Below are 50,069 nucleotides of genomic sequence, written 5' to 3'. Positions count from 1 at the left end.
AAACTTTAATGTCTCTTTCTTTGTCATAATGGTTAATCTTTAAAAGGTTATTACTCAATGGTCAATGGTTAATGGTCAATGGAATAGGGTGGGGCCTAAGCCCCAGCCCTTAGTCTCCGATAGGCTCGTGGCTTCCACCACCGCTATTGCCACCGCCGCTATTTCCGCCGCCTCCGGTGTTTCCACCGGTATTGCCGCCCTGGCTTCTACCACCGCCGTTGGTGGTCTTCTCACCATCGCCGCTCAGCAGACTCTCGGCATTCACAAACTCGGCCTTCTTCAGGAACTCACGACTTGAGATGTTCATCTCCTGCTCCTGCTCAGGCATGAATCGGATGTGGAGAGCCTTCAGGTTCTTACCCACATTAAACTCCTCCTTCTTGGGAGCACCGCCGGGCTCATTCTCCAGGGTAGTGAAGAAGGTGCCCAGACCGTCGATCTTCACTCGCTTGCTCTCCAGCAGCATCTCAACCAGACAGCTACGGAACTTCTCAAGCACACCAAATACTACATCCTGCGTGTAAACGCTACCATGCTCGCTGATGTGCTTTGCCAGCTTGCGGGTGTTCAGGGTTTCAATACTCTTGCTGTGGGCGAACCACTTGCCAAATACCTGCGACTTGTTGTTCTTGTTCTGTCGCAACTCATAAAAAATCTTTGCCATACTCTAATACTTTTTAATTTTAATGGTTAATACTAATTTTAATTACTCTCGTGTGTCTCAATCCACGTGTGCACTTTGTTTCTTTTTGACGATGCAAAGGTACAAAAAAAATCGATGCAAAAAGAGTTTTTATTCGTCTATTCTCTGATTTTTCTTGAAATGTTAAAATGTAAAGAAATAATACGATATATAAAGGGCCTTAAATATACTATTATAATAATACCACCTTACAATCTAAGAGAAAGTTCGGCAGGATTTACAGAAAACTCGTAAACTATCCACCAGATTCTGCCGTACCGCCCAAATATACCCGTTTTACAGGGTATGGCGAACGCAGGTACGCAGGTACATTTTGTAAAAATCAAGTGATACCAGCCTGTGTTATATCTCTTTATATAATTTATATATATTATAATATATATAAATTTAAATATATAATATAGATTATATCGTTTTCTTCACATGCGCAGTCCGAACACATAAAATGTACCTGCGTACCTGCGTTCGGCGTTCGGCATTACTTCAGTTTAATCACATCTTTCCAGCGTGTGGTGTAGCAGGGACTCTTTTTGAATGATATCTCAATGCATATCTCCAATATCTATGCAGATGGAGAACTCGATAAAGAGGGAACTTATAAGAAATTCTTATTAGTTCGTCAAGAGGGTAAACGCCAGGTGCGTCGAAACATCGATCACTACAATCTTGATGTGATAATAGCTCTAGGATATAAGGTGCAATCGGCCATAGCTGTTAACTCTCAAAGGGCTTGAGTTGTACAGTAAGTTGAAGTAGGTATAATTCTCAACTTCCTTGCAAGTTACACAAGTTTTCACATGAAACTTTTGGCGATTTCGCTTAATTGCATTATATTTGCAACAAAAATGATTTGTTTTATGAGAAAGGTATTTTTATTGCTATTATTGACAATTCCTTTGTTTGGTTATTGCCAAGGGGAGACAGATAAGTATTATATTTATAATATTGTATCTTTCTACGGAGATTTTACAAATGAGGAATTTAAAGTCTTTTATGATGATGGGAATGAGGTGAAACGCCTTCGTGATGAGAATGGAGAAAAAGTCAAATTCTCTACTCCAGCTGGTGCCTTGATGTATTTCTTTTCGCAAGGATGGGAAATGTATTTGAATGGTGCTACGACTCATGGAGCTTCTTCAGGAGGAACAGGCTCTACATCTACAACTTCCTATTGGATTTTACGTAAACCCTGCACGAAAGAGGAATTTGATAAAGTGGTACAAAATAGTATAAAAAAGTGATTTGAAAAGGACCGCTTATGATAGAAAACTGCCGTATGCGCTTAATTCAAATAATGAGTTAGTAAGCATCTACAGCATAAAAGAACATGGATTGGCCTGTAATTGCCGGTGTCCTAAATGTAGGAAACCACTTGAAGCAAGAATAGGTACAGGTGCTCGTGCTCGATATTTCGCTCATTCAAAGCATTCAAATTGCCATGGAGCTACTATGACAATTTTGCATATGCTTTCAGAAAAAATCATTGAGGAGAATATGTCTGTAATGGCTCCGCAATATAAATCAGTAGCTCCTCGCAAACTAGAGTTTGTGGAAGTTGAAGTCGAAAGACGTGAGGATAGAAAAGATATGCAACCTGACATTGTTGGTATCACAGCGGATGGCAAACGATGGGCAATAGAGATTAATAACACTCATGAGGTAAATGGAAGAAAGAGACAGAAAATTGTGGAATCTGGTATTACCTGCCTGGAAATTAATGTTAGTAAACAGGCAGTAGATAATCTTAAGGAATTCTTACTCTGCTCTCCTATGTGTCGTGATTGGATTAATAATCCTAATGATGAAGAATCTCTCCCTCAACCATCACCACAGGAAATTCCCGCTCAAGGGGAAAATAGACAAATGAGGTACGATTATTATTCTGGGCTTAAAGATGAGATGTACAAGTCGTTTCTAAATGACGAATACAATGATTGTCAAACACCATTAGGCTATGGAAAAAGTATATTTTCAAAGGAGACGATGGCAGCATTACGAGTTGAAATTGACGAATCAGTTATGCGCATCCCTGATAATTGTAGCAGCCTTGACGAGTATTACGTATTCATAAAGGATAAAAAGTATTTTATGTTTGACAGACAAAGGCACTTTATTATAGATGTCGTTTATAATTCTACGTGCGGTCAGCTGATAATATTTCATAAGAATAGTATTGGTGTTTCTTATCACTATGCCACCTGTGTTTATATAGACAATGATAGTAGTGTGAAAGAACAAACATTTGTCTGTAGTAGTTATGATATCCCTAATATTCGTAAAGCAAAAGAGATAGAATGGGATCAGATGATGAAACAACTTTAAGTATTATATCAGCTTTTTGAATTTTGAAAAAAGTTGCGTTGAATGTTATTTCCCCATAAAACTTTTGGCGCTTACAAATATTTGTGTTATCTTTGCAAGCATATTTAGAAAACTGAAGAATGAACAACATAGAAACCAATAATGAAGAAACAGATTTGCTTTCTCTGCGAATAAAGAAACTCGCAGAGAGTCAAATAGTAATATCAACAGGAAAAGAGTACGAAGGTTTATATGAGTTGACTAACAAATCAGCTGAGAAGTATCTGAGGGCTAACATCAGAGGCAGTTATCTTAATGTTGATACTGGCGATTTGATTAAAGTGACTCGTAAGGGTGCTGAAAAGGTTACAAGGCATGATGCTGAAAATTTGGCTCACTTGAAGTCGTTGGCTCTTATACCAGAACTAATAAGGAAATCTATATTCATAGCAGAAGATCTGAATGAGAAAAACAAAAACGAGTATGATACCTTTAGATATTACGTTGTGGGGTTGAAAATGGAGGGCATAGATTATACTGTTAAACTGGCTATTGGTGTGAAAAATGGATGTACCTATTATGACCACGCATTAACACCTATAGAAATAAATAAACTCCTCAGAAGTATTGACGAGATAAAGCGCCCGTTTGCTTCCAAGGAGTCTTCTGATGACGGAGAACAAGTCTCCGATGTACTTTCTGAGTGCAAAGATAAGAGATTAATTTCAATTTTGCAAGCAAAATAGTATTTTTTTATACTTTTCTCTATCATAATTAGGGAAATGGCTTGTTATATCAGAGATAATTTAGAAAACATGTTGAACTTATTTTTTTTGCAGAGGAGGGCAAAGAGATGATGATAACATAAGATTTTCCGTTTAATATTTGGGCGGAAAGTCTTAATGATGAAAGACGCACCGCCTTGTTATGTTTGTGGCACCTGAAAGGGAGTCTGGAAGTTTACTAAATAAATACTATCATATAAACGAAAACCAAAATGAGGAAAACAAAATGGAGCTTAAAGATGTACAAGCTCCAACTCTTAAGCACCGAGGGTACGTTGTTTGGTGGACCTGCAGGTGTAAAATTACTGAAACTGGTAGAACAAGCTATTGAAAACGACTATCGTAGAAAACGTTTTGATTTCAGAGATCCTGAAACGAACGAGAAATATACACGAAAATACTCGATAGTGCCCAAGGCGGGCGAAATAATGATAAGCGTGGGTCGTTATACAACACCTGATGACTATGCCCAGATTTGTATCCAGGTGAGCGACAGGGTTGAGTTTCCATATCTGGCTTTGCTCGACTATAAACCGGCATTCAAGGATGCACGCACACTGTTGAAGGTGGTGAAAAGAGCCTTTAACAAGATACTGGTGGAGAAGGGGGTGAAGATGGATCTTGAACCTTGGGATATGGGCTACGACGAAGCGTTGAATATGATTGCAAGGAACTGCTATGAGTCGTTTCTATATGCCAAGCATCAGGATACACTGAACCCTTTTTTAGGAATGGGCTTTGAAGAATTGGCACCCGCATGTAAGAAACTTTTGGAGCAGAAGACGAAGAAAGTAAAGAAGATAAAGAAGCTGAAGATTGAATCGGTAAAGAAGTATCGCGACTATATAATAGCCACTGATGTGGATGCCGTGATGCAGATACTGCATAAGTTTACCGACGGAAAGCTGAGTTCGCAGGCGGTGATGATGGGGCAACGAGCTCTTATAAAACTGAAAATGCTGAACGAACCCATACCGTACCAAGTGTTTGTTGATGAATTCGGTAGTGGGAAAGGGCGTGACAGTACGTCGTATTGTACGTATCGTGGCGCTAAATATAAGAAATACGATAATGATATCGACTTCTTAAATCTCTGTCGCCAACTGGAGAAATTTGCACTCATTGCATGACTAATGAACTCGGAATTTTCAGAATTTTCGGAATTTTTCGAATTTTCAGAATTTATTTTGAGACCACTTCCGAAATTCGGAATTGGTCTCTTTTTTATGTTCAAAAACACATATATTTGCACCCGCTAAAATTAAATATATTATTAACTCTGAGGGAGGGATTAGGCCTAAGACTGAACTCATAACTCTAAAAAAGATTATGAGAAATGAACAAGAAGTTCAGTACATCTGGCATGATGGTGTAAGGATTCGCGAGGATCAGTTGGTAAACATGGCTATGGGTGCAGGTAGTTACGCATTAGCCGAACATTACGTGTGTTCGCTGTTGGCGCATGGATGTGCGCATGGCCTTGCGTACCTTATTAATAAGGCTAACGAGATACGTGACTTCTATCAGGTGCGCAAATACCCTGTTCCTAATATGGATGAGGATAAGGTTAGCCCATCAACCAGGTATCGTTGCAGTGTGGAAGACCTGGTACGTAAGAAGTATCGCTGTATGACGCCTGATGAGCGTTCCTGCTTGTTGCGTTCGTGTCTTGGCGAATTGCGTGCCAACTATCCCAAGCTGTTCCGATTTAAGAATCAATGGCAGGGCATCTATTTCGTGATTCACGACCGGCTGGATGCCAGCCTTACCCAATGCGACTTTATTGGTATGGCTAAGAAGTCAACACCAAGTGGCTGGCCTGCAAGGATTGCCATTAGTGGTAATGAGTTTAAGAATCTGCGTCGCGATTTTCAGATTGAGGATTACGATGAGTTGTATTACGAAATGGACTATAACCCACATAGAACACTTTGCGATACATTTTGGGAGGTAATAAAAGAGTGGATTTGTGGAAAAAATGTGGAAGATTAATCTAATTTGTGGAAAAAAAGACGGGAAAAAGTTGATATGACGGATACGCCGTTCGACGCAATTTTTTATGCCTACATTTGCATCGTCAAAAGGAAATAAACCTCCTCGCGACGATGCAAAATTAGTTTATAAATGTAGAATTAAAAAAGTGAGTAGAAATGAAAAGAAGAATGCTTTATGTAGAACACTACGCAGAGGTTGACCATGTGGTTAGCAAGGATCTGAGCGGCGACTTCGGTATTGCCCGTTGTGCTGAAAAGATTATGGCCCAGGTTGAGGACGAAGTGAGTGCAGAACTGCTGGAAATGCTGCGTTGGCAGCTGTTGGGATTCTGTAGAGAGATGCAGCGTGAGATGGCCGAAGACATTTTGTTTTTCGCACTCGGACATGTGGTACGTACCACGGGGTGCCCATCGGCTGACTATGTGCTGGACTGCTGTTATACGCTGATTGCCGTAGAACATGGTATTATGAGAGAACAAGAAGAAGATTTTGAAGATTGCTAAAATAATATACAAAATGAGAAACCTGTTTGGTATAGAGATTAAGTGCTGCTGTGCATCGTGCGAGCATAAGGTGATAGACTACGAAGGGGAGCGCACCTGCAAGCTGATGGGACTGAAAGTACAACAGACTTTTAAATGCAGCAAGTGGCAGATAAGCTACGGTATGAGCAAAGCCGGAAGTGCTCAAGGTGTAGTACGCCACATCATAACTAAAAAGATAATCATAGATTAGTAACTAACCGAGTCAAATGGGCCCAACGACTCACTAAAAACAAAAGAATTATGCGAAAATACATTGAAATGACTGATGAGGTGGTAAATCGTCTCAAGGAGGGAAAGTATGTCGAAGGGTCGATGCACTACGATGCTGAGGTGGGTAAAATTGTGTTCAGGGCGTATCAGCGCCAGGCCCGCAAGCGTTATTGTGAGGAAATATTGGGCCATACCGACTTTGGTATAGTGGCTAAAACTAAAACCCGCTACAAATGGCGTGAAACCATGCCCTCGAAACTGAGTTCGGCGCATTTGTGTAACATCATGGATCGTGAGTGCCAGATGGCCAAGGGAATTATTGCAACGCACGAGATTATAGATCGTGTTTAGCTTAACTTAAAAATTGGAATATATGGAAAAGAAACTGTATAAAGAAGTAAAGAAACTTGGATACAAGGTAATTGACTTTTATTGTCATTGGAGTTTCTATCGTCGTAAGAAAGATAAGTCGATTATGCTGACTGCCCGTAAAGGTGACCTGTTGGCACGCGACATCTTTAGACTGATAATTGGCAATGTTGAGCCAGATGCTGAAGGCCTGGTAATAGCCATGATTGGCATTATGCAGAGCTATAATTACCTGAAACTTGCGTTGCCTATGACTACTGGCAAGGAGGCACAGAAGCTGATAGAAGATTTTGATAAATTATTCTATGGTGATTCATGGCGATGGGTAAAGCACGACCACATGCAGATAGGTTATGATTTCTTTTTTGGTGGTCACAAAGTTGATGGCGACAGATTTAAAGAAACAATCGACAATATGCTTGCCCACGAAGATAGTAATAACGAATAAAAAGGAGGTTGAATGAGTTTTTGTTATCAGAAGAATTTTAGTAATCCTACTTTGCCCGTTGACGAAGCGCAGTTTTATGCGCTCGTCAGGGCAGGGAAATGGAACGAAAACATTGATAAGTTCAGAGAAACGGGCGATGCCAGTCTGAAGCGTAAACTGCCTGCGTTTATCTTCCAGGCTACGTTTGATGCAACAACATCGAAGGCTGGTAAAACAGGTGCCTGGCGCAAACAGGCTGCCACCCTGTTAACGGGACTTGTGGTAATGGATATCGATCACGTGGAAGACCCCAAAGGGGTGTTCGACAAATGGGGATTAGGCACGGATGAACACGGCTTTATAAATAAAGACGCGGCTAGGAGAATACTTTTGGTGTATATCACACCCAGCGGTAAGGGATTGAAAGTTGTGTTTAAGGCTGATGCTGCGGTAGGTAATCTCATCGACAACCAGCACCGGATGGCTGAGATCCTGGGTGTTGAGGTTGACGAAAGTTGCAAGGACGCATCACGCATGTCGTTCATCTGCAAGGAATCGGATATATTATACATTGATAAAGAACTGTTTACGTATGAGAACAAAGAATTTGCCGAGAAATACAATGCTGAGTATAGGGCTGGTCACAGTGGTGTTACTCAAACTGTTGCTGTGGCCCACCAAGATGGCCAACTGTGCGCTGACCAGAGTAGGGAGGTGGATGATCATGAAGTGGAAATAAAGTGGCGAGATTATGATATACAATGTATTATTGATAAGCGCTATAGCGCAAAGCTGCCCTGTGCAGCCGATAGTAACCGACACAACGAGAGTCTTAAACTGGCAAGCGACCTGCTGGTGCTGTTTGATGGCGACCGAAAGCTGGTGCAGCGGATACTTGAACGACAATCGTGGGTGCAGGAGATTATCGAGGAGCGCGACGAGAACGTGGCACAGACGGTGGCATCGGCAGCAGAGCGCATGGCGGACCGCGAAAAGAAGTACCTTACCCAATGTCCTTCAAAGGCTATGCAAGAGGCAATTTGCCAAGCGTGCGGCCAAACATGGAAACAGATTACGCAGGGCGAAACGACAGACACCGCCACCATAGGTGAGGAAGAGATTGAGCAATGGCTGTGGGATTGGGGCGAGAAGATTGAGGCGCTGTTCCCTTATTACCCTGCGCTGCAGGATGCCTGCAAGGGATTGAAACGCAACCAATATCCTGCTGCACTGATAGTATCAGGCGCATTGATGATGACGTTGATGACACGCTGCACGTACCGCTTCTATCATCGTCCCTCGAAGCTGCGCCGCCTGAATGCCTCGGCCCTGATAATCGGCGATCCTGCCAGTGGTAAGAGTTTCGCCACCCGCCTGTATGAGTTCCTGGCTGCGCCCATTGTGGCAGCCGATAAGGCAGGTAAGGACACCATTAATCGCTATCGAGAGGAGATGAAAACCAAGGGCGCCAATAAGGAGAAACCCAAGAAACCTAAGGTAGTGGTGCGTGTACACCCCTCGCGAACCAGTAACGCCCAGTTTATTCAGGATATGGTGAACGCTGTAGAAAACGTGGATGGCACGGATATGCAGCTGCACATGCTCACGTTTGATACGGAGTTGGATAATACCCTGAGTGTACAGAAAGGTGGTAGCTGGATTGACAAGCAGAACCTGGAGCTTAAAGCGTTTCACAACGAGGAGGACGGACAGGCTTACTCGAACATGGACTCGATTATGCAGGATTTTAACGTGACTTGGAACTACGTTTATACCGGTACGCCCATCGCCTTGAAAAAGAAGGTGAACGAACAGAACTTCGGTAGTGGATTGGCAACCCGATTAACCTGCATCCCCCTGCCCAGCACGCACTTTGAAATGATGGACTTGGATGAAGAAGTGGATGAGGACAGCGACAACCGCCTGCTTGAATGGGCCAAGAAGCTGGATAAAACCAAGGGCGAACTATCCATTAAACGCATTGTTCGAACGATGTACGACTGGACGGCACGTCGCATGGCCGATGCCAAGGACAATGAGAGCAAGGCCGATGAGATGCTGTTGAAACGTTGTGCCTACCATGGCATTAACTACTCGGCACCCTTTATCGTGATGCGCCACTGGGGCGACTTGCACCAAGAGGGTGACTACTGGTGCGGTGAGTTTGAAACGGACGAGATTGACGACCAGTTGGCTGAGTTAATCGTAAACATCCAGTTTGCCTGTCAGCGCCACTACTTTGGTTCATTAGCTGAGAAGTATTTCGACGATAAGTTGCGTGATGCATCAACCAATCGTCGCCACAACCAGAAAACAATAGAGGGTTATAACCGTTTACCTGAAGAGTTTACTGCAGCTGATGTGATGCGTTGCTTTATGCTAAACGGTCCCGATGCCGCCCGTATGCGAATAAAACGAATGCAGAAAGACGGAACTATAGTAAAGGCTGGCGAATATGTAGAAGATGGCACCACCAAGTTCAGGTATCGCAAAAAGGCCATTATGGTGTTCTGATGTTACCCCCGAACGCAGGTACGCAGGTACATTTTAAACATTAAACATTAAACATTAAAGAGAATGGAACAGATAGTACAGTTAAATAGTAAAGCAAACCTCTCCGAGCATTATGTGCTCGGGGAGTTCACCAGGAGCAAGTATCCTGAGGTGTATAACATTCCTAGTCATGAAGCGATTGCAAACCTAAAGCGATTGTGTGAGTGGTTGGAAGTATTGAGGGATAAAGCCTCACAACCTATTATCATCAACTCTGGTTATCGATCACCGCAGTTAAATCGTAAGGTTGGTGGAGCTCCCACCAGTAATCACTTAACAGGCTGTGCAGTAGATATCCGTACTAATGGTATGGAACAGGCCATAGAATATGCTGCTATATTGATAGCCTATGCTAAAGAAAGTAATCAGGATTACGATGAGCTGCTAATAGAGAAGAACCGTTATGGTGCCGTGTGGTTGCACTTTGCAGTGAGGCCGAAAGATAATCGACGTAAGGTTGCATTTATTATTGTTTGAAACAATAATCCCCGCTCAGTGATGGGCGGGGATTGGTTTGTATAGATGTATATGTAATCCTGATTACATAGTAACCTCGACTACGTGCTTGCCTGCAGAGTAGGGGATAACGGTGCCATCAACAGGCTGGCCATCGAGGGTGATGGCTTTAACTCCCTTCTGGGCGCCGTTTGGATGGATGGTAATCTCGTACTCGGCATCGCGGAACTTACGCTGCACGGTGTAGTCGGTTGCTGTCTGTGGCAGACAGGGATCGATGCGGATACCATCGTAGTCGGGCTTGATACCAAGGATGAACTCTGATACGGTGTACCACATCCAAGCTGCAGTACCTGTGAGCCATGAGTTCTTACCCTCGCCTGGCTTAAAGGCGTCCTTACCGGCTACCATCTGGCAGTTTACGTATGGCTCAACCTTGTGCAGTGTCTGGTATTTCTCCTCGACGTATGAGGGGAGGATCTTAGCGTAGTGGCTCCAGGCATCGTTACCGCGGCCTGCGAGGCACTCGCCGATGATGACCCAAGGATTGTTGTGGCAGAAGATACCAGCATTCTCCTTGTAGCCCTCAGGGTATGATGAGATTTCGCCGTACTCGTAGATATACTTGGTGAAGGCGGGATTGTTAAGCACCATACCGTGCTCGCACTCGAGGTATTTCTTACAAGAGTCGAGACTCTTGGCAACCATACCTTCCTGGGCACCAATCTCGGCCATGGTACACCAGCCCTGGCTCTCGATGAAGATCTTGGCCTCGTCGCACTCGTTGCTACCAATCTTATTGCCATAGAAATCGTAAGCACGCAGATACCACTCGCCATCCCAGCCGTGCTTCTTCACAGCCTCGATCATAGCGTCGATAGCCTTCTGCATGCGCTCGGCCTCCTGGGTCTTACCCAGTTTCTGGCACAGGGCAACGTAATCCTTACCTGTTACAACGAACAGACCGGCAATCATGAGGCTCTCGGCCTTGGTACCCTCGGATACGTTCTCGGTGGTCTGGAAACTCTCGTTTGGATCCCATGAGAAGCAGTTGAGGTTCAAGCAGTCGTTCCAGTCGGCACGGCCGATGAGTGGCAGCATGTGAGGACCGAGGTTGTTGATAACGTGATCCATCGAAATCTTGAGGTGCTCGAAGAGTGTTACCTCAGAGCCTGGCTGATTGTCGAATGGTACCATCTCGTCGAGGATTGAGAAGTCGCCTGTTTCCTTGATGTAAGCCACGGTACCGAAGATGAGCCAGCAGGGATCGTCGTTGAATCCACCGCCGATATCGTTGTTACCGCGCTTGGTGAGGGGCTGATACTGGTGATAGCAGCCACCATCGGGGAACTGGGTTGAGGCAATATCGATGATGCGCTGACGGGCGCGTGATGGAATCTGGTGTACAAAGCCTACGAGGTCCTGGTTAGAATCGCGGAAGCCCATGCCACGGCCGATACCACTCTCGAAGAACGAAGCCGAACGAGAGAAGTTGAAGGTTACCATGCACTGGTACTGGTTCCAGATGTTAACCATGCGGTCGAGCTTATCGTTACCCGTGCGTACATTATATATATTAAGGAGGGCATCCCAGTACTGACAGAGCTCGGCAAAGGCCTGATCAACCTTCTCGGTGGTGTCGAGCTCGGCAATGAGGGCGTGTGCCTTTTCCTTGTTGATGACCTGAGGGGCAGAGAATTTCTTGTCTTGTTCGTTCTCGATGTAACCCAGCAGGAACACAAAATCCTTGCTTTCGCCTGGCTGCAGGGTTACCTCGATGTAATGCGAGGCGATGGGGCTCCAACCGTGGGCGTGGCTGTTGCGAGGCTTGCCCTCGATCACTACCTGGGGATCGGCAAACTCGTTATAGAGGCCTACGAAGGTTTCACGATCGGTATCGAAGCCCTGGATAGGGGTGTTTACATGGTAGAATGCATAATGGTTGCGACGCTCACGGTACTCGGTCTTGTGATAGATGGTGCTACCCTCGATCTCGACTTCGCCAGTAGAGAAGTTGCGCTGGAAATTCTCCATATCGGTAGCGGCATTCCACAGGCACCACTCCTCGAACGAGAACAGTTTGAGGTTCTTAACCTCGTTGCTCTGGTTGGTGAGTGTGAGCTTCTGTACCTCGGCCCATTTTTTGAGGGGAACGAAGAACAGCACGCTGGCCTCGATGCCGTTTTTACGACCAGTGACACGGGTGTAGCTCATACCATGACGGCACTCGTAGAAATCGAGTGGAGTTTTGCAGGGCTTCCAACCTGGGTTCCAAACGGTGTCGCCGTCCTTGATATAAAAGTATCGGCCACCATTGTCCATTGGTACATTGTTGTAACGATAACGAGTGATACGGCGGAACTTGGCATCCTTGTAGAATGAGTAACCACCGGCGGTATTAGAAATTAAAGAGAAAAAGTCCTCGTTGCCCAGATAGTTAATCCAGGGCCAAGGAGTCTGCGGGTCGGTAATCACGTACTCGCGGTGCTGGTCGTCGAAGTGACCGTAGCGTTTCTGTTGTTCCATGATGCGAAAAATATTTTATTAACGATAGTAATCAATAATTGCGGATGCAAAGTTACGAAATTTGCACAAACGTACAATAGTTGGAGCAACTTAGCGCAAGAATTGAGCATAAAAATACCATATATTTTGAAAAAAACTTGTGAGTATTAAAAAAAATTCTTAACTTTGCGCCCTCATTCCAGTGATATTGATTAAAATTTTAGAAAAAAGAAGAAGATTAGGTTGATAATTTTGGTTTGTTAAGTTGAATAGTAATTACTAATATATTTTTTATACTTTTAAATTAAATGAAAAGACTCAGTATGATGTTGGCTGGGCTGTTCCTTAGTGTGGGGATGGCGCTGGCACAAACAACGGTTACTGGTACAGTGGTAAGTTATGAGGATAACGAGCCTATTATTGGTGCCACCATTCAGGTGGTTGGCAATGCAGGCATTGGTACCATTACCGATTATGATGGTAACTTCACACTCGAAGTACCAGAGGGTATGAAAACACTGCGTATTACCTATGTGGGCATGGAGCCCCTGGAGGTGGCAGTAAGCACAAAAACTTTAAAGATTCAGTTAAGAAATGATGTACACACCCTGGACGAGGTAGTGGTTGTGGCCTACGGTACACAGAAGAAGACATCGCTTACCGGATCTATTCAGGAGGTAAAGAGCGATGCCATCGAGCTGCGTCCTACCACTTCGGTAGCATCGGCTCTGGAAGGTTCGGTAACTGGTGTTCAGGTGAACAGCACTGTTGGTGCTCCTGGTGAGGATCCACAGATCCGTATTCGTGGCGTGGGAACCGTCAATGGTTCTTCGTCACCACTCTATATTCTTGATGGCGTGCCTTATAGCGGTAGCATCAGCGACCTGAACCCACAGGACATCGAGTCGATGTCGGTACTGAAGGATGCTGCTTCGGCTGCTTTGTATGGTAACCGTGCCTCTAACGGTGTCATCCTGATTACCACCAAGAAGGGTAAGCAGGGTAAGATGAACATCACCTTCGATGTGAAGCAGGGTACCTATTCACGCGGTATTGCCGAGTACGACCGTCTGGGCGCCCGCGAGTGGATGGAGGCTCAGTGGCTCAACATGAAGAACAACCGCATGGCTGCTGGCGACGATGCTGCTACAGCTGGTGCATACGCCTCGAAGCACCTGATTGCCGACCGACTTCAGCTGAATATCTTCGACAAGGCCGACGAGGCACTCTTTACTGCCGACGGCAAGCTGGTGAGCGACGCCCGCATAAAGGGTACCTATGGCGAGGATCTGGACTGGTATAAGCAGGCCATTGGTCACGGCTATCGTCAGGAGTACAACTTCAACGCCAACGGCGCTACCGAGAAGTCAGACTATCTGGTTTCATTAGGCTATCTCGACGAGCAGGGCTACCTGAAGACCTCTGGTTTCGACCGTCTGTCGGCTCGTCTCTCGGGTAACATCCAGCCAGCTGAGTGGCTCAAGGTGGGTGTTAGTCTTAACGCTACCCACCAGAACTTCAATGCCGGCTATGGTACTGGTAACGCCAATACCAACCCATTCAACTTCTGTCGCAAGATTTCGCCCATTTATCCTGTTCATGCCCACAACCTGACTACAGGTGAGTACTATCTTGACGGTATGGGCAACCTGATGTACGATGGCGGTTCATATATCGATCCCGATGGTCAGGTGGTTCACACCCGCAATCAGTATCCCGATCGTCACATCATCTGGGAGAACCAGTTGAACACCGATAAGATTATCCGCAATACCGTTAACAGTATTGCCTACGCCAATATCATTCTGCCTTACAACTTCACACTCTCGCTGAAGGGTAGTCTGAACCTGAGCAACGACTCAGAGAACAAGTACTACTCGGCTGTGATTGGCGACGGTAAGGCCAACAACGGCCGTTTGCGCCGTACCGATGTTCGCCAGAAGAACTACACCTTCCAGCAGCAGCTGCATTGGCGCCAGGAGTTTGGCGTACATTCTGTCGACGCTCTGCTGGGTCACGAGAGCTACAAGCTCACCCGCAACTACATGGCTTCGGGTAAGGATTCAGAGATTGTGCCCAATCTCACCAATCTGCTCAACTTCACTCAGTTTGCTCAGCTCTACGACTACAACGACAACTACGCCCTCGAGTCATACCTGGGTCGTGTGCGCTATGGCTACGACAGCCGTTACAACATCGAGTTCTCGTTCCGTCGCGATGGTTCGTCGCGCTTTGCCAAGAATGCCCGTTGGGGTAACTTCTGGAGCACAGGTGCCAGCTGGGTCATCTCTAACGAGAAGTTTATGAAGCAGTATGACTGGGTGAACTACCTGAAGTTGCGTGCCGACTATGGTGAGGTAGGTAACGACTCTGGTTCTGGTCTCTATGGCTATATGGCCCTCTATCAGCAGGATGTTCATGCCGGCAAGGGTGCTTACTATATCTCTCAGCTGCCTAACGAGGATTTGAAGTGGGAGACAGGTCAGTCATGGGGTGTTGCCATCGAGGGTCGCCTCTTCAACAAGCTCAACTTCAATGTCGAGTACTTCGACCGTCGCAACAAGGACCTTATCTTCAACGTCTACAACCCACTCTCTGCGGGTGCTACTGATACCACCACACCTCAGTCGGTAACCACCATGAATCTGGGTACCATCTCAAACCACGGTGTCGAGCTTTCGGCCGATATGGACGTGCTGAAGACCAAGAACTGGAAGCTGAACGTTGGCGCCAGCATCACCTTCGAGAAGAACAAGGTGGTGAAGCTGCCCGAGCAGAACCGCGATGGTATCATCGATGGTACCAAGAAGATTGTTGAGGGTATGGACCGCTATCAGTTCTATACCTACACCTGGGAGGGCGTGAACACCAAGAACGGACTCTCGCTCTATAAGTTCAACGGCGATGAGTACTTCTTTACCGATGGCGGCACTACCTACGGTAACCCTGCCGGTGCAGAGATTACCGGTTCGCAGAAGAACGCTGTGGTTGTGATTGATGGCACACCTTACAGCTATCTCACCACCTATGGCAAGCGCGAGTTCCACGGTTCGGCCATGCCTACCGCCTATGGTAGCTTCAACTTCAGCGTGAGCTACAAGGCCTTCTCGCTCTACACCCTGTTCACCTATCAGCTGGGTGGTAAGGTGATGGACAGCAACTATCAGCTGCTGATGAACTCACAGAGCACCCCAACCGCCCTGCATAAGGACGTGCTGAAGGGCTGGACCGCCGAACAGGCTACTGCTACCGATGCTATCGACCGCAACGGTGTGCCTATGCTGAGCGACGTTCCTGTCATCGTGAGTGGTCTTGAGGCCGACCTCAACTCTACCTCTTCACGTTGGCTCACCAGTGCCAGCTATCTCATTCTGAAGAACATCAACCTTAGCTACCAGCTGCCTAAGGAACTGGTGCGCAAGGCTGGTATCGAGAACGTGATGCTCACACTGACCTGCGAAAACCTCTTCACACTGACTGCACGCAAGGGTATGAACCCACAGCAGAACTTTGCTGGCACTCAGAGTGCTACCTTCGTCACACCACGCATCTTCTCTGCAGGGGTGAACATCAAGTTTTAAGAGTGAATAGTTAATAGTTAATAGTGAATAGTTTTATGAAAAAGTATATATATATAGGTATCGCAACGCTGGCACTCAGCGCTTGTAGCAAGGATTTCCTGGATACCGCTCCCGAGTCGGAGATGGGTACTCCCACCGTGCTCAGCACCACCCAGAATGCCGAGATGGCACTCAATGGTATCTGCAAGGCCATGACTACTCAGTATATGAGCAAGCAGGGCTGTAATGGCGAGGGCACCATCCTGAACTGGTATGGCACCTTTACAGGTAACGATGCTCAGAAGAGCAATAACTCTGGTTGGCAGGGTGTGTGGAACTCAACCTACCACCTGCGTCCAACTTCTGATTATACCGTTTATCCTTGGTTCTATTATTACAAGTTGGTGAGCAATGCCAATGCCATCATCAACAATATCGATGCTGCCGAGGGTGAGGAGAACGATAAGAAGTTTATCAAGGCTCAGGCCCTTACTTTCCGTGCTTACTCGTTCTTCCGTCTGGCTCAGCTCTACACCAACCGTTGGAGCGATCATCAGGGTAATACCGATGGTATCGTGCTGCGTGTCGACGAGAGTCTGGGCGAGCAGGCCATCGCTACTCAGGCCGAGACCTATCAGCAGATTTACAACGACCTCGACGAGGCCATTGCACTCTATCAGCAGAGCGATCGCAAGCGCGAGGAGTTCTTCCAGCCCGGTCTCGATGTGGCCTATGCCGTTTATGCCAAGGCAGCTCTCAACCGCGAGGATTGGCAGAATGCTGCCAAGTATGCAGCTCTGGCTCGCGAGGGCCACAAGCTGATGACGGTTGAGCAGTATCAGGACGGTTTCCACACACCTAACAACGAGTGGATATGGGGCGTGTATGAGGATGAACAGCAGAACATCTCTTACTATAGCTTCTTTGCTTACATCGGTGCCAACTCAAGTGCCAGCAACTGCCGCACTTATCCTGTAGCCATCAGCAAGGAGCTCATCGATCAGATTCCTGCCAGCGACGTGCGCCGCTCGCTCTATCTGGTACCAACCGAAGAGGAGTATGCCGAGTGTAATGCAGCTGGTCGTAGCACTGGTATGCTCTACAACCGCGCAAAGGCTGAGTACAAGGATCGCTTGTATTTCGACCAGAGTGGTAAGCTCACCTCGCTCATTTATGCTTACATGCAGTTTAAGTTCTTGGTTGACTTCTATCCTGGTGGTGGTTCGTTCCCCATCATCCGTGCAGCCGAAATGCTCTACACCGAGGCTGAGGCTGATATGCACCTGGGTAAGGAGGCTGAGGCACAGCAGCTGCTATTTGAGGCTGTTAGTCAGTACGACGAGGCTTACACCAAGAGCACCAAGACCGGCGACGACCTGATGACTGAGATTAAGCTGTATCGTCGTTTCGACCTCTTTGCCGAGGGTAACGACTGGTTCGACTACAAGCGTTGGGGACAGCCCATCGTTCGTAAGAACCGCAAGCAGGGGGGTAGCTTTATGGAGGGTGTGTTCGACATCACCATCCAGCCTGAGGAGACCAATGCATGGACATGGGTTATCCCTCAGAAGGAGACTGACTACAACGGGCTTGTTGACTAATGGCGCAAGCTACGGTATAAGCGGTGGTCCAAGCGGCTTGGAAATTAAAGCCACCTGTGACACCATCGATATCGAGAACCTCTCCAGCGAAATAAACGCTGGGGAGGTTTTTGCTTTCTAAGGTATTGGGATTCACACTCGCCAAATCGATGCCACCACAGGTCACAAACTCGTCCTTAAAGGCCGAACGACCTGCTATCTGGTACTGATCGTTGCACAGGGCATTGGTCAGACGGTTCAGCTCCTTCTGGTTCAGATTCTGCCAACGGTTCTGGGCACGTTCGCCAAGGGTCTTGGCTACAAGGTAATCCCACAAACGACTGGGCAATCCAAAGGGACGGATGGTGGCAATCTGTTTTTGCGGATGCTGGGCGATGATGGTGCGCAACTCCTGCTGGATGTCGGGCTCCTTGAGCGAGGTCCAGTTCACAGCCAAAGGCATCTGGTAGTTATGCTCGTGCAAATCGCGAGCGGCATGACTACTGAGCTTCAGAATGGCTGGTCCGCTCATGCCCCAGTGGGTGATGAGCAACGGACCGTTACTGCGGAACTTGGTGCCTGGGATCGAGGCGGTGGCATCTTCTACCACCGTGCCCATCAAGGCACGCAAGGCCTCGTCGGCAATGCTGAAGGTGAACAATGACGGAACGGGTTCGATGGTTGGAACGCCAGCCATCGATGCAGTACCACCACCTGTGGTGATGACCTTGAAATCAAAGTCGTTCAGCTCGTCGAGACTCTCGATTTTATGCTGGATGCATATCTCGATGTTCTTTCGGCGGGCTTCGGCCAAGAAGAGATTAATGATGGTATGCGAATCCTGTGAGGCGGGAAATACGCAGTTGTCGTCCTGGGTGGTAAGCTTTACACCATGACTTTCGAACCACGCATAGGCATCGCGGTAATCGAAGGTTTTAAACAGTCGTTTCAGCAAACGGTGCCCACGTGGATATACCTGTTGCAAATCGCTTACAGCCTCGAACGAGTTGGTGCAGTTACATCTGCCACCACCAGATACCTCGACCTTGGCCAGCACCTTCTTCGATTTCTCAAAAATGGTGATGTCCATATCGGGGCACATTTCCTTGAGGTTAACGGCCAGGAAGAATCCAGCCGCACCTCCACCTACTATCGCAGTCTTCATTTTTACATTCTTACATTTTTACATTTTCTCATTTCTCAATGAGAATGCGAGCGTCAACGGCTACTACGTCGTTCTCGTCGGCCAGGAGCGGGTTAATGTCCATCTCCTTAATTTCTGTGGCGAAACGCAACAGGGTAGATAGGCGCACGATAATCTCGGCAAACTTCTGCTCGTTGATGCCCTTCTGTCCGCGTGTACCTTTTAATATCTTGTAGCCCTTCAGCGAGTGAATCATCGAGTAGGCCTCGCCATAGCTCAATGGGGCCAAACCGCTTGATACATCCTTCAGCACCTCGACAAAGATGCCGCCCAAGCCGCACAGGATAACGTGGCCGAAACGCGTCTCGTACTTGGCACCGATAAACAGCTCGGTACCCTTCATCATCTTCTGTACCATCACGCCTGTGGCATCCTTAATCTTCATCATGCGGTCGAACTCCAACTCTAAGTGCTCGGGGGTGCGGATGTTCAGCGTTACACCACCCACATCGCTCTTGTGGATAGGACCAACTACCTTAGCCACTACGGGGAATCCCACACGTTCGGCAAAGGCACGTAGCTCTTCCTTGCTGGTGCTTACCATCTCGGGAACCTGGGGGATGCCTGCGCACGAGAGGATGTCGCGTACCACCTCGGGCGATACGTATCCATTGTTCTCGATACCCTTAATAATAATGTGTAAGCGGGGCAGGTCGATGCCATAAAGCTGCACCTCGGGTGGTGCAGGGCGTGGGGTGCGCATAATCTGACTGAGTGCTGTGGCCAGCGTCACCTCGTCGCTGAAGTTAACATGACCGCGCTTCAGGAATTCCTCAACCTCGGGACCTGCTGTGTGCAGACTGGGCAGGATGGGGAAGATAGGCTTTTTGCACTCCTTGATTTTCTTGTCGAGCACATCGTAGGCCTCGTACAGATGGGTGAGGCCAGGGGTGCCGTAGATTACGGCGATGGCATCGATATGATCAAACTTGTTTTCGCAATAATCAATCACGGTACCCAACTGCTCGGCAGTACCTGTGGCTAAGAAATCGATAGGGTTGGCTACTGATGAACCTGGGAAGAGCTGTGCTTTCAGTTCGTCGGCCTCAGGACCTTCGATCTTGGGCACGTTCAGTCCGCCTTTCGACAGGGCATCGGTCAGCATCACGCCAGGACCGCCTGCATGGGTTACAATCGCAAAGTTCTTACCCTTCAGTTCGGGCAATGTAAAAATGCAACCCACGGTGGTGAGCTCCTCGCGTGAGAAACAGCGCACGATACCGGCCTTACGGAACAGCGCCTCTACAGCCGAATCGCTCGAAGCAATGGCACCTGTATGCGATGAGGCAGCACGACTGCCACTCTCGCTCGAACCAGCCTTGATAGCTGCAATCCTACAACCCTTACGAATCAGGTTGCTGGCATGATACAACAACTTATCGGGGTTAGAGATATTCTCGATATAAAGCAGTTTTACCTTCGAATCGGTCTCGGGATTAAAGCGCTCGTCCATATATTGCAGCACATCCTCGATACCAATCTGCTTGCCGTTACCAATGCTCCACACACTGTTAAACTGCAAGCCCTTGATAACCGCACTCTCAAGAATAAATACCGCTGTGGCACCCGATCCCGATACGAAATCAACACCCTGTGGATTCAGGTTGGGGATGGGCAGCGTAAACACACTATGGTGGTTGCGGTTCAGCAGTCCGATACAGTTAGGACCAATGAGTGCTGCTCCGAACTTTTTGCACGTATCCAGGATGCGTTGCTCCAGTTCGGCACCCGCCTTCGTCTCTTCGCCAAATCCGGCTGAGATAATCACAAAGGCGCGCACCCCTTTCTCGGCACAAAGATAGTCCACATAATCGGGACAGAACTTGGCAGCCACTACGAGCACGGCCAAATCTGTTTCGGGGATTTCCTTTACATCATGATAGGCTTTGATTCCCTGCACTTCGTCTTCCTTGGGGTTTACGATGTGCAGCGGACCATCGAAACCACCATTCTTAATGTTACGTACTATAGCACCACCGGGCTTATGCACGTTGTTAGAGCCGCCGATAACGACGATGCTCTTCGGATTCAATAATTGTTGGTTAATCATAGGTGCAAAGATAGTGCAAATCGAACAAAATACAAAATAAAAAACGTTATTTTTCTTTGTATTTGGGAAATAAATAGCTACCTTTGCATAGTTAAACCAATTAAAGTGGGCTTTATGAAGAAATTTCTCATCATAACTATAGCTTTGATCATGCCAATGTTCCTATTCGGACAATCCTATTCGGCACTCTGGAAACAGGTTTCAGAGGCCGAAAAGAAAGATCTGCCCAAGACTCAGTACGAGGTGCTGCAGAAGATTGTGAAGAAGGCCGAGAAGGAACAACAATACGGACAGCTGCTCAAAGCCGAGCTTTATGCCGCCCAAACGATGGTGGATATCGCCCCCGATTCGCTGAAACCTGAGGTGAATCGTATTGTGGCACGCTATCAGAAGGCTACCGATAAGGTGCAGCGTTTGGTTTACCAAACGGTGCTTTGGCAGATTGATAACGAGAACTATAGCATTGATTTAGGCATCAAGAAGCCCCAGCTTACCCCCGAGCTGTGCCAGTTGTTGGCCGCAACCAAGGAGCGCTCGTATCAGCCTTTTGTGGTGATGGGTGCCGATGCTTCGGTGTTTGGCAACGATATGCTGAGTGTGATAGGTGCCGAGTTGGGTGAGTATCAGCAGTTGCGCGATTACTATCAGAAGACAGGCAACCAGAAGGCTGTGAGCATTATCGATGCCCATCTGGCTATCGACAGATATAATGCACTGCCTTATAACACCCCCGCTGTGGATCGTATCGCTTTTATCGACGATGCCATTGCCAAGTGGGGGAGATGGCCTGAGATTAACTATCTGCGTAATGCCAAAAAAGAGCTCACCAATCCCCAGTTCCACCTGTCGTATCCCCTCTCTGTGGTTCGTCCCATGCAGGCCCAGCAGGTGATGCTGAATGATTTACGCCATCTGTCGCAACTCACTATGACGGTGTATCCCGTACGTTGCGAAGGTGATATCGAACACTCGCCATCAAGCGAAAAGGGGTGGGCTAAGATCCGCCCGTTGTTAGGAGCCCCTGTGGTTACAGAAACGAAACATTTTGCCGCTCGCCCCGATTACGAGATTTTCGGAGATAGTATGACGCTGAAGGGTCTGCCTATAGGCATGTACCTGGTGGAGTTTAAAAGCAATCCCGCTACCGAGGTAATCCGTACGTTGTATCATGTCACCAACGTCTTTACGATTGCCGAGGCCCAGCCCGATGGCAAAATACGTTACGAGGTGGTGAATGCTACGACTGGTCAACCCATTGCCGATGCGCATCTGCGTATCAAGGAACGTCCATATTCGGTATTTGCCTATACCGATACCGACAAGGCGGGTGCAGTGCTGTATGGTAATGGTAGTTATGAATTCTACGGGGCTGTTCGCATGGTGAATCAGACCGCTATTTTTACCGATCGCAGCATTTATCGTCCAGGTCAGACGGTACATGCTTCGGCATTGGTGTATCAGGTGGAGAAGGGCATCAAACAAACCGTTCGTGCCCATCAGACTTTAAAATTTGTGCTGCGCGATGCCAACCATAAGGTGGTGGCCGAGAAGCAGACCGAGAGCGATGCCTATGGTGTGGGTGCAGTAGATTTTACCCTACCTGCCAAGGGACTTACAGGCTTGTTTACCATCCAGGTTGAGAATGCCTCGCGGCTCATTCGTGTTGAGGAGTACAAGCGTCCCACATTCCATGTGGATTTTGCAGAATATAAGGATGCCTATAAGGCTGGCGATGTGCTTGATATCAAAGGTATAGCACTCAGCTATGCGGGTGTGCCTGTTCAGGATGCCAAGGTAGCGTATAAGGTATTGCGCCGTACCGCCCTTTGGTGGTGGTCGTACAATCGCTACTACGACGAGGGTGCTCTGGGCTACAGCAATCACGGTACCGAGATTTGTTCGGGCGAAGCTACCACCGATGCCGATGGTAACTTTGTGATAAAAATGCCACTGGAGATGCCCGAAACCAAGTACACCATGTTCTACAACTTTGTATTGCAGGCCGATGTAACTGATATGGCTGGCGAAACGCACCAGGGACAGTTCACGTTGCCTTTGGGCAATCGTCCTACCGCACTCAGCATCGATCTCGACGAAAAAGTGCTGGTTGAAGATAACCCCCAAGCCACATTCCATCTGCGCAATGCCGCAGGTAAGGATATCGATGCCGAAGTACGTTATCGCATTGACGGTGGCGAGTGGCAGATGGCCAGAACAAATCAGCAGATAGCATTGGCTAAGTTGGCTTCTGGTAAGCATCGTGTAGAGGTTGCGTATGAGGATCAGACCATCGATCGAACCTTCGTGGTATTCTCGCTCGATGATGAGAAACCTGCTACTGATACAGATGATTGGTTCTATCAGTCGGCCACCCAGTTCCCTAACGATGGCACGCCTGTTACCATCCAGGTGGGTAGCTCGGATCAGAATGTGCATATCTTCTATAGTATCTTCTCGGGCTTTAAGCTGATAGAGCAGGGTAGTGTGGATAAGAGTAACGAGCTGATAAATCGCAAGTTTACCTATCAGGATGAGTACGAAAACGGCTTGCTGCTTACCTTTGCTTGGGTAAAGAACGGCAAGTGTTACACCCATACCGCCCAGATTCAGCGCCCCATGCCTGATAAGAAGCTCACCTTAGAGTGGGCAACCTTCCGCGATCGTCTGACACCAGGACAGAAGGAAGAGTGGACACTGATCATCAAGGATTGTGAAGGCAACCCTGTTGACGCTAACTTGATGGCTACACTCTACGATCAGAGTCTGGATCAGTTGGCTAAGCATAAGTGGAATTTCCGTCCTTATCAGTGGATAGCAATGCCTTCGGTAAATTGGCAGTATGTTTTGCCCCGTAGCTTTGGCCGATTTGCATCGCTTGATTGTGAGGACTTTAGCTATGCTGGGATAGGCTTCAGCTTGTTTGATCACAATGTTTATCCCCAGGCATTCTATCGCCACTCGTTCCGCGGTGTTAAGACTTTGAGTCGTGGCCATGTGGGTGATGATATGATATTAGAAGTGGCCGAAGCCGCTCCTATGGCTGCCGATATGAAGATGATGAAGCAGAGCACCGATTCGGGGATCGCTTATGCCGCTAATGGTGCCGAAGAGGCTGCTAATGAAGAGCAGACTGCAGCATCAGATGTGCAAGTTCGAGAAAATCTGAATGAAACCGCTTTCTTCTATCCCCAACTTACTACCGATGCCAATGGTCGCGTGGCTATCAAGTTTACTTTGCCAGAGAGTTTGACTACCTGGCAGATGTTAGGCTTTGCGCACACGCGCGATTTACATTATGGTAACATTGCGGGTGAGGCTGTGGCTAAGAAGGATGTGATGATACAGCCTAACGTGCCTCGCTTTATCCGCGAGGGCGATAAGGCCACCATCTCTGCCCGTATCTTTAGCGAGAAACAGGCACAAGGCAAGGTAACCCTGCAGCTCATCAATGCCGAGACTAACGCCATCGTGTACGAAAAGTCGCAGCAAGTATCGCTCGCCGCAGGTTCTACAACCCCCGTCGAGTTTGAATGGTCAATGGTCCATGGTCCGCTCGGCTTTGCCGCTTGGCACGTCCAAGAATGTTCAATGTTGATCGTCAAAATGGCGATCAGCGGTAACGGCTATTCTGATGGTGAGCAGCACTATCTGCCTGTACTCCCAGCTACCGAGCGAGTTACTGTTTCGATGCCTATCACCCAGCACCAGCCTGGTACTGCTACCATCGATTTGAACAAGTTGGTTCCTGCTGATGCCAAGAATACCAAACTTACTTTCGAATATACTAACAATCCTGTTTGGCTCATGGTGCAGGCCCTGCCAGCAGTAGGCTCGCCCAGCGACGATAACGCCATCTCACTGGCCGCCTCGTTCTATGCCAACGGACTGGGACGATATATCATCAATCAGAATCCACAGATCAAGAACGTGTTCGCCCAGTGGCAGCAGGAAGAAAACTCTCAACTCTCAACTCTCAACTCTCAACTAGAGAAGAATGAGGATTTGAAGAATCTTGTTCTGAACGAAACCCCTTGGGTGCTGGATGCCGACAACGAGACTGAGCAGAAGCATCGCTTGGTTGACTTCTTCGACGAGAACCTGATGAATAACCGTCTCTCTACCACCGTCGAGAAGTTGCAGAAACTGCAGAACGCTGAGGGTGCGTGGACCTGGTTCCCTGGTATGCCAAGCTCGTTCTATACCACTGTTGCCGTGAGCGAAATGCTGGTACGCCTGAATGCCCTCACCCAGAAGCAGAGTGCTACCAGCACCATGCTGAATAAGGCCTTTGGCTATATGGGCAACGAGATAAAAGACCTGGTAAAGGAACTGAAGAAAGCCGAGAAGAAGGGCGAGGTTTACTTCCCAAGTTATAAGGCCCTGCAGTGGTTGTATCTGGTAACCCTTGATGATCGCCAGTTGCCAGCCGATGTTCAGCAGGCCAACAGCTATCTCATCGAGCTACTTAAAAAAAATATCAAGCGTCAGAGCATTTACGATAAGGCTCTTGCAGCAGTCATCTTTGCCAAGGTTGACGCCAAACGTGCTCAGGAATATGCCCAGTCGCTCAAGGAGTACACCGTTTACCGCGAGGATATGGGACGCTACTACGATACGCCACGTGCAGGTTACTCTTGGTTTGATTATAAGATTCCAACCCAGAGTATCGCCATCGAGGCCCTGCAGCAGTTAACTCCTGATGATGTGCAGACTATCGATGAGATGCAACGCTGGTTGCTGCAGCAAAAGCGCACCCAGGCTTGGGATACACCTATCAACAGCGTGAATGCCGTTTATGCCTTCCTGAAAGGTCAGGAGAGCCGTTTGGCACAAAGCTCAAACATGCCTGCTGTCCGTATCGATGCCCGCACCGTTGCGCTGCCCAAGGCAACAGCAGCTATCGGCTATGTAAAGACCGAATTGCCAAAGGGTAAGCAACTCACCATCCGCAAAACTACCGATGGAACCTCATGGGGTGCCGTTTATGCCCAGTATTTCCAGCCCGCCAAGCAGGTTGAGAATAGCGGCAGTGGTCTCACCATCAAGCGCGAGATCTTGAAAAATAATTGTCAATTGTCAACTGTCAATTATCAATTCACGGTCGGAGACCGTATCCGCGTCCGCCTTACCATCACTGCCGATCGCGATTACGATTTTGTGCAGGTGGTTGATAAGCGTGCGGCTTGTATGGAGCCCGTTAAGCCGTTGAGTGGTTATCATGCGGGTGCTTATGTCACACCTCGCGATAATGCCACATGCTACTTCTTCGGCATGCTGTCGAAGGGTACCCATGTGATCGAAACCGAGTATTATATCGATCGAGCCGGAACCTACGAAACAGGTACCGCCACCGTAGAGTGTGCCTATGCACCCGAGTTCCGCGCCGTTACTCACTCGGAAACATTAAAGATTAAACATTAAATATTATAATATTGATGAAGAAATTAACAGTAATACTACTCTCAATTCTCGCTTCTCAGCTTTCGCCTCTCCAGGTGAATGCACAGCGTCTTACCGTAAAAACAACCACCATCGATGTGGGTGCTACGGGCTACGAACAGCCTGTTACAGCCACCTTCGAGATGCGTAACAAGGGTTTGCGCCGATTGGTTATTCAGAGTGTGAAACCCGATTGTGGTTGCACCAAAATAGAATATCCCAAAGAGGTGGGTATTGGCGAGCGATTCACTATTAAGATGACTTACGATGCCCGTATGTTAGGTCACTTCCAGAAGATGTGTCTGGTAAAGAGCAATGCTTCAAAAAAGCCGTTCTACCTTACCATGACGGGTGTGGTTAAGAGCGATTTCAGAGATTACTCGGGTGAGTATCCTATCGAGATGGGCGACCTGCTGTTGGATAAGGCCGTGCTTGAGTTCGATGATGTGAACAAGGGCGATGTGCCTGAGCAGGAGATTCACATCCTGAATAACGGAAAGAAGGCCATGCGTCCTAACCTGATGCACCTGCCTCCTTATCTCACCGCTATCACCAGTCCCGATCATCTGTTGCCTGGTCGTGCGGCTACCATCAGCGTGAAGTTGCTCTCAGAGAAACTGCGCGATTATGGTTTGACCAAGACCACTCTTTATATGGCTCATAACCCAGGCGATAAGGTTCGTCAGGATTTCGCCATCGATGTGGCTACCGTATTGTTGCCCGATATGAAGCAGTTCGAGAAAGAGAATAAGGAGTTGGCACCACAGTTGCAGATGTCGGCTACCGATGTGGATTTTACCGACTTTGGCGGCAAAACCAAGAAAACGGCTACTGTTACGTTGCAGAATACAGGTGTTTCGCCCTTGAAGATTACCTCGCTCCAGCTCTTTACGGCTGGCTTGAAGGTTACCCTCTCGAAGAGTGAGATTGCCCCAGGTCAGAGTGCTAACTTAAAGATTACGGGTATTGCCGAAGAGCTCCAGAAGCTTCGTACACGTCCCCGTATCCTGATGATTACCAACGATCCCGACCACGCCAAAGTGGTGGTCAACATCAAGTTGCAGTAAAAAGAATGTTCAATCTTCAATGTTCAATGTCATATGGAACATCCCGAAAATAGCTCAGAATATGCAGGCTTGCAGGTAAACAGTGGGGTAGAGCAGCCCTCTATCGTTAACCCCTACCTCAAGCGTGGTCGTTTCCGTCGTCACGAACTCTCTGTTGGCGAGATGGTAGAAGGCATCCTTAAGGGCGATGTCACCATCCTCTCGCAGGCTGTTACGCTGATTGAGAGTGTGAATCCCGACCATCAGGCCCGTGCTCAGGAGGTGATCAACAAGTGCTTGCCTTATAGTGGCAATTCCATCCGCATTGGTATCAGTGGTGTACCAGGCGCAGGTAAAAGTACCTCGATCGACGAGTTCGGTATGCACGTACTCAAGGAGAAGGGTGGAAAGCTGGCAGTGCTGGCCATCGACCCTAGTAGCGAGCGCACCAAGGGCTCGATTCTGGGCGATAAAACACGTATGGAGAAGCTGGCACAACATCCGTCGTCGTTCATACGTCCTAGTCCATCAGCTGGCTCGTTGGGAGGTGTGGCCCGCAAGACTCGCGAGACGATTATTCTGTGCGAAGCCGCTGGTTTCGATAAGATATTTGTTGAGACCGTGGGTGTTGGTCAGAGCGAAACAGCCTGTCACTCGATGGTAGATTTCTTCTTGCTCATTCAGGTGGCTGGTACAGGCGATGAACTGCAGGGTATTAAGCGTGGAATTATGGAGATAAGCGATGGCATTGTGATTAACAAGTGCGATGGCGATAATGTGGACCGTTGCCAGATGGCGGCTACCAATTTCCGTAATGCCCTCCACTTCTTCCCAATGCCAGATAGTGGTTGGAGTCCAAAGGTGCTTTGCTACAGTGGATTCTACGGTACAGGCGTAAAAGAGATATTCGACATGATTTACGAGTATATGGATTTTGTAAAGGCCAACGGCTATTTTGCCTATCGTCGCAATGAGCAGGCTAAATACTGGATGTACGAGAGTATTAACGAGCATCTGCGACTCAACTTCTACAACAATCCCGCCATCCAGGCTCAGTTGGGCACCGCCGAAACTGCTGTTCTCGCTGGTCAGAAAACATCGTTCGTAGCTGCTCAGGATCTTCTCGACGAATATTTCTCTTTGCTCAAAAAATAATGTTTAATGTTTAATATTTAATCATTCATGATTATCGAAATAGATAACGGCAGTGGTTTCTGCTTCGGAGTTACCACCGCTATCAAGAAAGCCGAAGAAGAGCTCGCTCAGGGCGAAACACTCTATTGTTTAGGTGATATTGTACACAACGGTATGGAGTGCGAACGCCTGCGCGAGATGGGACTCATTACCATTAATCACGACCAGATGCGCGAACTGCACAACGCGAAAGTGCTGCTGCGTGCCCATGGCGAGCCCCCCGAAACCTACGAACTGGCCCGTAAAAACAATATTGAGATTATCGATGCTACCTGCCCTGTGGTGCTGAAACTGCAGAAGCGTATCAAGGAGCAGTACGAAACCTCGCCCAATCTTCCCGAAGGTGAGGAGGCACAGATTGTGATTTTTGGTAAGAAAGGTCATGCCGAAGTGCTTGGTCTGGTGGGTCAGACTCATAGTAGTGCGATTGTGATTGAGAGTAGCGACGAGGTAACCAAACTCGACTTTACCCGCGATATCTACCTGTATTCGCAGACCACGAAATCGCTCGACGAGTTCCGTCGCATCATCGATTATATCCAGACGCACATCTCGCCCAACGCCACGTTTAAGAGCTTCGATACCATCTGTCGTTCGGTAGCTAACCGCATGCCCAATATCTCGCAGTTTGCCACCAAGCACGATTTGGTGCTCTTTGTGTGTGGACGTAAGAGTTCGAATGGTAAGGTGCTCTACAACGAGTGCCTGCGTGTAAATCCCAATACCCATCTGATTGAGGATCCACAGGAGATTGAGCCCGAGTGGTTGAAAGGTATCGAGAGTGTAGGTATTTGTGGTGCCACCAGCACGCCCCGTTGGTTGATGGAGCAGTGCCGCGATGCCATTCAGAATATGCAGCAATGATACAGGTAAGTGTGTCTTCCGAAATATCCAGCGTGTGCCCCAATTTTGTGGGGGCATGCGTTGAGGCTCAGGTGGTAAATACGCCTTATAGCGACCGTTTGTGGCAGGCTATCCACGAGGTTGAGGCACGTTTGCGCCAAGAGCTTACTACCGAAAGCGTAAAGTCGTTGCCATCTATCGCCGCCACACGTGCGGTATATAAGTTATGTGGCAAGGATCCCTCACGCTATCGTCCTGCCTCTGAGCAGCTTATCCGTCGAATGCTGCAGGGAAAGGAGCTTTACCAGATTGATACGTTGGTAGATCTGGTAAACCTGGCTTCGATTGCCTATGGTTACAGCATTGGTGGATTTGATGCCGATAAGTTTGTGGGGCCCGAACTGGTGCTAGGTGTTGGTAAAGAGGGTGAGCCCTACGAGGGTATCGGTCGCGGTCCGTTAAACATTTCCGGACTGCCCGTTTATCGAGATGCACAGGGTGGGGTAGGCACCCCTACCAGCGACCATGAGCGCACCAAAATGACGCTCGGGACTACCCATCTCGTTGTGCTCATCAACGGCTACGATGGTAACGAAGAACGTGTTCGTGCCAATGCCGAATACATTCAGAAACTCCTTATCGACTACGCCCAGAGTGATGGCGGTACCATCACACTGTACAAATAATTCAGGCACGAATTGCGCGAATTAACACGAAATTAAAAAATCGTGAAATTCGTGTAATTCGTGCCTAATACTAAAGCTTAAAATTTTTGATTGCACCTTTCTGTGTAAAACTGCAGGAAGTCGGTCCATTTATAGTACGGGTATGTAGCTGTAGGAACGGGTAGGGTAGCCTCACGACCGTTCATCAGGCACTTTACCAGTACATCAGCCTGGTTGTTGCGATAGAAAACAAGTTGGATGTTGCTGGCCTTGCAGGTTTCCCAACTCTGGTAGCAGTTCTTTACCTCGTTCGGGTCCTCTGGGTCGCGATCGGCACCATTGATACCCATCAGTACTGTTAATGGACCAATGCACGTATCGTGTCCGAATCGCAAATCGGCTACACGGTCGCTGGTGCCATCAATCGCTGCTTGGGCCTTTTTCATGATGTCCTGCAGGATAGGAATCATCTGGTACTGCGAACTGTACACCCATGAGAAAACACCCAGGTTGTCGTTTTCCCACTCGGCAGCATACTCCTCGTCGGTCAGAATTCCCTCCATCATACCCTCGTGGTTAATGCTGGGTAGCGATGTGTACAGGTTTATCAGGTTGCTCACGTTATGGTGCATGCGACCAGGCAGTCCTTCGGTGCTTACAAACATACGCTTCACGATGTTGTCGCGTAGCACGTTAATGCCCTTAAACAGGTCGCGATGCTGCTCGTAGCGGGGCTTCAGGTCTTTGGGGTAGTTATGCTTCACGGGGTTCTGTCCATCGGTAGGCACCACACCATCCAATGTGAAACGCGACGACTGCTCGCGAATCTCCAGCTTAGGATTGCACTGCACCAACTCCTGGCAGAAGGCCGACATACTGATGACACAACGACCTACCAGCGATGAGATGGCCAGCACGTTACCACCCTTCTCGAACACCTCGGGGAAGTTGTTGTACATGATACGTGCGATGCCCTGATGCTGTTGCCAGCCTAAGTCGGTCAACTCGGTCACACCTGTCATCAACTCCTGCTTGGCGGCCATGAATTTGGTGCGGAACGCCTCGCCTGTAGCTGTCAGCAACTGCTTGTCGTGAGCCACCGTCAGCAAAGTGTCGAGCTCCTTGTAGAGCGAGGTGCTCCAGTAGTAGCGCGACCCATGACGCGCATAATGGCTGATGTAGAAAGGTTTGTAGCCCTTAGGTGCCTTGGTGAGTGTTGGTGTTTCGAGCAGATACGGATAATCCGTACCGTACGATTTACGTGGGTCGGCTTTCAGTTGGTCTAAAGCTGGTACCTGCTGCCCCCATGACAGGAGCGGAAGTAGCGCAAAGGCTACCGAAAAGATGATTTTTTTCATATGCTGGTGACTTTATTAATCGCTATAGGTTGCATGTCGTGATAATATTTTAGTTATTTCGCCCGCAAAAGTACAATTTCTTGCCGAAATTACCAAATTTTTTCATAAAAATATGGCATTAGCATATTTCTTGGCATTTTTGCTCCCACACGTGGGAAATAATTTTTCCACACGAGAGCGCTATTTTTTATGCTTGTAAAGGTTATACTGTATACGATTTGTGTAACGAATAATGTAAAATATTATGAACCACCTTTGAATTTGTGCGGATACAGAAATACAGAATACAGTTTTGTTGTGAGCATTGTCAATCCAAAAATTCAGTAATTCAGAATTCAGTTTTCTCATGAGCACGAAGATGACTCAGATATCAGATATCAGTTTATTTGGCTAAGCATTTGTAACTTTAAATATATTCTATTAGAATATTATATATTATTATATATATTATAATATATATAATAATATATAATATTTATAAGATAGATAATTAGAGAGTGAAGCGATAGTTGTATTAGCTCACAAGAAAACTGATATCTGATATCTGAGTCACACACAGATTATCCCTCTCCAAATAAACTGTATTCTGTATTCTGTATCCACTGATGTCTCTTTATCAGTGGATATATAGCTCCCTATAAAACTGAATTACTGAATTCTGAATTTTCTCGCTCAGTTTAGATAAGTTGGTGGTATGGTGTTGCTAATAAAAAAACGAAAAAATTTGTTTTTTCGCTTACTTATTCGTACCTTTGCAGCACAATTTTAATTATGGGAAAAGGAAAGTTAGCTAAATTTGCGGACATGGAAACGTACGAGAACGTGTTCCAGTATCCGTTTTCGGTGATTGAGAATGTGCCATTCGAGATGAAGGGGCACTGGCACGAGCAGTACTTCCACAATAATAACCCGATAGTGCTGGAACTTGGTTGCGGCAAGGGAGAATACACAGTGGAACTGGCCAAACTGTATCCCGACATGAACTTTATTGGCGTGGATATCAAAGGTGCACGTATGTGGACTGGTGCTACACAGGCCCTGAACGAGGGACTGAAGAATGTGGCTTTTCTGCGTACGAATATTGAAATAATTGAACGTTTTTTTGCTGAGGACGAGGTGCAGGAAATCTGGCTCACATTCAGCGATCCGCAGATGAAGAATCCTCGTAAGCGATTGACATCCACCTATTTTATGAACCGCTATCGTAAATTTCTGGTGGATGGCGGCGTGATACACCTGAAGACGGATTCGAACTTCCTCTTTACTTATAGTACCTATATGGTAGAGAAGAATGTGCTGCCCGTAATTTTCCGTACAGAGGATTTGTATCACGATGAGCGTATCGACGAGGGGACGAAGAAGATTCTGGCTATTCAGACTTATTATGAGGGCATGTGGATTGCCCGCGGACTGAATATTAAATATATGAAGTGGAATCTGCCTCGCAACGGCGAGCTGGTTGAACCTGAGGTGGAGATTGAACTGGACGACTATCGCTCGTATCACAGATCAAAAAGAAGTTCATTAGATAAGGCGAAATAATGGAAAATGTAATATACCCCAAGATGGTGATGGATGCCTTGGCTACGGTAACGTATGCAGGCACCAAGAAGAATGTGGTGGAGAGTGGTATGGTGGCTGATACACCTGCTGTGGCTGCTCCACAGAAGGATGGTGAGAACTGGAAAGTAAAGGTGGTGCTGGAGTTCCCGCGCGATACCGATCCTTTCCTGAAATCAACTGTAAAAGCTGCCGAGGCGGCTATCAAATACCACTGCGGCAAGGAGGTGGAGGTAGAGATTGAAACAGAATTCAAGTCGAAACCACGTCCAGAGGTGGGCGAGATGCTGCCTGGCGTTAAGAATATTATTGCCGTTAGCTCGGGTAAGGGTGGTGTAGGTAAAAGCACCGTATCGGCTAACCTGGCTATCGCTTTGGCCCGTTTGGGTTACAAGGTGGGATTGCTTGATACCGATATCTTCGGTCCGTCAATGCCTAAGATGTTTAATGTTGAGGATGAACAGCCTTACGCTGTAAAGAAAGACGGTCGCGATTTGATTTGTCCTATCGAGAAGTACGGTGTTAAACTGCTGTCGATTGGTTTCTTTGTATCGCCAAACACTGCTACTCTGTGGCGTGGCGGTATGGCTACAAGTGCGCTGAAGCAGCTGATTGCTGATGCCGATTGGGGCGAACTCGACTATTTTATCCTGGATACACCTCCAGGCACCAGCGATATCCATCTTACATTGCTGCAAACACTGCCTATTACAGGCGCTGTGATTGTGTCAACCCCACAGCAGGTGGCTTTGGCTGATGCACGTAAGGGTATCGATATGTACCGCAACGAGAAGGTGAACGTGCCCATTCTCGGTTTGATTGAGAATATGGCCTGGTTTACACCCGCAGAGCTGCCCGAGAACAAGTATTATATATTTGGTAAGGAGGGTTGCAAGCAGTTGGCCGAGGAGATGCAGGTACCTTTGCTGGCACAGATACCACTGGTACAGAGCATCTGCGACAATGGTGATGCTGGAACCCCAGCTGCATTGAGCAGCGACACATCTACTGGATTGGCATTTATCAATCTGGCGCAATCGGTTGTTACGGTTGTGAATCGCCGCAACAAAGAAAAACCTGCAACGAAGATTGTTGGAATGAAATAAAAGATGAGCGCCTCGCAAAATCACTTGCGGGGCGCTCTTCATATTAGTGCACGTTAAAATATGAGTTCTTATGTCAATACGGCTTCCTTCTTCAGATCTTCGTAGAAGTGAGCGCAGGCTGTTTCCATGTAAGGAGACAGTAACAGGAATCCGATACCCAGTGTGAGACATGCCAGGATTGCCCAGCCAATGAAACTCAGACCGAGCCAGAATAATGCCCATTTATGCCCCTTCATCATCTGCCAACTCTTCGTTAAAGCGTCGCCTGCGTTTATCTCGGCATCTTCCTTTAAAATGAAAGGTGCCATAGCAAATCCGCAAGCTACAATGATGCCAGGGATGATGAACAGCAATGTGCCGATAATAACTGCGATAAAGTATAAGAACATTGTTAAGAAGGTGCGTACAAAGTCCTTATAGCCTTCGAAAAGGCGCTCGTAGCTGATGTCCTCCTTGTGAATGAGGCGCAGGAAATACACCTGGAATCCCCACATTAATGGGAGACAGATGATGTTCCATAAAAAGCTACTACCTTGAAAGAGTGTATAGTCGGTAACGGTGCCTACTGCGCCACAGATAATCATGTAAATAAGTGTGGCGATGGCTACTTTGTCCCATTTGCCTTCCAAATCGGCGAGTGCACGATTCTTATAATATTGATTATTACCCATTGTGCTTACTCGATAACTACAGTTGTCCAACCGTGCTTGTCCTCGAGTTCGCCGTACTGAATACCACGGAGCGTATCGAAGAGTTTCTTTGACTGTGGACCTGGCTTGTCGCCGAATGAGTAGCGCTTGCCGGTATCGAGGTCGTCGATATAAGAAATAGGGCTGATAACAGCGGCTGTTCCGCAAGCGCCAGCCTCCTCAAAGGTCTCGAGCTCCTCCTCGGGGATAGGGCGGCGCTCAACCTTCATGCCCAGATCCTCAGCAACCTGCATCAAGCTCTTGTTGGTGATAGAGGGCAGGATAGAGGTCGACTCTGGTGTGATATAGGTGTTGTTCTTGATACCAAAGAAGTTGGCAGCACCGCACTCGTCGATGTACTTCTTCTCCTTGGCATCGAGATAGAACTCGCAGGCATAGCCCTTTTCGTGAGCCAGGTTGTTGGCAAACAGGCTGGCAGCGTAGTTACCACCTACCTTATACTTACCTGTGCCGAGAGGGGCTGAACGGTCGTAATCGCGAACAATCACATAAGGATTGCTTGAGAAACCACCCTTGAAGTATGGGCCTACTGGTGTAACAAAGATGAGGAAACAGTACTCCTTGGCAGGGTGAACACCTACCTGAGCGCTGGTACCAATAAGCAGTGGGCGGATATAGAGTGTAGCGCCACTCTCGTAAGTAGGAATCCACTCCTGATTGAGGCGGACTACCTTCTTAACCATCTCGGTGAACAGTTCGGTTGAAACCTCTGGCATCAAAATGCCGCGACAGGTGCTCTGCAGGCGCTTGGCATTCTCGTCAACGCGGAACACACGAACCTTGCCATCGGGGCAACGATAAGCCTTAAGACCCTCGAAAGCCTCCTGACCGTAGTGCAGACAGGTTGCAGCCATGTGCAGATTCAAATACTCGTCGGAGCAAACCTCGATTTCGCCCCACTTTCCATCGCGATAATAGCAACGTACGTTGTAGTCGGTCTTCATGTAGCCGAATGACAGACTACCCCAATCCAAATTCTTCATATTACTTTTTTCTATGTTTGAAATTTCAAATTTGCATGCAAAAGTATATAATTAATATCAAATTAGCAAAACTTTTAGCCTAAAATCTTTTATTCTGTAAGTATTTTCTTGATTTCGGCGTCGGTTTTGGTAAGTTTGTCCTTGCAGAGCTTGATTAACTGCTGGGCACGTTTAAGCTGCTCGGCCATCTGGTCGATGTCGAGTTCGTCGTTCTCCATCTTGTGTACGATGGACTGTAATTCGGCTATAGCAGCCTCGTATTTCAGTTCTTTTTCCATTGTATTTTATACGGATTTAATTACTGAGTGAATGGTACCCTTGGCTAGGCGGGTTTCGATTTCGGCGCCGGGGGGCAACTGCGATGCGTCTTTTACGGCCCGGCCGTTATGCATAGTGATGCTGTAGCCGCGAGCCAGCAATAGGGTTGGGTCGAGGGCTTTGAGCTTCTCGTCCATCAGTTGCAGACGATGTCTCTCTGATGTGAATCGGCGCTCTATCAACATTGGCAGGCGGGTATAGAGGGCATCAATCTTAGCCTCCTGTCGGGTTTTTACAATCGAGAACAATCGGGGAATAGCCTCGGATATAATTGACAATTGAGAATTGGCAATTGATAATTTTTGCAGAACGTAGTGCGTAATCATGCTCTGGGCTCCTTCGATGGTTTTGAGTACGCCCTTCAGGTGGTCGATGAGCAAGGCGGCTGCAGCTGTGGGTGTTTTTACGCGGGTGTGCGAGATCATATCGAGAATGCTCTCGTCGCGCTCATGGCCGATACCTGTTATGATAGGTATTGGGAAGTTGGCCACATTTTCGGCCAAAGCCAAGGTGTCGAAACCGCTCATATCGCTGGTAGCACCACCACCACGGATAATCACTACGCAATCAAATGGCATATCGTAAATCTGCTCCAGAGCACTGATGATGCTCTGTTCAACGCCCTCGCCCTGCATGATAGCAGGAAAGAGCTGTGTCTCGAATTTAAAGCCGTAAGGGTTATCAGCCAGTTGGTTGCAGAAATCGCCGTAGCCAGCGGCTGTTTGCGATGAGATAACGGCAATACGCTGGCAGAAAACGGGTAACTGTAGTTCCTTTTGCAGGTCGAACACGCCCTCGGCCTTAAGCTTCTGGATGATTTCCTGACGCTTGCGGGCCATATCGCCTAAGGTGTAGGTGGGGTCGATGTCGGTCACGATCCACGAGAAACCGTAAGCCTCGTGAAACTGCGGGTAAACCTGTAGCAGCACTTTCATGCCGGCATGCAGTTGTTGACCGGTAGTGCGCTCGAAGTAAGGACGGATGGTAAGCCACTTGTTGGCCCAGCATTTGGCTGAGGCTTTGGCGATAGGTGTGGCGGTTTGTTCATCCTTCTGAATAAGTTCCATATAACAATGACCACGTGATTCGCGGCACTCGCTGAGTTCGGCTTCTACCCAGTATTCCATGGGCAAAGCATCCTCGATAGCCTCGCGTACCAAGCGGTTAAGCTCGAATAATGTGATATGGCGCTCTGTATTCAACTTTTTAATTCTTCGGTTTTACTCTATCTTTCCAATCATGTACGCCCGCCAGAAATTAGGGGTACCGTAGCCGTAAATATTATCGGGCTTCTGATAACTATCGCTGTTCTGGCGTACCAGATTAATGATTTCGAGAGCTGTTTTCTCGGGTAAGGCCTGCCACAAGCAAGCAACCAGTCCGGCTACGATGGGGGTTGAGAACGAGGTTCCCATATCGCGAACAATACCGCCACGCCCAGAAATAAGGTTGGCAGGACTGCCCAGGGCCATCACGTCGGGTTTGATACGCATATCCTGTGTAGGTCCAACGCCGCTAAAGGGGGCGTTTACACGTTGATGATTCAGTGCGCCCACTGTCAGGCAGTTATCGGCATCGGCAGGGAAAGTGATTTTCTTCCAAGGGCCCATGCCGCTATTTCCAGCTGAGTTTACCAGCACCATACCCTTTTGTGCCACCATCGACGCTGTGCGCGATATGAGGGCTGTGCGACCATCCAGATCGTGCTGGTGGTAATAGCCATGACGGTTATCGTATTCGGTGTAGCCTAAGCTCGATGTGATGATGTCGGCGCCTAACGAGTCGGCAAACTCGGCAGCCATCGCCCAATAATCCTCCTCGACAGGCTGCTCGGTTTCCTGATCCTCGCATCGCAGCAGCCAGTAATGGGCATCGGGGGCTGTACCTATCAGCACCTCAGGCTCGTTGGCGGCCATAGTCGACAGAACTTTGGTGCCATGATCGGTTTCCTGATAAAAGTTGGGACTATTTGGGTAAACAAAGTCTTTTACGCCTGATATGATAGCGTGCTGAAAGGTGGGTAGAACGTTGCAGTTCTGGAATCCGCCATCGAGCACGGCGATGGTGATGCCTTTTCCACGACAACCGATATTATGCAAACGATGACCGTTTAGCATCTCGATCTGTTCGCGACCATGACCATAGAAAGATCCTTTCAGACTGTCCCATGAGTTGAATCCTGCGTTGGCCTTTATCTTGATTTGACGCTCGATGCTATCGGGGGCTTCCCACACCATCTCGCAGTTCTTTACGTAAGCTTGCTCGCCCAAACGACGCAAAAAAGTGGTGTCGGCCGAACGAACCAATACGGTGTTGTTCCATCGGCTGGTACCGATAACCATCGATTCGGTTTGTGAGCGTTTAACGTTGCGATTGGCATCGTTGATCATGCGATCGATGGCTTTCAAGTAGCCGCTGCTTACGGGCAGGTCGGTAGAATCCAAGGGTAATCCCTGCTTGCGGCGGCGCTCAATACTTTTGTGCGAGAGCCAGCGCTGAGGGCGGTCGAGCGTATAACTTGATTCGCGTTTATCCTGCAAAGTATAACGCCAAATATAGCATTTGCCCCCAGGATATTTCCTCTTGGGAAGTGTGGCTGCACTGGCTGTTATGGCGCAGAAAAGTGCGGCAATCAGTAGGTTTATCAAACGTAAATTGGTCATTCAATTTGATTTTACGAGTGCAAAGATACAAAGATTATTTTAAAAAGTGCATCTTATCTCGGAAAATATTCGTACCTTTGCAGCGTTTTAATAAATATGTACGCGAATGAGTGATAACAAACAAGCCGCTTTGGCATTAGGAACGAAACCCGTAGGGCATTTGCTGTGGCAGTATGCCCTGCCTGCAATCGTGGCCATGTCGGCTTCGAGTCTCTATAATATCATCGACCGTGCTATGATTGGTCAGATAGTAGGCCCCGAGGCTATTGCAGGCTTGGGCATTACCTTCCCCTTTATGAACCTGAGTGCAGCCTTTGGTGCAGCAGTAGGTGTGGGATCGAGTGCCAGCATTAGCGTAAAGCTGGGACAGAAGGATTATCTTACAGCGCAGAATCTGTTAGGTAATACCCTGACGCTGAACCTGATTATTGGTTTCTCGTTCATGGTTATCTGTCTGCTTTTCCTGGATCCCATCCTGTATTTCTTCGGTGCCAGCGAAGTAACACTGCCTTATGCACGCGAGTTTATGACCGTTATCCTGCTGGGTAACGTAATGACCCACATGTATTTTGGTATGAACGCTGTGCTGCGTGCAGCAGGCAAACCCAAACATGCCATGTACTCGGTGCTGTTTACAGTGGGCATGAACATATTGCTGGTGCTGGCGTTTGTATGGTGGTTCCGTTGGGGCATCCGTGGTGCAGCTTTGGCTACCGTAACATCGCAAACGATTGCTATGTGCTGGCAGTTGTGGCTATTCTCGAACAAGAACGAGATACTGCACCTGAAACGCGGCATCTATAAACTGAAGAAACGATTGGTAAGCAATATCATTGCTATCGGTATATCGCCATTCCTGATGAACGTTACATCGTGTGTAATCGTGATTTTCATGAACAACCAGTTTGTTCGCTATGGTGGCGATATGGCTGTGGGGGCCTACTCGATAGCCAACTCGGTGGTGATGATGTTCTTTATGTTTGTAATGGGTGTGTGCCAAGGTATGCAGCCTATCGTGGGCTATAATTACGGTGCCGAGAAGTACGACCGCATGTTGCGATGCCTGTTTATGGCCATCGGATGTGCTACAACTATCCTGCTGGTAGGTTGGATACTGTCGATGCTCTTCCCCCGCGAGATTGCTCGCATCTTTACCACCGACGAAACACTTATAGAACTGTCGGCCACGGGTATCAAACTGGATATGCTGGTATTCTTCGTGGTAGGTGCGCAGGCTACCATCACACATTTCTTCCAGAGCATCGGAAAAGTAAAGGTTTCGATATTCCTCTCGCTGTCGCGACAGCTCTTCTTGCTGCTACCGATGGCGTATGTGTTCCCGCTGATATGGGGGCTCGACGGTGTGTGGTATTCGATGCCAGCCAGCGACTTCCTGTCGTTTGCGATGACAATACCCTTGCTGATGTGGTATATGAAGAAATTTAAAGCTGCGAATGCGAATAACTAAAGAATAATGAAACATATTATTATTAACGTAGGCAGACAGGTTGGTGCTGGCGGACAGGAAATAGGACGCATGCTGGCCAAGGACTTTGAAGCGAAGTATTACGATCGCGAGTTGCTGAATCTGGCTGCTAAAGAGAGTGGATTCTCAGAGAAGTTCTTTAAACAGAACGATGAGAAGAAAGGCTTTTTGCGTGGATTGCTGAATGTGCAAACACCACATTTTATGGGAGGTAACTTGTACGGTTCGAACTTCTCGCAGGAGAGCCTTTTTAAGTTTCAGAGCGATGCCATCCAAAAGGCAGCCAGCGAGGGCAGTTGTGTGTTTATGGGCCGTTGTGCCGACTACATTCTGCGAGATTTCGAGAATGTGGTGAACGTGTTTATCACCGCCTCGATGGACTTCCGCGTAGATATCGTATCAAAAGTAAAACAGTTGGATGCTGAGCATGCCCGTAAACTGATTGAACATGTTGAGGCCCGTCGCGCGCAATACTATAATTATTATACAGGAAAAAAGTGGGGCGCTGCTGAAAGCTACGACCTGTGCGTGGATGCCAGTTTGCTGGGACTTGAAGAAACCGAGAAACTGATTGCCGATTTTATTCGCAAGCGTTTTGGATTATGAAGAGAATAGGCATACTGAGCGATACTCACAGCTATTGGGACGATAAGTATCTGCACTACTTTGAACCCTGCGACGAAATTTGGCATGCTGGCGATATCGGTAGTGTAGAGGTGGCCGAGAAGTTGGCTGCATTCCGTCCCTTCCGAGCTGTATGTGGAAACTGTGATGGGGGAGACCTGCGACTGATGTATCGCGAGCTGAACCGATTTAAGTGCGAGGATGTAGATGTGCTGATTAAGCATATTGGCGGTTATCCTGGCAACTACGATCCCAGTGTTCGCTCTACGCTCTATGCCATGCCGCCACAGCTGTTTGTGGCAGGACACTCGCACATACTGAAAGTGAAATATGACAAAACCCTGAATCTGCTGCACATAAACCCAGGTGCCGCTGGAATACAGGGATGGCATAAAGACAGAACCCTGGTCCGCCTTACCATCGACGGAAAAGAATTTAAAGATTTAGAAGTTATAACATTAGGAGATTAAAAAAATATATAGATATGAAAAGAACTATCGTTATTACTGGAGGTGCAGGCTTTATCGGCTCACATGTAGTCCGCCTGTTTGTGAACAAGTATCCCGATTATCACATTATCAACCTCGACAAGTTGACTTATGCTGGTAACTTGGCTAACCTGAAAGATATCGAGAACAAACCCAACTACGAGTTTGTGAAGATGGATATCTGTGACTTTGATGCTTTCTACAAGCTGATGCAGGATAAGAAGGTTGACGGTATCATCCACCTGGCTGCTGAGAGCCATGTTGACCGTTCGATTAAGGATCCATTTACATTCGCCAAGACCAATGTGATGGGAACCTTGAGCCTGTTGCAGGCTGCCAAGTTGTATTGGGAGAGTCTGCCCGAGAAGTACGAGGGTAAGCGCTTCTATCACATCAGTACCGATGAGGTGTATGGCGCATTGGAGCTGACACACCCCGAGGGTATCGAGCCTCCATTCACAACTACCGCATCAAGCTCAGAGCACCATCTGGCTTACGGCGATAAGTTCTTCCTGGAGACAACCAAGTACAATCCTCACTCACCATATTCGGCTTCGAAGGCTTCTAGCGACCACTTTGTTCGTGCATTCCACGATACCTATGGCATGCCTGTAGTAGTAACCAACTGCTCGAACAACTACGGTCCTTACCAGTTCCCCGAAAAGCTGATTCCATTGTTCATCAATAATATCCGTCATCGCAAGCCTCTGCCTGTTTACGGTAAGGGCGAGAACGTACGCGACTGGCTGTATGTTGAGGACCACGCTCGTGCTATCGACGTGATTTTCCACGAGGGTAAGATTGCTGATACCTATAATATCGGTGGCTTTAACGAGTGGAAGAACATTGATATCATCAAGGTGGTGATTAAGACCGTCGACCGCTTGCTGGGTCGTAAGGAAGGCGAGGATATGGACCTGATTACCTTCGTTACCGACCGTGCCGGACACGATTTGCGTTATGCTATCGACAGCTCAAAACTCCAGAAGGAACTGGGTTGGGAGCCTTCTCTGCAGTTCGAAGAGGGAATCGAGAAAACCGTTCGCTGGTATCTCGACAATCAGGAGTGGCTGGATAATGTAACCAGCGGCGATTATCAGAAGTATTACGATAATATGTATGCCAACAGATAACTTAACTAAAGAACTCCACTCGTATCTGGTGCGTATTGGTATCAATCCCACCAGCGTTACTCCCCAGATGGAGCACTATCTGGAGCATCTGCTCTACTTGTTGCCACCTGAGGAAGAGGAGGCTGTGACGCATTACTATGGACTGTTTGGCTGCGAACGCAAATCGTTGCAGGAGATAGCCAAGGAGCTGAAGATGAGTCAGGAAGATGCTATGGCGCGTATCGACCAGTGCGTACGCAAGTTGGCTGTAACGCCCGAGTGGCAAATGTTGAAACAAACAATAGAAAAATGAAAAAGATTCTGCTTTTAGGCTCAGGAGAACTCGGTAAGGAGTTCGTGATAGCCGCCATGCGTGCAGGCCAGTATGTGATTGCCTGCGATCGTTACGACAATGCGCCAGCCATGCAGGTGGCTGATGAGCGCGAAGTATTCTCAATGCTCGATGGCGATGCTCTTGAGGCTGTGGTAAACAAGCACAAGCCCGATATCATCGTGCCTGAGATTGAGGCTATACGTACCGAACGACTGTTTAAGTTCGAGGAGCAGGGTATCCAGGTGGTTCCATCTGCCCGCGCCGTAAACTTTACAATGAACCGTCGTGCTATCCGCGATCTGGCATCGAAGGAACTGGGACTGCGCACAGCAAAATATTTCTATGCCAAGACCTTTGATGAGTTCAAGGCTGCGGCCGATGAGATTGGATTCCCATGTGTTGTTAAACCATTGATGTCGTCATCTGGTCACGGTCAGAGCTATGTACACAACGACGACGAGCTGGAGCAGGCCTTTAAGGAGGCTATGGAAGGTAGTCGTGGCGATGTGAAAGAGGTAATCATCGAGGAGTTTATCGACTTTGATTCGGAGTTTACCCTGCTCACCGTTACACAGAAGAATGGTTGGCCCACACTGTTCTGTCCTCCAATCGGACACGTACAGAAGGCAGGCGACTACCGTGAGTCGTGGCAGCCATATAAGATAAGCGATGAGGCTTTGAAGCAGGCACAGATAATGGCCGATAAGGTAACTAAGGCCCTTACTGGTGCTGGTATCTGGGGCGTTGAGTTCTTCCTGACCAAGCAGGGCGAGGTTATCTTTAGCGAGCTGAGTCCACGTCCGCATGATACTGGTATGGTAACACTCGGACATACCACCAACCTGAGTGAGTTTGAGTTGCATTTCCGTGCCGTGATGGGAATGCCTATACCCGCAATTCATCTTGAGCATGCTGGTGCATCGGCTGTAATTCTCTCACCAAAGGAGGCTTCTACACCTGTCGATCGCTCATTACTCGACTACAACTTCGACGAGGCACTGAAGGAGGATCGCACACGTATCCGTATCTTCGGTAAACCCGAGGCCCATAAGGGTCGTCGTATGGGTGTAGTACTCTGTTACGGTGAGGTTGGCGACGATGTAAATGCGCTGCGCGACAAAGCCAAGCGTCTGGCTAAGACCGTACTGGGTACCGATCCATACACTAAGTTTGAACACTAAACAAGTGTAACTATAGAATGAACCGCTTAGAGGTTAAAATCATAGATTTGCCCAGGATCACTGATCCGCGTGGCAATCTGACGTTTGCTGAAGCGCAGGCTATGATTCCCTTCGATATCAAGCGCGCCTATTGGGTATATGATGTACCTGGTGGTGAGAGCAGGGGAGGGCATGCGCATAAAAAGCTCCGTCAGTTTGTGATTGCTCTAAGCGGTTCGTTTCATGTAACGTTGGATAATGGTTACGAACGCAAGACTGTGTTACTGAATCATCCTTGGCAAGGCTTGCTGATCGATACCAATATCTGGCGAACACTTGATGATTTCTCTTCGGGCGGCGTATGTCTGGTTCTGGCTTCGGAACATTACGACGAGGATGATTACATCTATGATTACGACGAATTCTTGAAATACATCGGATGTTCGAAATAAAACGATACACACCCGACTTGGCCACCGAATGGAACCAGTTCGTGGCTACATCGAAGAACGGCACTTTCCTCTTCGATCGTAACTATATGGACTATCATGCTGACCGATTCACAGATTTCTCGCTGATGATTTATCGCCGAGGAAAACTCTATGCGTTGCTGCCCGGTAATGTGGATGGCGATACGTTTTATTCGCATCAGGGCTTAACGTACGGCGGACTGCTCATGAACGGCAAGGCTACAGCTGCCGATGTTGTTGAGATATTTAAACTATTGGCAGAAAAATGGCGCTCAATGGGTTTAAAGAAAGTGGTGTATAAACCTGTGCCTTGGATATATCACGAGCAACCTTCGGAAGAAGATCTTTATGCTATCGTTGAGGTTTTCGATGTGCGTATTACACGTAGTTTATCTACAACCATCTCCCGTGAGCAGCCAAATACGTGGTATCGTATCAGAAAAAGTGGGGCAGAAAAGGCCCTTCAGGCAGGTGTGGTGATCGAGGAAACCGAGGACTATCAGCCTTTCTGGAAAATTCTGTCGGCTAATTTGCAAGAGCGATATAGCCTGAAACCTGTGCATACACTCGATGAAATAATGTTGTTGCACGAGCGTTTTCCTGAGCAAATACGTTTGTTTGTTGCAAAAGAAGATTGCGAAACCATTGGTGGTTGTGTGCTTTATCTTACTAATCAGGTGGTTCATTCGCAATACATTGCAGCCAACCCAAGGGGGAGAGAGTTGCATGCACTCGATGGATTGTTTGAGCAGGTGATCAGTCTGTCTTTTTGTCATCATCGATTTTTTGATTTTGGTATCTCAACCGAAAATCAAGGTACATATTTGAATAAACAATTGATTTATCAGAAGGAGGGTTTTGGAGGGCGTGGCATTTGCTACGATTGGTATAAATGGTTACTTTGATATCACAAAAAAGAGGTCGATGTGATAATCGACCTCCTGAATGTGTTTAATGCTTATACCTTTATTCTGGCAGTAGTAATACGGTGGCGCTTCGGGCCGCTTGGGCACCCATCACCAGTACTTGTGCAATATCTGCCGTTTTCGACGGACCGCTGATAAACGTACCATATCCATCGTATTCGTTATCAAACTCAATGCGCTTGTAAGCCTCGTGCATGTTGTTTACAATCTGACTCTTAGGTAGTAGGATGATCAGATTCTCGGAGATGAAGCAAACGGCTTTCTCCTTCATGGTTTGTGGAATCCAGATGCACGCGTTTTCTGCTACACCAAATTTACCTCGGATAATGCCAACATCTGTGCCGTTAAGATCGCGGGCTCTGCCAACAGTATCAGGGTTTCTAGTGGCGATGGTTATCTCTGGCAGATTTGAGGCAATCTCCTTGGCGTCAGGAAACAACTCCTTGATAAGCACGTTGATATCGCGGCCAGGATCAACTTCTATCACTTGTCCGCCTACCATCTCTGTCATCTTTACAAACTGAACCAGTGGGTTGGGGTAGGTGGTTGCTTTGATATCACTCAAATCGGGCATGTCGTATTTCTCTCTCACATTCGCCCTGTATCTCTTCAGAATATCGTCTTTGTTACTCATAACTTAATGTTCAATGTTCAATATTCAATGTTCAAAGTTATTTCACTTTTCCTTTCTTCCATAGCGAGTGGAATGTTTCCTTAGGGAATTTCATCATCTTATGCCCCTCGGCCCATGGATTCATGCCGCAGTTGATAAGTGGCGATGGAATGAGGTTGGCCCAATGAGCCAAAGCCGTACCAAGATTGTAAACGCCCTCGTTGCCATATACCATACTCATGCCCTTACACATCATCTTCTTTTGCGGGTTAGCAGTACCGAACTCGTCTAACTGCTGGCGCCACATGTAAATCTGGTCGCCTAAGTTTACCTTGGCTGGGCAGAGCGTCTGACATGAGTTACACAGGGTGCAGGCACTAACATTACCGGAATGCTTTTGTGGATCGCGAAGCATACCAAGGTTAATGCCGATGGGACCTGGGATGAAGTAGCTGTACGAATAGCCGCCACTACGACGATAAACAGGACAGGTGTTCATACACGATCCGCAACGAATACACTTAAGTGCTTCCCAATGCTCAGGGTTACCAATCCACTCGCTGCGTCCGTTATCAACCAGCACAATGTGCATGGGGTTGGCAGTAGGACGTGCCTTTCGGAAATGCGAGGTGAACGTGGTGGTAGGCTGGCCCGTTCCAGCTCTACAAAGCATGCGCTGGAACACGGCTAAGCAATCGTAATTAGGAATAATCTTCTCCAATCCGATAGCAGCAATGTGCAGTTTGGGACATGAAGTCGACATGTCGGCATTACCCTCGTTGGTACAAACCACGATATCGCCTGTTTCTGCGATACCAAAGTTGGCGCCCGTCATACCAGCATCTGCGGTAAGAAACTCGTTGCGCAGACTCAATCGGGCTATATAAGTAAGGTACGTGGGATCGTGGTTGCCCTTCTCGCTGCCAAGTTTCTCCTCGAATAGTTCGCCTACATCGTCGTGGTTCAGGTGGATAGCCGGCATCACGATATGGCTCGGTGCCTGACCTTTCAGCTGGATGATGCGTTCGCCCAGGTCGGTCTCAACCACCTCAATACCATGCTGCTCCAGGTACGGATTCATCTCGCACTCCTCTGTCAACATCGACTTCGATTTAACGAGTTTCTTGACGTTATGGTTTTTCAGGATACCATATACGATTTCGTTGAATTCGTGCGCATCTTTGGCCCAATGTACAATACAACCATTTTCTTCGGCCTTTGTGGCAAACTGGTCAAGATACTCGTCCAAATGGGTGATGGTATGGCGCTTGATGGCGCTGGCCTTCTCGCGTAGTTGCTCCCATTCATCAAGTCCGTATGCCATATTGTCACGTTTGGTGCGTACTGCCCAGAAAGTGGCGTCGTGCCATTTTGCGTATGTCTGGTTCTTCAAGAACTCCTTCGCTGCGTTACTATGTGCTGTACTCATAACTCTTAATTTTCAATTCTCAATTTTCAATTATTAAAGTCCTGCTGCTAAGATCTCTACCACATGCTTGAACTCCACATCCAATCCTTGCTTCTTGGCAATACCTGCCATGTGCATCAGGCACGAGCAGTCGGGACCGGTTATGAATCGTGCACCGGTTTTCATGTGGCGCTGCACTTTATCTATACCCATCTGCTCGCTAATGGCTGTTTCCTCAACCGAGAACATACCGCCAAAACCGCAACATTCGTCAGGGCGCTCAGGCTCTAATACCTGTATGCCCTCTACAAGGTTCAACAAATCCTTGATTTTATTGAACTTGGGGATATTCTCCTCGCTAGGCGAGCTCAGCCTCAATTCTCTCACGCCGTGACAAGAGTTGTGTAAACTAACCTTGTGCGGGAAGGTGCCTAATGGATGGTTGACCTTCACCACATCGTGCAGGAATTCAACAACATCCATCGCTTTCTTGGCAGTCTCGCACTCCGTTTTACCTTTCAATAAGCGGGGATAGTTTAACTTTATAAACGCAGTACAACTAACCGAGGGCGATACCACATAGTCGAAACCTTTGAATTTCTCTTCAAACTTTTCGGCAAGTGGGATAGCTTGTCCCTCAAATCCGGCATTAGCCATCGGTTGTCCGCAGCAGGTCTGGTTTTGCGGGTAGTCCACATCCAGCCCTAGATGCTTTAATAGTTTGTAAGTGGCTATTCCTACCTGAGGATAAACCACGTCAACATAGCAGGGAATAAATAAACCGATTTTCATTTTCGTTAGTGTATTATTATATTTGTTTTTTTAGTTATTCATGGGCAAATATAGTGAAAAATTTCCAAAAATACTAATAAATCGGTATTTTTGTTGCTTATTTATGTTTTATTAAAAGTAAATGCTTACCTTTGTGGCATTAAATTTGCGGTAACATTAATGAATCTCGAAATAAAATAATGAGTATGAATTATAACGAATTTAACTTTGATGGTCTGACACGTGAGCGAGAGTTCTCAATGTCGGCTGCTTTCCCCGCATTGATGCGGAAAGTGTATGTATGGATGACGCTGGCTCTTGTGCTTACAGGTGTTACAGCGTATGGTGTGGCTACAAGTCCTGGTATTCTTACCGCCTTGTACTCTAACAGAGTGCTCCTTTGGGGACTGGTAATAGCCGAGTTCGCCATCGTGTTTGGCGTAAGTGCTGCCATTAACCGATTGTCGCTCACTACAGCTACGTTGCTGTTTGTGCTGTATTCGGTTATTAATGGTGCATTGTTCTCGTCTATCTTCATTGTCTATACAATGTCGAGTATCGCCAGCGTATTCTTTATCACTGCTGGTACATTTGCGGTAATGGCACTCATCGGTTATACAACCAAGACCGATCTTTCGTCGATGGGAAAGATTCTCTTCATGGCGCTGATAGGTATTATTATCGCTACTGTTGTGAATATCTTCCTGAAGAGTTCTGGTCTTGAAATGATTGTGAGCTATCTGGGCGTTTTGATATTCGTGGGTCTTACTGCTTACGACTCTCAGAAAATCAAAAATATGCTTTTGATGGCACCCGATGCTGGAGAGGCTGCTCAGAAGATGGCACTTTTGGGTGCTTTGACCCTCTATTTGGACTTCATAAACCTCTTTATTTATCTGCTGCGTATTTTTGGACGTCGAGAATAGGCTTTTCGCGTACATTATATATAATAAGAGGTAAAAATGCCAAATATGTAAATATTCCCGAAAACTTTCGTGTTTTTGGGAATTTTTTTTCGAAAATATTTGGATGGTATTAAAAAATGTCGTACCTTTGCACCCGCTTTCGCTTAAAAACGATAGCACACTAAGAAAGAGTTCTTTGAAAGATTTACATAGACAGAAGTAGTACAAGAAGCGAGTACTTTTCGAAGTACTTGGGTAAATGAACAAACCGTTTCAATTTCTTGAATTTGGATAGTTGTTCTGAGACAGATATAATTCTTATTTATTAAGAATAAACAAACAAATTTTTACAGTGAAGAGTTTGATCCTGGCTCAGGATGAACGCTAGCTACAGGCTTAACACATGCAAGTCGAGGGGCAGCATGATCGAAGCTTGCTTTGATTGATGGCGACCGGCGCACGGGTGAGTAACGCGTATCCAACCTTCCCTATAGTAGAGAATAGCCCGGCGAAAGTCGGATTAATGCTCTATGTTGTATTTAGAGGACATCTGAAGAATACCAAAGGTTTACCGCTATAGGATGGGGATGCGTCTGATTAGGTAGTAGGCGGGGTAACGGCCCACCTAGCCGACGATCAGTAGG

At 47.5% G+C, this 50,069-nt stretch carries 42 protein-coding genes, 1 rRNA gene and 1 pseudogene; 31 read left to right on the top strand and 13 right to left on the bottom strand.

The annotated features are described in order from the left end of the window. Positions 1-109: 109 nt before the first annotated feature. Positions 110-664: an HU family DNA-binding protein gene (locus T499_RS0101110; RefSeq protein WP_033149443.1), complete on the bottom strand. Its 555-nt coding sequence runs from the start codon at positions 662-664 to the stop codon at positions 110-112. Positions 665-1,239: 575 nt separating this feature from the next. Here T499_RS0101110 and rhuM point away from each other — a divergent pair. The 12 genes and pseudogenes from rhuM to T499_RS0101045 form a co-directional block, all read left to right on the top strand. Beyond that, positions 1,240-1,431, top strand: a pseudogene (gene rhuM / locus T499_RS0101105) (RhuM family protein); the annotation flags it as partial. A gap of 129 nt (positions 1,432-1,560) precedes the next feature. Continuing rightward, positions 1,561-1,944 carry a hypothetical protein gene (locus T499_RS0101100; protein WP_033149441.1) on the top strand — a complete coding sequence of 128 codons (384 nt, stop codon included), beginning with the start codon at positions 1,561-1,563 and terminating at the stop codon, positions 1,942-1,944. A 1-nt stretch (position 1,945) separates the two neighbouring features. Further along, the gene (locus T499_RS0101095) at positions 1,946-3,025 is read left to right on the top strand and encodes a hypothetical protein (RefSeq protein WP_157054462.1); all 1,080 of its coding nucleotides are present in this window, start codon (positions 1,946-1,948) and stop codon (positions 3,023-3,025) included. Between the two features lie 119 nt (positions 3,026-3,144). After that, positions 3,145-3,750 carry an LPD3 domain-containing protein gene (locus tag T499_RS0101090; RefSeq protein WP_033149439.1) on the top strand — a complete coding sequence of 202 codons (606 nt, stop codon included), beginning with the start codon at positions 3,145-3,147 and terminating at the stop codon, positions 3,748-3,750. Positions 3,751-4,001: 251 nt separating this feature from the next. After that, a complete protein-coding gene (locus tag T499_RS0101085) occupies positions 4,002-4,919 on the top strand; it encodes a hypothetical protein (protein WP_033149438.1) in 918 nt (305 codons plus the stop codon). Between the two features lie 199 nt (positions 4,920-5,118). After that, positions 5,119-5,781 (top strand): hypothetical protein, encoded by a 663-nt coding sequence (locus T499_RS0101075; RefSeq protein WP_157054461.1) that lies wholly within the window; start codon positions 5,119-5,121, stop codon positions 5,779-5,781. A gap of 158 nt (positions 5,782-5,939) precedes the next feature. Further along, positions 5,940-6,287 (top strand): hypothetical protein, encoded by a 348-nt coding sequence (locus T499_RS0101070; RefSeq protein WP_157054460.1) that lies wholly within the window; start codon positions 5,940-5,942, stop codon positions 6,285-6,287. A 13-nt stretch (positions 6,288-6,300) separates the two neighbouring features. Then, a complete protein-coding gene (locus T499_RS0101065; RefSeq protein ID WP_033149434.1) occupies positions 6,301-6,519 on the top strand; it encodes a hypothetical protein in 219 nt (72 codons plus the stop codon). 50 nt (positions 6,520-6,569) lie between these two features. Next, positions 6,570-6,890 carry a hypothetical protein gene (locus tag T499_RS0101060; RefSeq protein ID WP_157054459.1) on the top strand — a complete coding sequence of 107 codons (321 nt, stop codon included), beginning with the start codon at positions 6,570-6,572 and terminating at the stop codon, positions 6,888-6,890. 22 nt (positions 6,891-6,912) lie between these two features. Further along, the gene (locus tag T499_RS0101055; RefSeq protein WP_033149432.1) at positions 6,913-7,356 is read left to right on the top strand and encodes a hypothetical protein; all 444 of its coding nucleotides are present in this window, start codon (positions 6,913-6,915) and stop codon (positions 7,354-7,356) included. Between the two features lie 12 nt (positions 7,357-7,368). Then, positions 7,369-9,849 carry a BT4734/BF3469 family protein gene (locus tag T499_RS0101050; protein WP_084162842.1) on the top strand — a complete coding sequence of 827 codons (2,481 nt, stop codon included), beginning with the start codon at positions 7,369-7,371 and terminating at the stop codon, positions 9,847-9,849. 63 nt (positions 9,850-9,912) lie between these two features. Continuing rightward, positions 9,913-10,365, top strand: a complete 453-nt coding sequence (locus T499_RS0101045) for a YcbK family protein (protein ID WP_033149430.1) — start codon at positions 9,913-9,915, stop codon at positions 10,363-10,365. A gap of 63 nt (positions 10,366-10,428) precedes the next feature. On the opposite strand, the gene T499_RS0101040 is transcribed toward T499_RS0101045, so the two are convergent. Beyond that, positions 10,429-12,870 (bottom strand): glycoside hydrolase family 94 protein, encoded by a 2,442-nt coding sequence (locus T499_RS0101040; protein ID WP_033149429.1) that lies wholly within the window; start codon positions 12,868-12,870, stop codon positions 10,429-10,431. A gap of 287 nt (positions 12,871-13,157) precedes the next feature. Between T499_RS0101040 and T499_RS0101035 the strand changes: the two genes are divergently transcribed. Next, positions 13,158-16,430, top strand: coding sequence for a SusC/RagA family TonB-linked outer membrane protein (locus T499_RS0101035; protein ID WP_033149428.1), 3,273 nt, complete (start codon positions 13,158-13,160; stop codon positions 16,428-16,430). 35 nt (positions 16,431-16,465) lie between these two features. Next, positions 16,466-18,010, top strand: a complete 1,545-nt coding sequence (locus T499_RS0101030) for a RagB/SusD family nutrient uptake outer membrane protein (protein WP_033149427.1) — start codon at positions 16,466-16,468, stop codon at positions 18,008-18,010. Here T499_RS0101030 and T499_RS0101025 read toward each other — a convergent pair. Continuing rightward, the gene (locus T499_RS0101025) at positions 17,967-19,154 is read right to left on the bottom strand and encodes an aminoacetone oxidase family FAD-binding enzyme (RefSeq protein ID WP_033149426.1); all 1,188 of its coding nucleotides are present in this window, start codon (positions 19,152-19,154) and stop codon (positions 17,967-17,969) included. The two genes, T499_RS0101030 and T499_RS0101025, sit on opposite strands and share 44 nt — an antisense overlap. A 28-nt stretch (positions 19,155-19,182) precedes the next feature. Continuing rightward, positions 19,183-21,243, bottom strand: coding sequence for an acetate--CoA ligase family protein (locus T499_RS0101020; RefSeq protein ID WP_033149425.1), 2,061 nt, complete (start codon positions 21,241-21,243; stop codon positions 19,183-19,185). A gap of 114 nt (positions 21,244-21,357) precedes the next feature. Between T499_RS0101020 and T499_RS0101015 the strand changes: the two genes are divergently transcribed. The 5 genes from T499_RS0101015 to T499_RS0100995 are packed head-to-tail and all read left to right on the top strand — an operon-like array spanning position 21,358 to position 30,451. After that, entirely contained in the window at positions 21,358-26,664 is a 5,307-nt protein-coding gene (locus tag T499_RS0101015; protein WP_033149424.1) for an alpha-2-macroglobulin family protein, read from the top strand. Positions 26,665-26,678: 14 nt separating this feature from the next. Then, complete coding sequence (locus T499_RS0101010) at positions 26,679-27,749, top strand: DUF1573 domain-containing protein (RefSeq protein WP_013065746.1); 1,071 nt, start codon at positions 26,679-26,681, stop codon at positions 27,747-27,749. A 33-nt stretch (positions 27,750-27,782) separates the two neighbouring features. Next, positions 27,783-28,883 carry a methylmalonyl Co-A mutase-associated GTPase MeaB gene (gene meaB, locus T499_RS0101005; RefSeq protein WP_033149423.1) on the top strand — a complete coding sequence of 367 codons (1,101 nt, stop codon included), beginning with the start codon at positions 27,783-27,785 and terminating at the stop codon, positions 28,881-28,883. Between the two features lie 27 nt (positions 28,884-28,910). Further along, a complete protein-coding gene (locus tag T499_RS0101000) occupies positions 28,911-29,786 on the top strand; it encodes a 4-hydroxy-3-methylbut-2-enyl diphosphate reductase (RefSeq protein ID WP_013063493.1) in 876 nt (291 codons plus the stop codon). Then, positions 29,786-30,451: a B3/B4 domain-containing protein gene (locus T499_RS0100995; protein ID WP_033149445.1), complete on the top strand. Its 666-nt coding sequence runs from the start codon at positions 29,786-29,788 to the stop codon at positions 30,449-30,451. The genes T499_RS0101000 and T499_RS0100995 overlap by 1 nt, the downstream gene beginning before the upstream one ends. A gap of 77 nt (positions 30,452-30,528) precedes the next feature. Here the strand turns inward: T499_RS0100995 and T499_RS0100990 are convergent, their stop codons facing one another. Then, the gene (locus tag T499_RS0100990) at positions 30,529-31,788 is read right to left on the bottom strand and encodes a hypothetical protein (protein ID WP_033149422.1); all 1,260 of its coding nucleotides are present in this window, start codon (positions 31,786-31,788) and stop codon (positions 30,529-30,531) included. 771 nt (positions 31,789-32,559) lie between these two features. On the opposite strand from T499_RS0100990, the gene trmB reads away from it, so the two are divergent. Both trmB and T499_RS0100980 read left to right on the top strand, forming a co-directional pair. Then, positions 32,560-33,330, top strand: coding sequence for a tRNA (guanosine(46)-N7)-methyltransferase TrmB (trmB, locus tag T499_RS0100985; protein WP_033149421.1), 771 nt, complete (start codon positions 32,560-32,562; stop codon positions 33,328-33,330). After that, the gene (locus tag T499_RS0100980) at positions 33,330-34,454 is read left to right on the top strand and encodes an Mrp/NBP35 family ATP-binding protein (RefSeq protein ID WP_033149420.1); all 1,125 of its coding nucleotides are present in this window, start codon (positions 33,330-33,332) and stop codon (positions 34,452-34,454) included. Before trmB ends, T499_RS0100980 begins: the two co-directional genes overlap by 1 nt. 68 nt (positions 34,455-34,522) lie before the next feature. On the opposite strand, the gene T499_RS0100975 is transcribed toward T499_RS0100980, so the two are convergent. The 5 genes from T499_RS0100975 to T499_RS0100955 all read right to left on the bottom strand — a co-directional run bounded on the left by T499_RS0100975 (position 34,523) and on the right by T499_RS0100955 (position 39,128). Then, the gene (locus tag T499_RS0100975) at positions 34,523-35,125 is read right to left on the bottom strand and encodes a DUF975 family protein (RefSeq protein WP_033149419.1); all 603 of its coding nucleotides are present in this window, start codon (positions 35,123-35,125) and stop codon (positions 34,523-34,525) included. A gap of 5 nt (positions 35,126-35,130) precedes the next feature. Further along, entirely contained in the window at positions 35,131-36,162 is a 1,032-nt protein-coding gene (locus T499_RS0100970; protein WP_255327353.1) for a branched-chain amino acid aminotransferase, read from the bottom strand. Positions 36,163-36,236: 74 nt separating this feature from the next. Continuing rightward, positions 36,237-36,425 carry an exodeoxyribonuclease VII small subunit gene (gene xseB / locus T499_RS0100965; RefSeq protein ID WP_013065600.1) on the bottom strand — a complete coding sequence of 63 codons (189 nt, stop codon included), beginning with the start codon at positions 36,423-36,425 and terminating at the stop codon, positions 36,237-36,239. 6 nt (positions 36,426-36,431) lie between these two features. After that, positions 36,432-37,667: an exodeoxyribonuclease VII large subunit gene (xseA, locus tag T499_RS0100960; protein WP_033149417.1), complete on the bottom strand. Its 1,236-nt coding sequence runs from the start codon at positions 37,665-37,667 to the stop codon at positions 36,432-36,434. A gap of 18 nt (positions 37,668-37,685) precedes the next feature. After that, positions 37,686-39,128 (bottom strand): S8 family peptidase, encoded by a 1,443-nt coding sequence (locus T499_RS0100955; RefSeq protein WP_033149416.1) that lies wholly within the window; start codon positions 39,126-39,128, stop codon positions 37,686-37,688. 106 nt (positions 39,129-39,234) lie between these two features. Here T499_RS0100955 and T499_RS0100950 point away from each other — a divergent pair, with 106 nt between their 5' ends. From T499_RS0100950 to T499_RS0100915, 8 genes are read left to right on the top strand one after another with little or no spacing between them, the layout of a single operon-like run. Further along, on the top strand, positions 39,235-40,596 hold the full coding sequence (locus T499_RS0100950) for an MATE family efflux transporter (protein ID WP_033149415.1): 1,362 nt from the start codon (positions 39,235-39,237) through the stop codon (positions 40,594-40,596). Between the two features lie 6 nt (positions 40,597-40,602). Further along, positions 40,603-41,220 (top strand): cytidylate kinase-like family protein, encoded by a 618-nt coding sequence (locus tag T499_RS0100945; protein ID WP_033149414.1) that lies wholly within the window; start codon positions 40,603-40,605, stop codon positions 41,218-41,220. Then, on the top strand, positions 41,217-41,708 hold the full coding sequence (locus T499_RS0100940; protein WP_013063538.1) for a metallophosphoesterase family protein: 492 nt from the start codon (positions 41,217-41,219) through the stop codon (positions 41,706-41,708). Before T499_RS0100945 ends, T499_RS0100940 begins: the two co-directional genes overlap by 4 nt. A gap of 14 nt (positions 41,709-41,722) precedes the next feature. Further along, complete coding sequence (locus T499_RS0100935) at positions 41,723-42,859, top strand: dTDP-glucose 4,6-dehydratase (protein WP_033149413.1); 1,137 nt, start codon at positions 41,723-41,725, stop codon at positions 42,857-42,859. Then, positions 42,846-43,151 (top strand): sigma factor-like helix-turn-helix DNA-binding protein, encoded by a 306-nt coding sequence (locus tag T499_RS0100930; protein ID WP_013064158.1) that lies wholly within the window; start codon positions 42,846-42,848, stop codon positions 43,149-43,151. Before T499_RS0100935 ends, T499_RS0100930 begins: the two co-directional genes overlap by 14 nt. Next, on the top strand, positions 43,148-44,353 hold the full coding sequence (purT, locus tag T499_RS0100925; protein WP_033149412.1) for a formate-dependent phosphoribosylglycinamide formyltransferase: 1,206 nt from the start codon (positions 43,148-43,150) through the stop codon (positions 44,351-44,353). The genes T499_RS0100930 and purT overlap by 4 nt, the downstream gene beginning before the upstream one ends. A gap of 17 nt (positions 44,354-44,370) precedes the next feature. Further along, positions 44,371-44,784 carry a sugar 3,4-ketoisomerase gene (locus tag T499_RS0100920; RefSeq protein ID WP_013065346.1) on the top strand — a complete coding sequence of 138 codons (414 nt, stop codon included), beginning with the start codon at positions 44,371-44,373 and terminating at the stop codon, positions 44,782-44,784. Then, a complete protein-coding gene (locus tag T499_RS0100915; RefSeq protein WP_033149411.1) occupies positions 44,772-45,707 on the top strand; it encodes a GNAT family N-acetyltransferase in 936 nt (311 codons plus the stop codon). The genes T499_RS0100920 and T499_RS0100915 overlap by 13 nt, the downstream gene beginning before the upstream one ends. 61 nt (positions 45,708-45,768) lie before the next feature. On the opposite strand, the gene T499_RS0100910 is transcribed toward T499_RS0100915, so the two are convergent. From T499_RS0100910 to T499_RS0100900, 3 genes are read right to left on the bottom strand one after another with little or no spacing between them, the layout of a single operon-like run. After that, on the bottom strand, positions 45,769-46,362 hold the full coding sequence (locus tag T499_RS0100910) for a LutC/YkgG family protein (protein ID WP_013064176.1): 594 nt from the start codon (positions 46,360-46,362) through the stop codon (positions 45,769-45,771). A 37-nt stretch (positions 46,363-46,399) separates the two neighbouring features. Next, on the bottom strand, positions 46,400-47,770 hold the full coding sequence (locus tag T499_RS0100905; RefSeq protein WP_033149410.1) for a lactate utilization protein B: 1,371 nt from the start codon (positions 47,768-47,770) through the stop codon (positions 46,400-46,402). Between the two features lie 33 nt (positions 47,771-47,803). After that, on the bottom strand, positions 47,804-48,541 hold the full coding sequence (locus T499_RS0100900; protein ID WP_033149409.1) for a (Fe-S)-binding protein: 738 nt from the start codon (positions 48,539-48,541) through the stop codon (positions 47,804-47,806). 185 nt (positions 48,542-48,726) lie between these two features. Here T499_RS0100900 and T499_RS0100895 point away from each other — a divergent pair, with 185 nt between their 5' ends. Beyond that, positions 48,727-49,446: a Bax inhibitor-1/YccA family protein gene (locus T499_RS0100895; RefSeq protein WP_033149444.1), complete on the top strand. Its 720-nt coding sequence runs from the start codon at positions 48,727-48,729 to the stop codon at positions 49,444-49,446. 328 nt (positions 49,447-49,774) lie between these two features. Continuing rightward, a 16S ribosomal RNA gene (locus T499_RS0100890) occupies positions 49,775-50,069 on the top strand; the annotation flags it as partial.

Source organism: Prevotella sp. RM4, from assembly GCF_000701965.1.
Taxonomy (GTDB): Bacteria; Bacteroidota; Bacteroidia; order Bacteroidales; family Bacteroidaceae; genus Prevotella; species Prevotella ruminicola.
This window is presented reverse-complemented; position numbering and strand designations above follow the sequence as displayed.

Bases quoted from the DNA above. Each gene is read 5' to 3' on its own strand.
- T499_RS0100990 (WP_033149422.1), bottom strand. From the start codon at position 31,788: ATGAAAAAAATCATCTTTTCGGTAGCCTTTGCGCTACTTCCGCTCCTG.
- T499_RS0100915 (WP_033149411.1), top strand. From the start codon at position 44,772: ATGTTCGAAATAAAACGATACACACCCGACTTGGCCACCGAATGGAAC.
- T499_RS0100900 (WP_033149409.1), bottom strand. From the start codon at position 48,541: ATGAAAATCGGTTTATTTATTCCCTGCTATGTTGACGTGGTTTATCCT.
- T499_RS0100930 (WP_013064158.1), top strand. From the start codon at position 42,846: ATGCCAACAGATAACTTAACTAAAGAACTCCACTCGTATCTGGTGCGT.
- T499_RS0100955 (WP_033149416.1), bottom strand. From the start codon at position 39,128: ATGACCAATTTACGTTTGATAAACCTACTGATTGCCGCACTTTTCTGC.
- xseB (WP_013065600.1), bottom strand. From the start codon at position 36,425: ATGGAAAAAGAACTGAAATACGAGGCTGCTATAGCCGAATTACAGTCC.
- T499_RS0100905 (WP_033149410.1), bottom strand. From the start codon at position 47,770: ATGAGTACAGCACATAGTAACGCAGCGAAGGAGTTCTTGAAGAACCAG.
- T499_RS0100940 (WP_013063538.1), top strand. From the start codon at position 41,217: ATGAAGAGAATAGGCATACTGAGCGATACTCACAGCTATTGGGACGAT.
- T499_RS0101090 (WP_033149439.1), top strand. From the start codon at position 3,145: ATGAACAACATAGAAACCAATAATGAAGAAACAGATTTGCTTTCTCTG.
- T499_RS0101025 (WP_033149426.1), bottom strand. From the start codon at position 19,154: ATGAAGACTGCGATAGTAGGTGGAGGTGCGGCTGGATTCTTCCTGGCC.
- T499_RS0101070 (WP_157054460.1), top strand. From the start codon at position 5,940: ATGAAAAGAAGAATGCTTTATGTAGAACACTACGCAGAGGTTGACCAT.
- T499_RS0101030 (WP_033149427.1), top strand. From the start codon at position 16,466: ATGAAAAAGTATATATATATAGGTATCGCAACGCTGGCACTCAGCGCT.
- T499_RS0101035 (WP_033149428.1), top strand. From the start codon at position 13,158: ATGAAAAGACTCAGTATGATGTTGGCTGGGCTGTTCCTTAGTGTGGGG.
- T499_RS0101020 (WP_033149425.1), bottom strand. From the start codon at position 21,243: ATGATTAACCAACAATTATTGAATCCGAAGAGCATCGTCGTTATCGGC.
- T499_RS0101040 (WP_033149429.1), bottom strand. From the start codon at position 12,870: ATGGAACAACAGAAACGCTACGGTCACTTCGACGACCAGCACCGCGAG.
- meaB (WP_033149423.1), top strand. From the start codon at position 27,783: ATGGAACATCCCGAAAATAGCTCAGAATATGCAGGCTTGCAGGTAAAC.
- T499_RS0101060 (WP_157054459.1), top strand. From the start codon at position 6,570: ATGCGAAAATACATTGAAATGACTGATGAGGTGGTAAATCGTCTCAAG.
- T499_RS0100950 (WP_033149415.1), top strand. From the start codon at position 39,235: ATGAGTGATAACAAACAAGCCGCTTTGGCATTAGGAACGAAACCCGTA.
- T499_RS0101065 (WP_033149434.1), top strand. From the start codon at position 6,301: ATGAGAAACCTGTTTGGTATAGAGATTAAGTGCTGCTGTGCATCGTGC.
- T499_RS0100975 (WP_033149419.1), bottom strand. From the start codon at position 35,125: ATGGGTAATAATCAATATTATAAGAATCGTGCACTCGCCGATTTGGAA.
- T499_RS0101045 (WP_033149430.1), top strand. From the start codon at position 9,913: ATGGAACAGATAGTACAGTTAAATAGTAAAGCAAACCTCTCCGAGCAT.
- T499_RS0100935 (WP_033149413.1), top strand. From the start codon at position 41,723: ATGAAAAGAACTATCGTTATTACTGGAGGTGCAGGCTTTATCGGCTCA.
- T499_RS0100945 (WP_033149414.1), top strand. From the start codon at position 40,603: ATGAAACATATTATTATTAACGTAGGCAGACAGGTTGGTGCTGGCGGA.
- T499_RS0101055 (WP_033149432.1), top strand. From the start codon at position 6,913: ATGGAAAAGAAACTGTATAAAGAAGTAAAGAAACTTGGATACAAGGTA.
- T499_RS0101000 (WP_013063493.1), top strand. From the start codon at position 28,911: ATGATTATCGAAATAGATAACGGCAGTGGTTTCTGCTTCGGAGTTACC.
- T499_RS0101050 (WP_084162842.1), top strand. From the start codon at position 7,369: ATGAGTTTTTGTTATCAGAAGAATTTTAGTAATCCTACTTTGCCCGTT.
- T499_RS0100910 (WP_013064176.1), bottom strand. From the start codon at position 46,362: ATGAGTAACAAAGACGATATTCTGAAGAGATACAGGGCGAATGTGAGA.
- T499_RS0100895 (WP_033149444.1), top strand. From the start codon at position 48,727: ATGAATTATAACGAATTTAACTTTGATGGTCTGACACGTGAGCGAGAG.
- T499_RS0101015 (WP_033149424.1), top strand. From the start codon at position 21,358: ATGAAGAAATTTCTCATCATAACTATAGCTTTGATCATGCCAATGTTC.
- T499_RS0100980 (WP_033149420.1), top strand. From the start codon at position 33,330: ATGGAAAATGTAATATACCCCAAGATGGTGATGGATGCCTTGGCTACG.
- T499_RS0101010 (WP_013065746.1), top strand. From the start codon at position 26,679: ATGAAGAAATTAACAGTAATACTACTCTCAATTCTCGCTTCTCAGCTT.
- trmB (WP_033149421.1), top strand. From the start codon at position 32,560: ATGGGAAAAGGAAAGTTAGCTAAATTTGCGGACATGGAAACGTACGAG.
- T499_RS0101110 (WP_033149443.1), bottom strand. From the start codon at position 664: ATGGCAAAGATTTTTTATGAGTTGCGACAGAACAAGAACAACAAGTCG.
- T499_RS0100920 (WP_013065346.1), top strand. From the start codon at position 44,371: ATGAACCGCTTAGAGGTTAAAATCATAGATTTGCCCAGGATCACTGAT.
- T499_RS0101100 (WP_033149441.1), top strand. From the start codon at position 1,561: ATGAGAAAGGTATTTTTATTGCTATTATTGACAATTCCTTTGTTTGGT.
- T499_RS0101075 (WP_157054461.1), top strand. From the start codon at position 5,119: ATGAGAAATGAACAAGAAGTTCAGTACATCTGGCATGATGGTGTAAGG.
- purT (WP_033149412.1), top strand. From the start codon at position 43,148: ATGAAAAAGATTCTGCTTTTAGGCTCAGGAGAACTCGGTAAGGAGTTC.
- T499_RS0101085 (WP_033149438.1), top strand. From the start codon at position 4,002: ATGAGGAAAACAAAATGGAGCTTAAAGATGTACAAGCTCCAACTCTTA.